Raw genomic sequence first — 57,671 nt, forward strand, 5'->3', positions numbered from 1 at the left:
CGTTTGATCCCGAAATCGCCCTTGCATAGGCAGGGGCGAGACGGTATCTACGGGTGCGGCTACACGATTGTGGTAGTCGTGGGGTGAAGGGGGTGTGTCACCAGCGGTACAGCGGTAATGCATGGCCGACTTCGCAGGCCAGCCCGGCGGGGACCTCGACGAAGCCGTCGGTGGCGGCGAGGGTGGTGACGTCGGCGTTGCTGCGCGGGGGCAATGGTTGGGCCAATACCTCGCCGCCGGGCTCGCGCCGCAGGCGCACGGCCACGAACTGGGTCAGCACGTGCGCGGGGACGGCAGCGGCCAGCCGCACCTGCTCGCAGGCCACCACCGATACGCCCATGCCCGACAGCAACGCCGGGCGGACATAACGCGCCATGCACACCAGCGCCGAGTACGGATTACCCGGCAGCGCGAAGACCCGCTGCGCGTTGGGCCCTACGCCAAACCACATGGCGCGCCCAGGCTGCTGCGCCACGCCCTGGAAGACGCAGCGTACGCCCACGCTTTCCAGGGTGGTGGGCAGATAGTCGCGCTGTCCCAGCGTGACCCCACCGGACAGCACCAGCACGTCGTGGCTCTGCAGCAGGCGGGACAGGGTGGCTCCCAGCACATCCGGATCGTCCGACAACGGCTGCAAGGTGGGAAGGCCCAGACCTGCCTCCTGCAGCGCGGCCATCATGGCCAGGTCGCTGCAGCGCCTGATCCGCGCGGGGTGCAGCGGTGCGGCCACATCCAGCAGCGCATCGCCGGTGGTGACGATGGCCACGATGGGCAGCCGCACCGTTTTCACCGTTGCCACGCCGTTGGCCGCCAACACGGCCATCTGGGGTGGCCCGATGCGGACGCCGGCCTCCAGCACGACCGCGTCGGCGGGGCAGTCCGCGCCTTGGCGGTGGATGAACTGCCCGCGACTGGGGCTGGCGGCGGGAGCCAGACTGTAGCCCTGTGCATTGCGCACCAGATGCTCGATTGGAATCACGCAGTCGCAGCCTTCCGGCAGCAGCGCGCCGCTGGCGACTTCGATGCAGGTATCGGCTTCCCTGAGCGCCTGGCCATAGCCGCCGGCGGTCTGCGCACCGGCCACACGCAGCACGGCGGGCATCACCGGCAACCAGCGCGTGGCAATGCCGTCCATGGTGACGCGGTCGAACGGAGGGTGCGCGCGCTCGGCCATGACCTCGTCGGCCAGCACCCGGCCCACCGCTTCGGGCAGCGGCACCGATTCGTTGGTGCGAACACGGGGTTGTGCATGTACGGCGTGGGTGGCTTCATCCACGCTGATCAGTGACTGCATCGCCGATCACCCCCACCTTGGAGTGAGCCAGAGATACCTTGTGCGATGTGAGCGTGAGTTGATGAAACGGCCTTCACACGGCCGGAAAATACAACTCCACGCACGTTCCGTGACCGGGTTCACTGATGAGGCGGGTGAAGCCGTCCGACTGTGCGGTGAAGCCGAACACCTGGCTGAGGCCCAGTCCACTTCCTTTGCCGATGGGCTTGGTGGTGAAGAACGGTTCGAACACGCGTGCCTGCTGTTCTTTGGGAATGCCGGGGCCGTTATCGTGCACTGACAACCGCACGAAGGCCGTGGGGGGCTGCTCGGGCCGGGCCGGGTCCTGGGTGAACTGCAGGGCGGTGTGGATGCAGATGCGCCCGGCGTCGTTCATTGCATCGCGGCTGTTGCAGACCAGGTTCAACACGGCGGTTTCCAGCTGGGTGCGGTCCACGGCGCAGCAGGGCAGGTCGTCAGCCAGGTCCAGTTGCAGGGCGATGGCATCGCCGGCCGAACGCCGCAGCACGCCCTCGCATTCGCGCATCACCGCGCTCAGGTCCAGCCGCTCCGGGGCCAGGGCCTGGCCGCGGGCGAAGCTGAGCAGCTGCCGGGTGAGCAGGGCACCGCGCTCGGCCGCGCGCAGGGTGGTATCGACCAGCTTGGCCGACCCCTCGTCCTGCACCTTGGCCTCCAGCAGGTCCTGGCAGTTGATGATGACGGTGAGCAGGTTGTTGAAGTCATGGGCCATGCCCAGGGTGAACTTGCCGATGGCTTCCAGCTTCTGCGCCTGCAGCAGGTTGGCCTGCGCTTCCTGCAGGCGCTGCTGGGCCACATGCCGTTCGGTGACATCGCGGGTGACCTTGGCGTAGCCGATCAGCTCGCGGTCCACCCGGATCGGGTCGATCACCACGCTGGCGCGGAAGCACGAGCCGTCTTTGCGCATGCGCCAGCCTTCGCCGACGTAGCGGCCCTCGGTGGCGGCGGTGTGCAGGTTGCGCTCGGGAACCCCGGCCTCGATGTCTTCCGGCAGGTAGAAGCGGGCGAAGTTGGTGCCGATCACCTCGCGGTTGGTGTAGCCCTTGATGCGGCGGCCACCCGGATTCCAGGTGCGGATGACCCCTTCGGTATCCAGCATGTAGATGGCGTAATCCGTGACCGAGTTCAGCAGCAGTGAGAACTGCCGCGCTTCGTCGTTCAGCAGGTCGTTGGTGCGTTCTTCCAGCACGGTCTCGTCCTCCCCAGCCCCCTGATGCGGACAGTAGTGCACCGGGGTGGGGTAGGTCCACGAAAATTGCCGCCTGTTCAGGACATTTGCCGGATCCGCGTATCGATTGTGTGAGGGTTGCCTATTCAGGTTTCCGTAACTCCGGTAGCGCCGGCCGTTGGCCGGCCTTCTGTAGCGCTGAGCCGCACTACAACCTCCACGCGCCCATCAACGCTACCCGTTTCGAACCTAAATCCGTGCCGCTCGCAAACCCGCCGCACAATGGCCAACCCCAGTCCGTGACCGGCACTGTCTGCACCGCGCACAAACGGTTCCATCGTTGCGGCATCCACTCCATTTCCAACGTTGGCAAAGCGCAGCTTGTCATCGTCTACGACGATTGAAACCGTTCCAGCGGTTGCATGTGCGAACGCGTTGCCGACCAGATTGGAGACCACGATCTGCAGCGCAGTCGGGGCGACGTGGGCCTTTGCCGTTGCGGGCACCTGCAGGTCAACGTCGATATCGCGCCCCTCCAGCAGCATCGCGTGGTCGACAATAGCCCGCTCCAGCAGGGGAAGCAGGGCTACCTCTCGAGCGACTTCCCGCTCATGCTCCTCACGCGCCAGCATCAACAAAGTACTGACCGTGCGCTCCAGCTGCTGCGCCGACTGATGGATATACGCCAGCTGTTGGCCTACATCCGGAGCGATGTCCTTGCGTAGCGATATCCGTTCGCAGGCACTGCGGATCACCGCCAGCGGGGTGCGCAGCTCGTGGCTGGCGTCGCGGGTGAACTCCCGTTCCCGCGCCACAAAGTCCTCGATGCGATTCATGAGGCGCTGCAGCGTACGTGCCAGCGCTCCCACCTCATCATCGGGCAGGCGCTCTGCGAAGCCATGCGGCAGCTGGGCCGGTGTGGCGCGATCGACCAAGGTCGCCAGTTCGGTCAGGGGGGCGGTCATCCGTCGTGCCAGCCAGGCCCCGATCAGCAGCGCGAGCAGGACCACGGCCAGCCCGGACCAGCCGAGCCATTGCGCGATACCGCCACGCATCGGCCGCACGACCAGCTGCTGGCTGACCTCGGCGACCAGCCATGCCGGTGCAGGCGCGTCCAGGCGCAGCAGGTGATAGTGGCGCCCGTCGTCACCGGCGAACTCGCGCCGCCACGGCTCGGCGGCCAGGCGTGCGCCGAGGCCATCCGGCAGGGTGGTGGGACCCTGATGCACCTGCATGAAGGCGAGCGCCGGGGTGCGCCACTGCCCGGTCTGGGCATGATGGGTCTGCTGGGCATGGGCTTCCTGCTGCAGCAGGCCGCTGAACATCTGGTCTTCGACGAGATACACGAACACCACGGCGTAGAACCCGTACAGCGCCGCGACCAGCAGCGCGAACCCAGCGAAGGCCGCCATCAACCGGTGGCGCAGGCGGCGACGCGGTGAAAGGGAAGCGCTCATTGATCGGCTTCCAGCCGGAACCCGACCCCGTGCACCGTTTTCAGCAGGGGTACGGCAAACGGTTTGTCCATGACCTGGCGCAAGGTGTACAGGTGCGTTCGCAGCGGGTCGGACTCTGGAGGCTCCTCACCCCATAGACGCTCGACCAGCTCACTGCGGGTCAAGGTGCGTGGCCACGCCTCGGCCAGCACCAGCAGCAGCTGCAGGGCGGTTTGGGGCAATACCAGCGGCTTGCCCGCACGTTCGACGGCATGGGTGCGCCGGTCGATGCTGAGGCTGCCGACGCGCAGCACGTGCTGCGTGCCCAATCGATGGCGCTGGGACAGCGCCAGACAGCGGGCCACCAGCTCGGCCCCGGCAAAGGGCTTCACCAGATAGTCGTCGGCCCCGCTGCGGAACCCGGCTAGTGTGTCCTCCAGCGCATCCCGTGCGGTGAGCATCAGTACGGGAATGTGGCGGTCACTGCGGGCGCGCAACTGTTCGCACACCCGCAGACCGTCCAGCCCTGGCAGCCCGACGTCCAGCACCAGCACGTCAGGCGGACTGACCAGTGCCGCCTGCAGACCACTCAAACCGTCGGCGGCAAAGTCAGCCTGTATACCGTGCGTGGCCAGCAGCGGAGCCAGGTTGTCGCGCAGCACTTGGTTGTCTTCGATCACCAGTACACGCAGGGCAGGGCTTGCCATCGTTTTAGCCGTCAATCCGTTTCAGCAGGGTCACAGCCTGTTCCATGCCCGGCGAGGCGTCCAGTACCGTTTGGACCAGTGCGCGGGCCTTTTCACGGTTACCCAGACGCAGGTGGGCGTCGGCGATGCCGAGGGTCAACTGGGGCTCGGTCATGTACGGGGCGGCCAGTTCCATGGTCTGCAGCGCCGGGCGCAGCGCAGTCGCGTCGTCGCCGGCCGCTTTGGCCTGGTAGTAGCCCAGCATGCCGATCAGCTCCACATGGTGCGCGGCGGGATCGCGCTTGACGGCGGCCGCCGCACCCTTGAGATCGCCGCTGCGCAGCTGATGGACGACTGCCATGGCCCTTTCGTCACGTCCCGGCTGGCGCGCCACGGGGGTGCGGCCCAGAGCGCGCACGATGGCCTCGGCCACGCCTGGGGTCGAGTAGGGGTTCTGCCCTGTGACCAGACGACCGTCAGTGACCACATGCGGCATCATCAATGGGGCCTCGCTCCATTGGCCGCCACGTTCACGAAGCGCGTCTTCCAGCAGCCATGGAAACTCCTTCGCCCACTTCTTGCCGAACAGGGCTTCCTCTTCGTTGCTGAAGCCGGTCACCTTGCGCCCGGCCACCAGCGCGGTGCCGTCTGCCAGACGTACCGGAGCCAGCGCGGCCGGTCCGTGGCAGACCGCCGCGACCACCGCGCCGCGTTGCCATGCGTTGGCGATCAGTTCCTGCAGAGGGGCGTGGCGGGGAAGGTCGAACATGGCACCCTTGCCGCCTACGACGTACACCGCGGCGTAGTCGGCCGCCTGCAGGTCGGCGATCTTGCGGGTGTTGGCCAACTTGCCCATGGCGTCGTGGTCAGCCAGCAACTGGGCATTGAAGGGCTCTTTCGGGTTGTACTTGTCTGCCTCGACCGGTCCGCCCTGCGGGCTGGCGACCTCTACCGACAGTCCGTTGGCTTTGAAGATCAGCCAGGCTTGGGAGACCTCGTCGAATTCGTAGCCTGGGCGGGTCTTACCGGCGTCGCGGCCTTCGCCGCTGACGATCATCAGTACCGTATCGAGGGCAGGGGTGGACAGGGCGGAGAGCGGGACGACGGTCAGAACAACTGCCAGCAATATACGTAACATGGAAAGCGCCTCGGGTTGGAGTGCTCCGAGAATGCGCGTGAAACTTCAAGAAACCTTCAAGGCACCGGTAGCGCCGGCCGTTGGCCGGCGCTCGCACTGCCAGTCGCGGAGCAACGCCGCACCCGCAACATAATCTCGTCCCAGTACCTATGCACCACAATCATTGTTCGGGATACTCGCTGCTCTGGACGATCATGGGGTGCCACGGGGAGTAAGTGAAGATGAGGCGCTTTAAGCCACGAGACGTTGTTTCCATTCTAAAGTTGATTGACGTGAGCTACTTGGGAGATCGCGATTCGAATCGACCAGATGCGCTGGTTGACCAAGCGACCGCTGCAAACACGATTGCGCATGAGCTTAGTCACGCTAGAGACTATCTTCGGGGCGGAGCCCACAAGCCTCACGGGCGGGACGGGTCGCTGGATGATGGCTCTGTTTACGGATCGGGTAACAATCTGGAAGACTGGATTAGGGGGAATCGCTGAATCATGGACCACTCAGATTGGATTGGTGTGCCGGTGAATAGAATTGTGGAGTGGGAGCGCTCCTTTTCCGTGGAAGCGCCAGGTTTCTTGGTGCCTGTGCTATGTCCCGTCTGCGGTAAAGATGGGTTGCGGCACTACTATTCTCTCGGGCGTCGTGCGATGTCCGAAAGTAACGGAGTGAGGTATAAGGGCCGTGGCAGTGTATGGGAGTGGTGCTCTTGTTGCAGATCCTATTCTCACGCACAAGCGCTTGTGCCTGAGGCATGGTCTGAGGACCCCCTGCCGGTCGATCACACGCAGTTGACTCCTGTTCCTGATTCGCTCGACGTCGCTGTCTCGCGCGCCGTCTCCACAAAAGGTGTTCATGGGGCACCTTGAGCTGCGAAACCTGATTCCCATGCAACAATTCCAAGGGGTAGGAGACATGGTCGGTCCGGCGAGTTGGATCGTCGAGTTGGAGAACATCTTTGCTGGCGACATCGGTCAGGAGCCAATTGAAGAGGCGATGGACCAACTCGCGGGCGTTACTTCGGCAGACCTTGCTTATCATGAGAGGGTGATAGGTGCCCTGAATGCCGCGATTGACAGTGCTCGCTCCGGGAACGAGGAGGTGGTGTCTGTGATCAACAATGGAGGGGGGTACCTAGTTCAGGATGCTAAGACTGCGCACAGTCTTCTAACAGAGGTTCGTGATCTGTACATGGTTGAGTACAACAGGTGGACCAGCCAGGATGTCGGAGACAACTCAGACCCATAATCAATGGTAGCGAGAGAGGTGTCTGTGGCGAGCAAGCAGTACACGGATGAGTTCAAGGCCGGGCGGTCAAGCAGCTGACCGAAAGTGGCTTTGCGGTTGCGGAGGTTGCCAAGCGGCTCGGGGTCTCTTCCCATAGCCTGTACCAATGGCTCCGGAAGGCCAAAGTCGAGGCGCTGGCGGGAACGCCCGAGGGGGCGATGTTGCCATCGTCCAAGGATTCAGCCGAGGTCCGGCGTTTGAAGGCCGAGGTCAAGCGCCTATGCACAACAATCAGTATTGGGGATACTCGCTGCTCTGGAGGAGCATGGGGTGCCTCGGGTACTTGCAAGGGTGGTTTTCGAATCAGATTCGAGGGGTCGGTGGCGTGAAATTGGACCAGGCAAGTCCCATGAAGTTGATGTTCGTGGCTGTAGGCGTGGCCTTGACGGGATTCCTATCTTTTGCGTTGTTCTATGTTCGCCAGATTTTCTTCGTCCCACACGTCTGGACGACCGTGGGTAAGTTGGTGCTATGGCTGCTTGTGGTCGTCATGGTTCTGGTGCCTTTGGTTCTCCCTCGAGCAAAGGCAGCGTCCGCTCGTTCTTCGTTTGCAAAGAACGGGTTGCTGATTGTCATTGGAGCAGCTCTGATTGGATACTTTGTGAGTGTTGTTCTCTACTCCGCAGCTATCACGCTTAATTCGATTGGTTCTGAGCAAAGATTGCAGTGCTTCGTGTTGAACTCAGAGCATTCAAGCGCCGGTGTGGAGACTCACGCGATGAAGCGTGTCCGTCTTCTCGTTGAAGGCGACTCTGAAGCAATACCGAGATTGGTTTTCTACAAGCAAGCGGTTGTCGACCTCTCCACATTGCGGCGAGGCGACAAGTTCCTGCTTGATGTTGAAGATGGCTTGTTTGGATACACCGCCGTCGGAGGGGTTCGGCTTGGGGATGGATGCGGGCGATCAGCTGCCTCGGATGAAAATCTGCCGCACCATCACTGATACAAGTGAGATGCGCAGTTTGGTCATGAGTTCAGAGGTTGGTCGCGACGGGTGTATGTGCAGTGTCATCGGTGGAGGCGGGATCGTGAATTTTCGTCATGAGCGGTGGCCGAAGATTGTTGCGGTCTATGAGCTCGTTGCAAGCTGGATGACGGGCCGTACGCAGGAGGGCCGGGTGCTGAGTGCGTTTGGACTCCTCTTCTGGTGTTTGACGATGTTCTTTATGTGCGCGCTGTTTCTGGTTGACCACTGGGCGTTTCCGATTACGGATATGCTGCTGTCGATCTGGCCATATGACTCTGACAACGTCCGTAGTTTCAAGAGTCGCGGTGTTCCAATTGCGATAATCCCGATGATCCTTGCTTTGTGCATATGCACTCCAGTTCACTTCGGGAACTGGAGGAGTGTTGCTCGTCGGCGGGGCCGCCATCGTGATTTATGGAAGATAATGGTCGTGCTTTTTGGAGCTTTGCTCCTGGTTTCGGCTTCAGCCTACAGCGGGTTGGGTGCGTTGATCGCTTTGGTGGTGAACATCTTGTTGCTCAACTGGATGTCGATGAATGCAGCGCGCTGGATGCTCGAAGCGTCTTCCCGGCAGGAGGCCCAGCGGAGAGCCAAGCGTGGGAAGTAGAGGCTGGTTTCAACCGGGCATGGTCAGGAACATCAAGCCCGCTGACCCGTCGATCAGGGTCATGCGTTACCATGCCGATCATCGTTATCGGCAGTCGTCTGTCGACCGACTCTACCAATCGCCAGCATCCGTAGTCACGCGCCCTGCGCGTGATTCGTGAACCCCGGAAGTGACGCGCCATGCGCGTCAACCCCCAACCCATCAACGCGTTCGCGCCACCCGCTTCCGATACTCACCCACATTGTCACCGCGAATGCGCGTTTCCTGCGTCCCGTTATTGGTCGCCACTTTACGCTCGTCACCCGTCACCGGCTTTGCCTCCACCAAGGTCTCACGCTCAAACGCATGCGACTTGTCGGTGTTGCGGTAATACCGGTACAGCGCCCAGTACAACCCCGTAGCGGCCGCAGGACCCGCCGCCAACAACCAAAGACCACTATCGTCACTCATGCGCTGGCTACCAGTAGGGCAATGACAAGGGCTTCCACGATCGTGCCGGTGGTCAGCGCGGCCAGCAGCAGCTTCCACTGCTGCACCGGCACGCTGCCCATGGTTTCACCGGTACGGCCGTTGACCGCGATGTAATGCAGCATGCCGCCGTTGCGGCCGGGCTGGTGATACGAATACAGCCACACTGGCAGGTACATGGACACCCAGCGGGTGCCGTGCACTTCCAGTTGCTCCTGCTCCCAGCGCACGCCGCGGTTGAAGCGGCGCACCGAGCTGTGCACTTCCGAACGGGCGATGGACAGCAGCTGGTCTTCCAGCCGCGGCATCATCTTTTCCACGTCCAGGTCGCGCTTCTCCGATGAGAAGCCGAGCAGATAGGACGCGTTCCACTTCACCGCGTTCTTGGTGTCGAACGGCAGGATGGTGTTGATGATGTTGTTGGTGTTGACCTTGATGTCCATGTTGCCGCGCTGGGCGGAAGACTCCAGCGGCAGGTCGTCCACGGTGAAGTCGACCTGGCGGTCCACCTGGTACACGTCGGCGTCGTAGTAGGTCTTCTTCTTGTCGCCGCTGCCCACGGTGTATTCACGGGTCTGGATCTCGCCTTTGCCGCTGACCGCCGCGCTGACATTGCTGTCCACGATCATGTACGGCATGTACACGCCGACGACGTTTTCCGGGGTGAACTGGTCCTTGAACGCCTTCAAGGCGAACAACCGGCGCTTGTCGACAAACTGGCGGATGCGCGCAACCGCGTCGTCCTTGCTGATCCGGAAGGGCAGCACAGCATCGGGCACGGCGCCGTTGGACACCTGCTCGTTGACGCCGAATACGTGACGGCACCAGTGGCAGCGGGCGGTCATGCTGCTTTCGGTGTTGATGGTGACCTCGGCACCGCAGCCGGTGCACTTGAAGCTCATCAGGGCGGCGGTGCCCGCGTCGATGTTGCGCGCACCGCTGGCGATGTTCGTGCCGCGCAGCTGGTCCAGGCCGTCGCCCAGGCCAAACGCTTCTTCCACGCGGTCGCCATGCCACTGGTGACGGCAGTACTGGCAGACCAGCACATCGGTGCCGATCTTCAGTCGCACGTCGCTGGAACCGCACTTCGGGCAGCGGTTGACGCCGTCCTTCAGCTCGGCGGCCGAGGTGTCCAGCGCCTCGGGATCAGGCGCTTCGATCTCGGCCCGGATCGGGTCGGGCAGGGTGGCCGGGTCGAGCGGGAAGCTGCCGGGCAGGGGCGGGACATCGTGCGGCGAGCCGGGGCCGTCCAGCGTTGCCTTGGGCAACGGCGGCGGCACCGGCGGCAGCGGTGGCGGGGTGTTTCCTGGGTTGTTCATGACCGGGTCTGCGTCTTACAGGCCCAGCGCCTTGGCCTTGGCGGCGTCGTAATCGGCCTGGGTGATCAACCCGAGGTCGAGCATTTCCTTCGCCTTCTTCAGCTTGGCCACGGTGTCGTCGACTGGTGCGGCGGCCGGGGTGGCCGGCTGCTGCAGGTTGCCCACGCCCATCATGCCGCTGGCCATGCCGATGCCCATCAGGCCGGCCGCGCCGCCGTTCTCGCCGGCAGACTGGATGCCCTGGGCGACGCTCGCCTGCAGGTTGGAATTGCCACGGCTGCCGGCCAGCGCGTCGGCGCGCTGCACGGTCTTGAGCAGTTCGCGGGTGTTGGCGTCGTACTCGATGGAGACAATGGCGGTCTTGACGATGGCCAGGCCACGGTCGGACTTCCACTGATAACCGTGTTCCACCGCTGCCGACAGGCTCTGGGCAAAGCCCAGCGAGTCCTGCTGCAGCTTGGTGATGCGGTTGCCCTTGGCCGGGTCGTTGCTGTACAGGCTGAAGGCCGGGGCCAGCGAACTGACCACTTCATTGAACAGCTGGTTGGCGGCCGCATTGTCCATGTCGGTGAAGTCGAACACCTTGCCCGGCTGCAGGTAGGCCGCCGGCACGAAGTTCTTCACGAACAGGATGGGATCTTCAATCTTCAGCGTGTACGAGCCACGCGTGACCGCGCCGACCTGGGTGTTGAGGAAGGCGTCGTCCCAGTAGATCTCCGACTGGGTGCCGAAGCGGTTGTCGGGCAGTTCCTTCAGCGAAACGAAGAACGCCGCCTGCTGCGCGCCCGGCTGGCCGCCGAACTTGAAGCGCTCCCAGCTCTGCTTGATCAGCGGGGTGACGATGCCGTCGCCGGCGAATACCGACTGCGAATTGAGGTCATCCGAGCGCCATTCATAGCCGCCGGCTTCGGCGACGAAGGCGGTGATGGCACCGTCCTGCATCAGCAGCAGGCCGTAGCCTTCCGGCACGACGATCTTCGAGCCGTTGCTGATGATGTGGGAGGAGCCGCTGGTGTTGGAGCCGCGGCCGGCATTGGTGCCACGAGGCACGGCAGCGAACAGCGCGGCCGTGGACGGCAGCCCGTTGGGTACCGTGTAGAAGTCCTTCCACTGGTCGGCCAGAACACCGCCTACCGCACCCTTTACCGCCTGGATCAGACCCATGACCATTCCTTGTGATTGCTGGATGGCCGGACTATAGCAGGCAGGTGGGATGGGGGTGGGGCTCTGGGTTCCGGGACGCTTGGGGCAGTCGAGGGTAGAGTCGGTCGATAGACGACTGCCGTGGAGGGTGCAACGTTCTTTAACGCATGACCTTGAACGGAGGAAGATGCCGGCCTGCGGCCGGCATCCCGATTTCGCCCGATTGCAATGCGTTACCGGGCGTTGATGATTTCACGGCAGTCGTCTATCGACCGACTCTACCCGTCACACATCCCGGCGTATCAATATCAACCCGGCAAATTGCACTTCATCTTGCCGTCCACGTAATACGGCTTCGGCACGTCGGGGTTCTCGCTGGTCTTCTCGAACACCACCTCGAACGACTCGGCATCAGCAGTACCCTTGCGATCCGCGCAGGCATCCTGCAGTTTCTTCTTGACGGCGGTAATGCCCGCGTCACGATTGGCCCCTTCGGCGCTGTTGGTCAGGTTGACGGCCTCGGCGAAAGCCAGCGGGCTGGCACCCAGCAGGCAGGCGGCGAACAGGGCAACGTGCAGCTTCTTCATGCAATCTCCTTGTATGCCGGGCTCGACCCGGCCATTCCAAATGTAAAACCGGGCTCTTCCCCGATCATTCCCAACGTAGAGCCGGGCTTGCCCGGCTGCTCCTGACGGAACAATCAGCATAGGCAACCCGCGTTAAGACTTCGTGGCGTAATAACCGGACATGCTATCGTTCCTGAACGGATGCCACAGGAGAAGGGGCAATGCAGGACGAGCGCCAATCGGATGCCGCACCCATGGACAGCCCCTACAGCCCGCCCCAGGTGGAACTTCCCCAATCCCCCTCCATGCCACGCCTGCCGCCGTTGCTGCATCGGCTGATCTCCATTCTCATTGCGGCCTTCTGCTCGGTCCACTTCATGAGCATGTGGATCATGATCCTGCGTTCGCTTTCCGAGTGGGGGCTCGAGCTGATGCCGCCCAGCTACATCGCCAAGCTGATCGTGATGCCGCTGACGTTTGCATTGGCCGGCGTGTTTCTGGCATTCGGACGTCGCATTTCAGTATTGCTTTTTGCTGTCTACCTGGCGATGTACGCCATTCGCTTCGGTGCCGGAGGCGGTTACCACCTGCCGACGCTGGTACTGGCCATCGCATTCCTGGCGTACAGCGCCTGGCGCTGGAAGACCGGTGCTCTAACCGGCTGGCCGCAGCGTCGCCCAAGCTGAGTAGAAGTACCGGCACGCCCTGCGTAGTTCTGCGCAGGCAGGGTACGCAGAACAAGGCCAGTCTGTGGTGCATACCCACGCGCGGACTGGAGCGGCATCATGGCCTCGAAGAAGACCCCGGATTTCCCTGTTCATATTGATCGGAACCACCTCCCCGAGCCGGAGTGGAAGTTCCCGAACGCGGAGATCGGCCTGTATGCAAAGAACTCCAAGCCGGACTTTCCGCCGCTGAAGGAGGCCCCGTCCGGTGCCCCCAATATCCTGCTGGTACTTCTGGACGATGTCGGCTTCGGTTGGCCCAGTGCCTGCGGCGGGCTGGTGCGCATGCCCACCGCGGAAAGGGTGGCGGCAGAAGGGCTGTTCTACAACCAGTTCCACACCACCGCGCTGTGCTCACCCACGCGCGCCGCCATGCTGACCGGGCGCAACCATCATTCCGTAGCCAGCGGTGTGATCGCCGAGATGGCGACAGGTTATCCGGGCTACTGCGGCATCATTCCCAAAAGCTGCGCCACGTTCGCCGAACTGCTGAAGCAGGCCGGTTACACCTGCGGCTGGTTCGGCAAAAACCACAACGTGCCGGACAACCTGACCAGTGCAGCGGGGCCCTTCGACAACTGGCCCACCAACCAGGGCTTCGACCTGTTCTACGGCTTCATCAGCGGCGAAACCGATCAGTTCTTCCCGTCACTGCTGAAGAACACCGATCCCATTGAGCCGCCGGCACGACCGGAGGACGGCTACCAGCTCACCCGCGACCTGGCCGACCAGTGCATTGGCTGGATCCGCACCCAGAAGTCCATCGCGCCGGACCGCCCGTTCATGGCGTACTTCTCCACCGGTGCCGCGCACGCCCCGCACCAGCCGCCGCTGGATTGGCGTGGACGCAACGAAGGGCGTTTCGACATGGGCTGGGACGCGTACCGCGAGCAGGTGCACGCCGAACAGATCAAACGCGGCGTCATTCCCAAGGGCACCCAGCTGACCGAGCGCCCGGAACAGATTCCGTCCTGGGACAGCCAGCCGAAGGAACACCAGGCCCTGTTCGCGCGGCAGGCGGAGAATTATGCCGATTTCCTGGAACACGCGGACTTCGAAGCCGGCCGGGTGATCGATGCTATTGAAACACTGGGCGAGCTCGACAACACGCTCATCATCTACATCATCGGCGATAACGGCTCCAGCGGCGAAGGTTCGCTGGTGGGGACGCCGAACGAGATCATGAGCTTGAACGGGCGACAGCCCTCCATGGAGGAGTCCATTGCATTCAAGGATCGCTGGGGTCTGCCGGGCACCTCGCCGCACTATGCGGTGGGCTGGGCGTGGGCGGGTGACACCCCGTTCCAGTGGACCAAACAGGTGGCCTCGCACTTTGGCGGAACACGTAACGCCATGTTCGTATCCTGGCCAAAAGTGATCAAGGACAAGGGCAAGCAGCGCAGCCAGTTCCATCACTGCATCGACATCATGCCGACGTTGATGGAGGTGGTCGGCATCGCCGAGCCGCAGGTGGTGAACGGCTATGTGCAGAGGCCCATCGAGGGTGTCAGCTTCGCCTACACCTTCGAAAAGGGGGCGCAGAAAGCACCCAGTACGCGCACGAAACAGTACTTCGAGATGCTCGGCAACCGGGCCATGTATGCCAATGGGTGGATGGCCTGCTGCCGTCACGGCCGACTGCCGTGGGAGACATCGGGTTCCTTCAGCTTCGACGACGACAAGTGGGAGCTCTATCACATCGACAAGGACTTCAGCCAAGCGGTCGATCTGGCGGACAAGGAGCCGGTACGCCTGCGCCAGCTGCAGGACCTGTTCATGACCGAAGCATCGAAGTACAACGTGTTTCCGCTGGACGACAGCTTCTCCGAGCGCCTGGACGTCACCCTGCGCCCCAGTTACTTCTTCGGTCGCGAGGACGTCACCTTCTATCCCGGCATGACCCGCTTGCCGGAAGGCAGTGGACCCAAGCTGGTAGGTGTTCCATTTACCTTGACCGTGCCGGTCGAGGTGCCGAAGGGGGGCGGCGAAGGCGTGCTGTTCGCACTGGGTGGCGACGCGGCCGGTTTCTCGCTGTTCTTCTGGGAAGGCAAGCCGCGCTTCCATTACAACTTCTTTGCGATCAAACGCTACGACGCGGTCGCACCGAAAGCACTGGCGGCGGGCAAGCATACGATCGAGGTCACGTTCACGCCGACCACCACCACACCGGGTGGTCCGGCGGATGTGGTGCTGTCCATTGACGGCAAGAAAGTGGACAGCGTCCACATCGATGAGCAGATTCCCCAGCGCTGTGGCACCGAGTGCATGGACGTGGGCATGGATTGCGTGTCACCCGTGTGCGCCGATTACGATGAGAAGGGGCTGTTCCCGTACAACGGCACCATTGAGTCAGTCAACTTCAAATTCGGAAAGCATGCCCAACCCACCGGCATGGACCGATTGAAGGAAGCGACCCGGCTGGATTGACCGGTCACGCTATCATGCCTCCAGTTCTGTACTGGCTGGAGCCTGTTCGTGACCCAACCCATGCCCGTGGACCGCATCAGCCTGACCACGTTGCGGCTGTTTGTCGCCGTGGTCGAGGAAGGCTCGCTGTCCAAGGCCGCCGAGCGCGAATCCATCGCCACCTCGGCCGCCAGTCGGCGCTTGAATGATCTGGAAAGCGGCCTGGATGTGGTGCTGTTCACCCGCAACAGCCGCGGCATGCAGCTCACCCTGGCCGGCGAAAGCCTGCTGCAGCACGCGCGCCGGATGTTGCTGGCCGCCTCGGCGTTATCCAGTGAGCTGCTGGAGTACCGGCGCGGCATCCGTGGGCACATTCGCATGCTGGCCAATCTGTCGGCCATCGTGGCCTACCTGCCGGAAGCGCTGGAGGCTTTTTTCCTGGAACACCCGGACCTGCGCATTGAACTGGAAGAGCGACCCACGCCGGGTGTGGTGCGCGGTATCCAGGAAGGCTGGGCGGAAATCGGCGTGTGCTCCGGAGACAGCGAACTGGGTGACCTCGCTGTACTGCCGTTCCGTCGCGACCGGCTGGTGATGCTGATGCGCCCGGATCATCCGCTGGCGGGGCAGGGGCCGATCGCCTTCGCTGACACGCTGCCGTACGACCAGGTGGCGCTGCACGCCGAAAGCTCGATCTTCACCCGTTCGCAGATTGCCGCGCGTGACGCGGGGCGCTCGCTGCGGCGGCGTATCCACGTGCCGGGCTTCGATGCGATCTGCCGCACGGTGCAGGCGGGCCTGGGCATCGGGCTGGTACCGGAGCCGGTGTTCGAATTGTTCGGTCGCTCCATGAAACTGCACTTCGAGCCGCTGACCGATGCCTGGGCGGAAAGAGAGCTGAAACTGGTGTATCGCAACGGCCGCACCCTCTCCACGGCCGCACAGCAGCTGCTCGACCATCTTCGACCAAAGGATTAGGCGTTCGCCAAATGCGAACGCCATTTCGCGAATAAGGTCTGGCGCAACCGTGTGAAGGCTGGCTACCCTGCGCTGCATTGTCGCAGGAGGGAGTCAGGATGCCAGGTCCGTTGCAGGGCATTCGTGTTGTTGAATTCGGGACGCTGATTGCCGCGCCGTTCGCCGCGCGCCTGTTTGCCGAATTCGGAGCCGAAGTGATCAAGGTGGAGTCGCCGGAAGGGGGCGACCCACTGCGCAAATGGCGGAAGCTGCATGGCGACACCTCGCTGTGGTGGTCGCTGCAGGCGCGTAACAAGAAGTCCGTGGTGCTGGACCTGAAGTCCGCGGACGGGGCCGACGCGGCCCGCCAGCTGGCCGCCAGCGCCGACGTGGTGATCGAGAACTTCCGCCCCGGCGGCCTGGAAAAGCTGGGGCTGGGCTGGGACGCGCTGTCGGCGCTGAACCCGGACCTGATCATGGTGCGTATCTCGGGTTACGGCCAGACCGGCCCCTACCGCGACCGCCCCGGCTTCGGCGCGATTGGCGAAGCCATGGGCGGCATCCGTTACACCACCGGCGATCCGAGCACGCCACCGGCGCGCGTGGGCGTGAGCCTGGGCGATTCGCTGGCCTCGCTGCACGGGGTGATGGGTGCGCTGATGGCGCTGCTGCGGGTGAAAACCGGGCAGGGCGGTGGTCAGGTGGTGGACGTTTCTCTGGTCGAAAGCGTGTTCAACCTGATGGAAAGCCTGGTGCCCGAGTACGCGATGTTCGGCGAGGTGCGTGAGCGCACCGGCGGGGCGCTGCCGGGCATCAGCCCGTCCAATACCTACCCGACTGCCGACGGGGCGTTCGTGGTGATCGCCGGCAACAGCGACCCGATCTACCGGCGCCTGATGCGTGCGATCGGCCGCGATGACCTCGCCGACGATCCGACGCTGGCTACCAACCCGGGGCGCGTGGCGCGCAATGCCGAGCTGGATGCGGCCATCACCCACTGGACCAGTGGGCGCAACATCGATGCAGTGCTGGAAGCGCTGGATCTGGCCGATGTGCCGGCCGGGCGCATCTACTCCGCCGCCGACATCGTCGCCGATCCGCATTACCAGGCGCGCGGCATGTTGTTGAACACGACCTTGCCGGACGGGCAGCCGATCACGCTGCCGGGCATCGTGCCCACGCTTTCGGAGACGCCCGGCGAGATGCGCTGGACTGGACCGGCGCTGGGCGAACACACCGCACAGGTGCTTGCCGAACTGGGACTGGCCGCCGATGCCATTGCCCGGATCACGGCGAAGGAGAAGTAAACATGACCGCATCCCGTCCCTTGATCGTGCAGGAAGTCTGCCTGCGCGACGGCCTGCAGATCGAGCCGGTGTTCGTGCCAACTGCAGAGAAGATCCGCCTGGGCAATGCCTTTGGCGAGCTGGGCTTCGCACGTGTCGAGGTGAGCAGTTTCGTGTCGCCGAAGGCCGTACCGGCGCTGGCCGATGCCGCGGAGGTGTTCGCGGGCCTGCAGCGCGCCGCCGGCACGGTGTACGTGGCGCTGGTGCCGAACCTGAAAGGCGCGGAGCGTGCACTGGCAGCAGGTGCCGATGAGCTGAACTTGGTGATGTCGGCAGGTGAAACCCACAACCTGGCCAACATGCGCATGACGGCCGAACAGAGTTTCGCTGGCTTTGCGCAGATCGCCGCGCTCAACAACGGCACCAAGCTGCTCAACGGCACGGTGGCGACGGCTTTCGGCTGCCCGTTCGAAGGCACGCAGGCCCCGGCAAAGGTGCTGGACATCGTGCGCCGTTACCTGGACCTGGGCTGCACCGGCATCACCCTGGCCGACACCACCGGCATGGCCAACCCGCGCCAGGTGGCGCGGCTGGTCGAGAAGGCGCTGCAGCTGGTGGATGCCGGCGCTCTGACCCTGCATTTCCATGACACCCGTGGGCTGGGTCTGGCCAATGTGGTGGCGGCCTATGACGCCGGTGCTCAGCGTTTCGATGCCGCGCTGGGTGGGCTGGGTGGCTGCCCGTTCGCGCCAGGGGCGTCGGGCAACATCTGCACCGAAGACCTGGTGGCCATGTGCGAGGAAATGGGCATTCCCACCGGGTTGGATCTGCTCGGACTCATTGAGCTTTCGAAAACGCTGCCGGCACTGGTCGGCCACGAAACCTCCGGTCAGGTCGCCAAGGCCGGCCGGGTAGGCGACCTGCATCCGGCACCGCCGGGCCTGCGCGCCGCCTGATCATTCCGCACGCCGGCGCAGGCTGTGCCGGTGTGCGTTTCAACCAGCTTTGTATTCCTGGGAGGGAATCATGCACGAGTGGTTTGTGCTGGCGAACGCCATGTTCGCTATTTTGTTGATCGTTCTGCTGATCATCTATTTCAAGGTCAACCCGATGATCGCGCTGGTCGCCGGGCCGCTGTACCTGGGGCTCAGCTCCGGGCTGGGGTTTGCCGAAACCATCAAGGCGATCACCGAAGGCTTCGGCGAACTGATGGGCAAGATCGGCCTGCTGATCGGCTTCGGGGTGATGATCGGGGCGTTCCTGCACCGCATGGGGGCGTTCCAGCAGGTGGTGCGGCTGCTGGTGAAAACCTTCAAGCCCAGGCAGATGCCGTACGCGTTTGCGACCATCCTGACCTCGATCTTCCCGCCGATCTACACCGACGTGCTGCTGCTGATGTCGGCTCCGCTGGCCCGCGCCACGGCGCGTCGCATGGGCGGCGACGCGCTGCCGAAGATGGCCGCCGCCGTGGGCGTGGGCATCTACATGGCGCTGACCATGGTGGTGCCGGGTGTGGCCGCGCTGGCGTTGTCGGCGGTGCTGGACGTGGAGCTGGGCACCATGCTGCTGGTCGGCCTGGCAATTGCCATTCCCACCGTGTTCCTGACCCTGTGGGGCTTCCACTGGCTGCTGCATCGCGGGTTCTGGAAGCCGGAAACCGACGAGCTGCCGGAAGACGAACAGCCGGCGGTGATCGCCGCTGATGAAACCACGCAAGGCAACGCCGTACCGCTGAAGCTGTCGCTGCTGCCGATCATCGTGCCGATGCTGATGATCGCGCTGGGTGCGGTGGATCGCGTGATGGGCTGGGATGCGCCGGTGCTGGAAGCGATCGGCAACTCCACCTTTGCGTTGTTCTGTGGCCTGGCGTTGGCGTTCTTCATCGCCCGCTTCACCATTCCGGCGAAAGACCGCAGCGCTGCAGTGACCGATGCGTTCAAGGAAAGCGGCCAGATCCTGCTGCTGACCGGTGTAGCCGGCTCCTTGTCCGCCGTGGTGGCCACCACCGGCATGGGCGACATCCTGTCGGGCTACTTCACCGCCAACACCGCGGCACCGCTGCTGCTGGTGTGGCTGGTGGCAGCGATTCTGCACATCGCCATCGGCTCGGTGTCCGCCTCGGCGATCACCGCCGCCAGCCTGCTGGCACCGGCCCTGCATTCGCTGGACGTGCCGCCGGTGCTGGTGGCACTGGCCGCCGGCTCGGGTTCGCTGTTCCTGGTGCATGTGACCAGCAATACGTTCTGGCTGATGCAGACCACGATGGGCATGACCCTGCGTGGCACGTTGAAGACGCTGAGCCTGCCGCTGTCGATGGCCTCGGTGGTGTCGCTGGTTCTGATCCTCATCGCCAGCGCGATCTTCTAAGGAGTTGCAAGATGCGTAACCTTTCGATTTCCGTGCTGGCGGCCGCGTGCCTGGCCAGCGGCTCGGCGATGGCCGACGAAACGTCCGAAGGCTTCTTCAAGGGAGCCGAGGTCGATCTGACCGCCACCAATTTCTACTACAACCGTGATTTCCGCAGCGGCAGTGGCCAGGGCAAGCGCGAGGAATGGGCGCAGGGCCTGATGATCGATGCCCGCAGCGGCTATACCCCCGGCGTGGTCGGCTTCGGCCTGGATCTGCTTGGGCTGGGCGACCTGAAGCTGGACGGCAGCGATGCCGAAGTGGGCACCGGCATCCTGCCGTATGACGAAGACGGTGCGCGCACCACCTTCGGGCGCGTGGCGGTGACCGGTAAGGCCAAGGCCGGCCCGGCGGAGCTGCGCGTTGGCAGCCATATCACCTCTGACCTGACCTTGAAGTCCAACACGAGCCGCCTGCTGCCGCAGACCTTCGAAGGTGCGTCGCTGGGCGCGGCGTTCAAGAACGGCCTGGAGCTGGGTTACAAGCGTTTCGACCGCAGCTGGTATCGTGACGGTGTGGATCGCGTGCATCTGACCATCACCAACAAGGATCGTCGTTTCAGCGGCACCCCGGACTCGGATCACCTCGATCTGTTCACGGCTGGCTGGAAGGTCAACGACCAGTTGAAGCTTCGGATCGAGCACGCGGAACTGCAGGACATCTACCGCCAGCAAGTGGCATCGGTGGCGTATCGCCAGCCTCTGCCTGTCGGCCGGCTGGACACCGAGCTGCGCTATTACGTGTCCGATGACGTGGGCCAGGCGCTTGCGGGCGTGGTCGACAACCGTGCGGTCAACGCGCTGGTTGCTTGGAATGTCAACGGCCAGGAGTTCGCGGTGGCCTACCAGGACATGAGCGGCGACACCGCGATGCCGTTCGTGGGCGGCACCGACGGTAACGTGTTCAACTGGACCTTCATCAACGACTTCATGGAGCGCGACGAGCGCAGCTGGCAGGCGCGCTACCAGTTGGATGGCAAGCGCATCGGCATTCCGGGTCTGAAGTTCCTGGCGCGCTACGTGAAGGGTGACAATGCGCGCCCGAACACCTTTGCAGGTGAAGGACGCCAGTGGCAGCGCGATTTCGAGATCGGCTACACCTTCCAGAGTGAGGCGCTGAAGGACTTCTCGATTCGTTGGCGTAATGGGTTCTTCCGTTCGAATTATCAGCGTGATGCCGAGGAGAACCGCTTGATGCTGGTGTATTCCACGTCGCTTTGACGTGGGGGCCTGTGTTCGCGCTTGCGGCGCGCCTCCGGGCATTGGCTGCATTCCCGTAGAGCGGGGCTTGCCCCGCTGCCTTTCGCGATACCGCCCAAAGCAGCCGGGCAAGCCCGGCTCTACAACACCGTCGCGCCCCAGGCATGCGGGGGTGCGTCAACACGGTCGCGCCGCAGGCATGCGCGGGTGCGCGCATGTGTCAATGATTTGACACATGGAGTGGCAACAGCGGTTTATACTCGGGCTGTCTGTAGCAAATGGAAGTGACATGAACGACCCGACACGGAAGGAGGGCGCGTCCGTTGACGCGGCCGCGCGCAACGCCGCCGACGTAGCCTTCGATCCGACCTACACCTCCTCCAACTCCGAAATGCACGGCAAGGCCGGTCGCACTTCGGTCAGCGCCACGCCGGGCGACGGTGGCTTCAAGGTCACCCAGGAAGCGCGCCAACAGGGCGCTGGACCCGCCGGTGGTCCGTTCCGCGCCACCTCGCTGGGAGCGGGCGAAAGCAGTGCCGACGGCCGCGTGCATTACCAGCTCGAGCTGGAGACCGTGGCGGGCACCCGCCAGAAAGGCGGCATCGTTGAGACCACTCAAACCGAAGGACTGCGGGGCCGATATCGGGTCAGTCTGCCGGAAGGCGCTGGCACCGATCCGACGCGGATCAATCCGTTCGATCTGGAAACGCTCCCGAAAGGTGGCAGCGTCACACTCGATGCACAATCGTTCAGTGGCACCGCCATGGCCGGCACGTTCCGGAACATCGCCGCCGAACACAAACTGACCGAAGCCGAAGGCGCAAGCCTGCGCGTGGATCGACTGGACGATGGCCGCGTGCGCGTCACCACTGGCCCCAACCAGGCGGTGGAAGCGTTCAACGGAATAGGCTTTTCGGCCAAGGGCGTAACCGCGATCGCCGGTCGCCAGGACGCATTGGGCCAGTCCAGCGTGCGCACGGCAACGTTTGACCTCGCCGATGCGCAGGGTCAGGCCGCCTACCAGCAGTTCGTAGCCAACGGGTCGCTGGATGCGAAGACTCCTGGCATGGACGATGTCGCCACCGTCGAGCGTCTCGGCATGAGTTCGCAGACCCGCCTGAAGGTGGACGTGGGCACGGCCTTTGGCGTGGATCTGGCGGGCGCGCGCAACCGCGGCGACGTCACCCAGGTGCGGCGCGACGATGGCAGTTACACCGAACTGCGTAATGTGCGGTACGACGGCAACCTGCCGGTGACCCGGCTCAGCCAGTATGGTGCCGACGGTCAGGAGCTGCGCGACCAGCGCCGCTACGAGTTCACCTTCGACCTGCGCCAGCATGCGCAGGGTGATCAGGTCGCGGGCCTGCTCAACAGTGCGTTGACCGGCGACACCGGTGCACGTGGGCCGGTCAAGGCCGGTGAGCTCAACACGGTCAGCTTCAGCGAAGACCAGCTGCGCGCGATGATGGAGCGCACCCAGCAGATGGTGCAGGACAACCCGATGGCGGGTGAGCGTTGGCGCCTGCTGGCCGAGGACGGGCGCGGCGGGCTGCAGTCCGACGTGGATGCGTATGCTGCATCGCTGGCACGCAACCGGGGCAACTCGGAGTACGGCATGGCGGAACAGATGTTCCGGCTGGCCACGGCCGACAAGGACGCGGGTGTGCAGAAGATCGATGCCACGGTGGACGGCGCGCATCTGCGTAACCTGCCGCCGCCGTCACCGCTGCTCCCCGTGAATGATCCGCGGCAAAGCAACAGTGCCGATCATCCGCTTTGGCTGCAGAGTCATGGTGCGGTGTCCCGCCTGGATACCGCCATGGGTCGGCAACCGGATCAGAGCACCGAGCGGCTGGGCATGGCGCTGCTGGTGGCCGCGAAGGACAAGGGCATGTGCCGGATCGACGAGGCCGTGCTGAGCGAAGATGCGCGCTATGCGTTCGCAGTGCAGGGGCAGCCGCATGCGGCGGATCGGCAGATTGCGCGGACTGACACGGCACAGGCGGTAGCGACGCCGGTGGAGAAGCAGCTGGAGGCGCTGGAAGGCGTGAATCAGCGACGTGCAGACAGTGCGCAGACCCAGCAGCAGGACGCGCAGGTGCAGGAACAGGCTGTGTCGCGGTCAATGGGCCGCTGACGCTTTCCGTGCTGACGCGCATGGCGCGTCACTACCGGTGGTGACGCAGAAGGGGTCGCGCGAGCGACCCCTTCTGCTGTCAGGTCAGCGCACGCGGTCCAGGAACTGGCGGTGGCGTTCGTACTGGTCCAGCACGTCGTGGATCAGCTGCACCTGGGTCCAGCCCATCACGTCGTAGTCCTGTCCACCCTCACGCAGGTACACCTCGGCGCGGTAGTACTGGGTGCCTTCCTTCACCGGTCGGCGCGGGTCCTGCAGGGCAAAGGTCGGCGCTGCGTAGGGCTGCGGGCGCACGGAGTAGAAGAAATCCATCTCCTCGCCGTGGCCGACCTGCAGCCAGGCGCGTCCGTCCTCGCCGTGGGTGACCTGCACCGGCAGGTCCTGCTTGCGGAGTTCACTTGCCACGTCTTCCAGCGCCGGCATCACCTTCTGCTGGATGAACCCGGTGACCTCGATTCTGAGCGGATTGTGCGCCAGCAGCTTCAGGCGTGCCTTCCAGTCTTCGCTGGTACCCGGCAGGATGCGGGCGTCGCGCAGAATCGAGCGCTTGGTCGCGTCAAGATGCATGGCCTTCAGCAGGCCCCAGCACATCAGGATCATCACCACGGTGAAGGGCAGGGCACTTGCAATGGTGGCCGCCTGCAATGACTCCAGTCCGCCAGCGATCAGCAGGGCAATGGCCAGTGCGCCGACCAGCAGGGCCCAGAAAATGCGCTGCCAGAGCGGAGATTCCTCTTCGCCCTTCGAGGTGAGCATGTCGATCACCAGTGCGCCCGAGTCGGCCGAGGTGATGAAGAACAATGCAACCAATACCACCGCCAACGACGATGTCAGCATGGTAAGCGGCAGATGTTCCAGGAACTCGAACAAGGCAATCGAGCTGTCAGTGGACACCGCCTGCACCAGTTCCTGGAGTCCGTCTGCCCTGACCATGTGCAATGCGGTATTGCCATAGATGGTCATCCACAGGAAGGTGAAGCCCAGTGGCACCAGCAGCACGCCCACTACAAACTCACGCACGGTACGCCCGCGCGAAATGCGCGCGATGAACATGCCCACAAACGGCGACCAGGCAATCCACCAGCCCCAGTAGAACAGGGTCCAGCCACCCAGCCAACCGTTGGGTTCATAGGCATACAGATTGAAGGTCATCGAGAACAGCTGTGACACATACATGCCGGTGTTCTGCACCAGCGCCTGCATCAGATGCGCGGTGGGGCCACAGACCAGCACGAATGCCAGCAGCGCGGCTGCCAGAATCATGTTCAGTTCCGACAGCCTGCGCACGCCGCTGTCGAGCCCCGCTACCACCGAGCCGGTGGCGACCAGGGTGATCGCGATGATGAGGCCGACCTGCACCAGCGTGCTGACCTCCCAGCCGAACAGGTAGTTCAGGCCGGCATTGATCTGCATGACGCCCAGGCCGAGCGAGGTGGCCAGGCCGAAGATGGTGCCCAGCGCAGCAAAGGTATCCACGGTATGGCCGATCGGCCCGTGGATGCGCTCGCCGATCAGCGGGTACAGTGCCGAACGTACCCGCAGCGGCAGGTTGTGGCGGTACGCAAAATAGGCAAGCGACAGCGCCACCACGGCGTAGATTGCCCACGCGTGGATGCCCCAGTGGAAGAAGGTGATGCGCATGGCCTGTTTGGCGGCCGCGGCAGATTCGGGTGCCCCCACCGGTGGCGTGGCGAAGTGCATGATCGGTTCGGCCACGCCGAAGAACATCAGTCCGATGCCCATTCCGGCGGCGAACAGCATGGCAAACCAGCTGCCGTAGCTGTAGTCCGGTGTGCTGTGGTCGGGGCCGAGCTTGATCAGGCCGAAGCGGCTGAGTGCAACGCCGACCACGAAGATCAGGAAGCCCGCCACCGAAAGAATGGTGAACCAGCCTGCATCATTGGCCGCCCAGGTCTTCGCGGCGGTGAACCAGGATGTCGCCAGTGCTGGAGCGAACGCCGCCAGTGCAAGCAGGGCAATGACGATGGCGGCGGTGGGAATGAACACCTGCGGCAGAATGCGCTGGCGAACGGGGGGATGGTGCGGAGCGGTGCTCTGCATGGGTTCCTCCGTGGAAACGAGTCGGGTGGTGAGCGTCCTTCAGACAGTCAGAAGTAGAAGCCGATGTTGACGTTGAGACGTGAGTGCCAACGCGAGGGACCGCCATTGTCGATGCCGATGCCTTCGCCGCCGGCAAACCACATGTCCTTGCCGGCGATCCAGTCAACGTAGGTGAGCATGATGCCCTTGCCGAAGCTGCAGCCGGTGACGTTCTGCCACGAGTCGCGAACGCCGTCGCTGTGGCCGACCGGGCGGGTCATGCTGAGGTTGTTGTAGCAGGTGACGTCATCCAGCAGCCTGTTGCTGCCGAAGGAATACGCGACGTTGGCACTGGGCACGTCGGCCTGCGCAGCAATCTCGAACGGGGCATCGAATGCGGAAAGCGCGATCCGTTGTTCGGGAATGTCGTAGCGGTAGCGCGCCCATTGCAGCTGGGTCGTCCAGCCATTGCGCTTCCATTGCGCATGCACGGCGGCACCTTGGTGACCGTGGTGGTGGCGGGTGCGGGTGTTCTGCACCTTCCCCGCGAATGCTGATGCGCCGATCAGCAGGTCGCCGCCGTTCCAGTCCAACGCTCGCTCGATACGGCCATTCACGCGGCCACGCTCGCGGTAGGGCAGCGCGTTGGTCTGCGCGACGTCAAACGAGTAGCGGTCGTAGCGTGCGCCACTGCCGTATTCGTCGCCGGTGAAATAGCCGGCATGCCAGGTGGTATCGCCCTGCTGATGGGTGAAGACCACGCCCGGGTCGTAGTCGTCCTCGATGCCGAGGTAGTAGCCGGAACCGAACCAGAAGCTCTGCGAGACCGTCGGCAACAGGCCGAATGGCACCTGCTGGATGCCGAGCTTCACGTTGCTGTTGTCGTTGAACTTCGCGCCGACATAGGCGTGGTGGACGGCATCGAATCCGTCGTACCAGCGATACTGCGCCGAGAAGAACATCGGACCGCTTCCGCCTTTCACATCAGCGCGCAGCAGTTCCAGTTGCAGGCGGCTGGTGGGACCGTAGTCGAGCCAGCCATAGTTGAAGCGGACGGCGCCGCCAGCGTGGAAGTAGGGCTCTGAGCCCTGATCTGTGGGGTTTTCAGCGGATTTTGCGGCAAGCGGAACGCCTGCCATGGCCGCCACGATAAGAAAGGGAAATGCTCGCACGATTGCGTCCCTTGCCTCCATTTTGCGAATGAAAGCGATCAAGTCTAGCTTCATTCAGGTGATGAGTCCAAATTCAGCACAGTGTTTCGCCTGATTTTGTGCCCAAATCCGCCAGATTTTCACCTCATCATGGCGTGTTCAGCTGTCAGACTTTTACGCATGATTGATCTGGATCGCATGCGTCAGCGCCTGGCGTCTCTTGTCTTCAGCGAAGCGTGGCGGCGCCGCGCGGCGTTGTGGGGTGGCGCGGTGGTGGTCGCGCTGGTGGCGATCGTGTTTGCCAAGGCCAGCGATGCGGCATTTCATGTGTTCCAGCGCATCATTGCGCACTCGCCGTACTGGGCACTGCTGCTGACGCCGGGGATCTTCGCGCTGCTCGCGTGGCTCACCGCAGGCGCGCTGCGTCCTACGCGTGGCAGTGGCATTCCCCAGGTGATTGCCGCGCTCGACAAGCCGGATGAGGAGTTTCGCAGGGTCAATCTTTCGCCCGGGGTCTCCGCAGGAAAGCTGCTGCTGACCTCGCTGTCGCTGCTGGGCGGTGCATCGGTGGGTCGTGAAGGCCCGACCGTGCATGTGGGGGCCAGCCTGATGTACCTGTTCGGGCGCTGGTTCGGGTTTCGTGACCCGCGCGAGCTTTCGCACTTTCTGTTGGCGGGCGGTGCAGCGGGTATCGCCGCTGCGTTCAACACACCGCTGGCCGGTATTGTGTTTGCGATTGAAGAACTGAGTGGTCGCTTTGAACACCGCTTCTCCGGCACGTTGCTGACGGCGGTGATCGTGGGTGGCGTGGTGTCGCTCGGGTTGTTGGGCAACTACACCTATTTCGGTCATGTCACCGCGCGCCTGCCGCTGGGGCAGGGCTGGGTGGCCATTCTGTTATGTGGCGTGGTGGCTGGGCTGCTGGGCGGACTGTTTGCCAAGGCGGTGCTGCTGACCGTAGCCGGCCGTCCGCGTTGGCTGGGTGTGCTGCGTCAGCGCCATCCGGTATTGCTGGCGGCCGGCTGCGGGCTGGTGGTGGTGCTGCTGGCGCTGGGCTTTGGCGAAGGTGCTTTTGGCACCGGCTATGAGCAGGCACGCAGCCTGGTGCAGGGGCAGGCGATGGTCGGCCATGAGTTTGGCCTGATGAAGCTGCTGGCCAATCTCGCCTCGTATGTAGCAGGTATTCCCGGTGGTCTGTTCTCTCCGGCACTCGCGGTGGGTGCCGGCATCGGCCACAACCTGGCCGCGTTGATGCCAGCGGTCGATCCGCGTGCGTTCGTTCTGCTCGGCATGTGCGCCTACCTCACCGGCGTCACCCAGGCACCGCTGACCTCGGCAGTCATTTCCCTGGAACTGACCGACAGCGGCGACCTGCTGCTGCCGATCCTCGCGACGGTACTGATTGCCCGCGGCGTCTCCGGCCTGGTCTGCCGGGTGCCCATCTACCGCGGCCTCGCCGACCAACTCACCACCCCCCGCCAAACCTGAACCCCTGACTGCGGGTTCCTTCCGTCTGCGCTGATCCCCGCACCTGGGCTCCTTTCCGATTGCGGTGAACCCCGTAGAGCCGGGCTTGCCCGGCTGCTCTTGGTTCATCAAACTATACAGGACATCCGGTATAGTAATCCCATGACCGACCTCAACCAAACCCGCCGCTGGCTTCTCCTCCTTACCGTCGCCGGCGGCCTCCTCCTGGTCACCCTCGACAACTCCGTGCTCTACACAGCACTCCCCACGTTGACCGAAGCCCTGAGTGCCAGCCCAAGCCAGTCACTCTGGATCATCAACGCCTACCCACTGGTCATGGCCGGCCTGCTGTTAGGCGCAGGCACCCTGGGTGACCGCATCGGCCACCGCCGCATGTTCCTGATCGGCCAGGTGCTGTTCGGCGTCGCCTCGCTGGCCGCGGCTTTCTCAACAACACCCGAGCAGCTGATCGCCGCGCGCGCCTTCCTGGCAGTAGGCGCGGCCGCAATGATGCCGGCCACCCTGGCCCTGATCGGCCTCAGCTTCCAGGACCCACGCGAGCGCAACTTCGCCATCGCGATCTGGGGCTCCGTGGCGCTGATCGGTGCCGCGCTCGGACCGATCATCGGTGGCCTGCTGCTGCAGCACTTCTGGTGGGGGGCGGTGTTCCTGATCAACGTGCCGGTGGTGCTGCTGACACTGCCGGCCACGCTGTGGCTGGCACCACAAGGCCAGCGCGATACCACGCGCCCATGGGACCTTGTTTCCTCATTGCTGGCGCTGATGACGTTGTCCGGCCTGGTGCTGGCGATCAAGTCGCTGATCGCCACGCCGGCCTCGCTGGCGACTGGCGGCATTGCCTTCGCGGTTGCCGCGCTGGGTGCATGGGCGTTTGTGCGCCGTCAGGGCCAGTTGCCGTACCCGCTGCTGGACTTCGGCATTTTCCGTAATCCGGCCTTCATGGCCGGCACGTTGTCAGCCATTGTCACGCTGTTTGCGTTGGCTGGGCTGCAGTTGCTGACCACCCAGCGCTTCCAGCTGGTGGCCGGGTTCACCCCGCTTAACGCCGGCCTGCTGGTGTCGGTGGCGGCGCTGGGCGCACTGCCGAGCGCGCTGCTCGGTGGCGGGTTCCTGCACAGGGTGGGTTACCGGCCGCTGATCAGCGGTGGCCTGGCCTGCGCGGCGGCCGGCGTCGCCATGGTGGCGCTCGGCTTCCAGCATGGCCTGCCGTGGGTGATTGCGGGCATGGCCCTGACCGGCGTCGGCACCGGTGCGGCGATCTCCGTGGCATCCACGGCGATCATCAGCAATGTGCCGCCGCACCGCGTGGGCATGGCCTCTTCGGTGGAAGAGGTGGCATACGAGTTCGGCGGCCTGTTCGCGGTAGCGGTGCTCGGCAGCCTGAGCGCGGCGCTGTACAGCCTTGGTCTGCCGGTGGATGGTTCGATTCCGGCCGCAGCGCGCGAGGGGCTGGGAGCGGCGTTGCATCTGGCGCAATCAGCGGGCGAGGGTGCGTGGCTGGATGCAGCGCGCAACGCGTATGACACCAGTTACACGTGGGGGCTGTGGGTGATCGTGGTGGTGCTGGCCTTGGGCGCTGCGTTCACCACCCGGCTGCTGCGGGGCCCGGCCGGGCGTCCCGTCGCTGGTCCTAATCCCGTACATTGAGCAGATGAGAGCCAGTAACCGCACCCGCATTCTTGAAGCCGCCGTCCGTGTGATCAACCGCGATGGCGTGCGTGGCGTGACCTTTGAATCTGTCTCCGCCGAGTCGGGGTTGACGCGGGGCGGGCTGCTTTATCACTTTCCCTCGCGTGAGGCGCTGTTGCTTGGCATCGATGCGCACCTGGTGGAGACCTGGGAAGCGCAGATGGAGGCGCTGGCTGGCAAGCCGGCGGCGCAGACCACGCAGCATGAGCGGCACCAGGCCTTCATTCGTGTTTCCGCGATGAGTGCGACCCGGGCCGAACTGATGTTCATGCTGGAATCGGTGCCACCCGATGCCGAGCGCGCGCCGTGGTCGGATGCCATGGCGCGGTGGGCACCGGGGGTGCCGGAGGCGGGGGATAAGAGCGCCGAAGCGCTGGATGCGTTTGTGGCGCGGCTGGCGGCGGATGGGTTGTGGATCTATGAGGCGATGTACGGCGGGAAGCTGGATGCTGAGATGCGTGATCGCGTTGTTGCGCGCATCCAGGCGATGTTGGGAGAGGCGTGAGCCCTACACACCGCATGGGTGTGTGTGGCAATCGCGCGCCCACCGGCCAACCTGGATTGCGGGGTTGGCCGGCGGACGCGCATGGCGCGTCCCTACGGGGCGTCGGCGGATTCGGCGGCGGTGGGGTCGTGCGCGTCCTTCCGGGCCTTGGCTTCTTCCTCAAGGTGACGGCGCACCACGGCCGACTGCGTCGCGGTCACCGGACCGGCCTTGTTGCCGAACTCCTGGCGGATGTAGGTCGCCAGCTGGGCAATTTCTTCATCGCTCAGGCGATCGGCAAACCCGGGCATGCCAAGGTTCGACGGCCGCTTGGCGGTGGAGGGCAGCTCGCTACCGTGCAGCAGCAGACGGATCACCGAAGTGGGATCTTCCGCCAGCACGGTCGGATTGCCGGCCACGGTCGGGAACACATCCTTGTAGCCGGTGGCATCGGTACGGTGGCAGGCGGCGCAGTTGTCCACGAACAACTCGGCACCACGGCTGTCATTGATGCCGGCCTGCAGCTTCTTGGCGGTGGCATCGTTGACGGCGTACGACGACGGATCATGCGTCGCCGCCGGCAGCTGCTTCAGATACGCCGCCATCGCCCGCAGGTCTTCCTCGGTCAGGTGCTGGGTGCTGTGGCGGACCACGTCGGCCATCGGCGTGCCGACCACGGCAGTGTGCGCGTTGCGGCCGGTCTGCAGGGTGTCGACGATGTCCTGCGCACTCCAGCGGCCGAGACCATCGGCTTCATTGCCACGCAGGTTCACCGCGTTCCAGCCGTCGATGATCTGGCCACCGCTCAGGTACGCCTCACTGGACTCATCCAATGCCTTTTCCTGCAGCGCGAAGCCGCGCGGGGTATGGCAGCTGCCGCAGTGACCCAGGCCCTGCACCAGATAGGCACCGCGCGCAAGCAGCGGGTCGTCGTACTTGCTGGCATCAAATGCCACCGCATCCGCTTCCGGTGCGAAGGTCTTGCGCCAGATCGCCAGCGGCCAGCGCATCGACAGCGGCCACGGAATCTCCGCTGCGCGATTGGCTTCGTTCACCGGCGCGATGTCGCCGTGCAGGAAGTAGGCGTGCAAAGCGCGCACGTCGTCGTCGGTGATGCGGGCATACGACGGGTAGGGCATGGCCGGGTACAGCGTGCGCCCGTCCGGGGTAATGCCATGACGTACCGCGCGGTCGAAATCATCCAACGAGTACGCACCGATGCCGGTGGTTTTGTCCGGGGTGATGTTGGTGCTGTAGATGTTGCCCAGCGGCGACGCCACCGGCAGCCCGCCGGCGAACGGCTTGCCGCCGGGTCGCGTGTGGCACGCCGTGCAGTCGCCTGCGGCAGCCAGGTAGCGACCACGCTCGATCAATGCGGCATCGGGCGCAGGGCCATCGGCCAGCACGCGGGTGTTGGTGGGAATGTAGGCGTAGGCCAGTGCCGCCAGCAGCACCAGCACGGCGAGCACCACGATCCAGAGGAGCAGCTTTTTCATCGGCGTCTCCTCAGGCCTGGACCAACGGGCCCGGATCGGGCAGGTACTTCTCACGGATGGCGGTGGCCGCCCAGTACGCCAGCCCGCCGACCAGACCAGTCGGGTTGTAGCCGTTGTTCTGCGGGAACGCATTGGCCCCGATCACGAACACGTTGGAGACATCCCAGCTCTGCAGGTAGCGATTCAGGGCGGAGGTCTTCGGATCCGCTCCCATAATCGCGCCGCCGCAGGTGTGCGTGCTCTGGTACTTGGTGATGTTGTAGCGCTCACCGTCCTTCTTGGCATCGCCGCTCATCGACAGCGGGTTCAACACCTGGCTCATCTCCATCGCCTTGCCGACGAAGAACTGCGAGGCCTTGATCTCGTTCGGGTGCCAGTCGAAGGTCATGCGCAGCAGCGGGCGCCCGAAGCTGTCCTTGTAGGTCGGGTCCAGGCTCAGGTAGTGCTGGCGGTAGGCCATGCATGCCCCCTGGACCTCGTAGTAGAAGTTGTGGCGGAAGTTGTCTGCCGCCGCTTTCTTCCACTCCGAGCCCCAGTTCGGTGTGCCCTTCGGCACGTTGATGCCACGCACCGGGCCGGCACCGGGCTGGCGCGCCCAGACCAGGCCGCCGCCGACGAAACCGGCCTTGGCGTTGTCCAGTTGGTTGCCGTTGAGGTCATCCATGGTGGTGCCGGCACCGCCAATACCTATGAAACCGTTGGCCTGCACGTCCTTGTCGAAGAACAGCACCACGCGGTTGAGGTTCTGATACGAGTAGTTGCGGCCCACGGTGCCGGTGTTGGATTCCGGGTCGTAGGGCTGGCCGATGCCGGACAGCAGCATCAGGTGCACGTTGTACAGCTGGAACGCGCACAGCAGCACCAGGTCGGCTGGCTGCTCGACCTCGCGGCCCTGCGCGTCCAGATAGGTCACGCCGGTGGCCTTCTTGCCACTGCTGTCCAGATTGACCTTGAGCACCTGCGAATGGGTGCGCAGCTCGAACTTCGGGCGCTGGCGCAGCACTGGCAGGATGCAGGCGTTCGGGCTGGCCTTGGAGTAGTTCAGGCAGCCGTAGTCACTGCAGAAGCCGCAGGCGTTGCACGGCCCGAGCTGGCAGCCGTACGGGTTCACGTAGGGGCCGGAGGCATTCGAAGCCGGAATCGGGTAGGGGTGCCAGCCCATTTCCTTGGCCGCCTTGTAGAACAGCTCCCCGCCCAGGTAGTTCGGATTCGGGCCCAGCGGGTACTCGGCCGAGCGCGACCCTTCAAACGGATTGCCGCCTTCCTGGACCACGCCGTTGATCACGCCGGCCTTGCCGGAGGTGCCGCACACCAGCTCGAACATGTGCAGGTGCGGTTCCAGCTCGGCGTAGGTGACCGGGAAGTCCTGGATGGTCATGTCGGCCGGAATGAAGTTCTTGCCGTAGCGCTGCTCCACATTGCTGCGCAGGATCATGTCCTCCGGCAACGGGCGGAAATGCGCGCCGGACCAGTGGCTGCCGGCACCGCCCACGCCCGTGCCCGGCTTGAACGAGCCCATCTGCCGGTACGGCACCGCCGTGTCGGACGGCTTGTGACGGATGGTGACGGTTTCCTGCGACAGGCTCTGCAGGTAGCGGCGGTGCACCGAACCTTCCAGCTCGTCCACGACCTTGGGATAGGCGAAGTCGGGCTGGGTATCGCGGTCGCCGCCGCGTTCCAGCGCGACCACGTTCAAGCCGGCGTCGGTGAGTTCCTTGGCCAGGATCGCCCCGGTCCAGCCCATGCCGACGATGACCGCGTCGACTTTCGGTTTCGTGATTGCCATTCGTTTCAGCCCCTGCGCCCTGCCAGATCCACCGGTCCCAACGGGTACGCCTTGTCGCGCACTCCGATCCAGTCCAGATAGTCCGCGCGCATGCCCGGGTAGCCGATCATCTTCCAGGCCCCCATGTTGCGGTTGGCCCCGTACTTGGGATCGGCGAAGTAGCCATTCTTCACCTCACCCAGCAGGTTGGAGAAGAACAGCTTGCTGGAAATGCCTTCCAGCTCCAGCTTGCCGCCCTCCGCGGCCTTGAGCAGGGTTTCCTGCTGGGCGTGGTCCAGCTCCGCGAAGGTCTTGCCATCGAAGGCCTTGCGGCAGTGGGCGTCAAACGCGCCCAGGCCGATCTTGATGATCTCGCGCAGGGCCAGCTTGCCCTGGTAACCGAACTCGCTGGGTGCTTCCAGGAACGGCCCCTGCATGTACCAGATCGCGCCGGCGGCGTAGGGCGTCTGCATGTGGCGGTCGAGGAACTCGGGCACACCGGATTCCACGGCACCGGGGCCGGTTTCATCGGAAGGAATCAGCCGGTCACAGATCGCGGTGACGCAGGTCCACTCGGCGGCGCTGAAGTACTGCGGGGTGTAGTCCGGAGCCGGGCCCGTCTGTGCGGATTCCGCGGTGGTCGGGGTGGGGCCGCAGCCGGGCAGGGCCGCGGCGACGGGGATCAGGGTCAATCCCTGGAAAAAACGGCGGCGGCTGAGCGTGGGTCCGCCCTTGCCGGATGCATCGGTCATGGTCTGGCTACCTGTGGGGGGTGGCTAGGGCACAGCATGGCGCGAATCCTGTCGCGTCCGCGTGCGCATTCACGTCGGTACGGCCAACCGCTCCCCGGCAGGCATGAATGGACACATTGTGTGGATGCGCGGCTGTTTCCGGAATGGCAATATCGGAAAGGTACTCTTGCCTGAAAGGAAACATCGCGCGTGATCGAAGACCTGGGGGAGCTGCGCACCTTCGACCGCATCGTGCGCGGAGGTAGTCTCTCAGCCGCTGCCCGCGAGCTGCGGGTGTCGCTGGCGGTGGTGAGCAAGCGGCTGACCGCGCTGGAGCGGCGGCTGCAGGTGCGCCTGCTCAACCGCAGCACGCGGCGCGCCTCGTTGACCGACGAAGGCGTGTTGTTCCACGAACATTGTTGCCGTGTGCTGGAAGCGGTGGACGCTGCTGAGGCGGCGCTGGAGCAGCGCCAGGACGTGGTGGCCGGTGTGCTCAAGCTCACCGCACCGAACGGGTTCGGCCGCCGTCATGTGGTGCCGGCGGTCCGCAGCTTCCAGAGGGCGCACCCGGGGGTTCGTGTGCACCTGTCGTTACGGGATGAGCTGGTGGACCTGATCGGCGATGGCGTGGAGCTGGCGCTGCGCTACGGAGCCCTGGACGACTCGCGGCTGGTGGCCCGCGAGCTGGCCCCGAACCGCCGCATTCTGTGTGCGGCCCCGGAGTACCTGCGTCGTCGTGGCGTGCCGCGCTGCATCGAGGACCTGCGTGATCACGACCTGATCGCCTCCGGCAGCCCACCGGTGACCCAGTGGCTGTTCGCCGGGCCCGACGGCACCGTGGCGTTTCCGCTGGAGGCCACCACCCTGTGCGACGACGGCGATGCCGCCCAGGTGCTGGCGGTGCAGGGCGCGGGGATCGCCCGCAAGTCGATCTGGGACGTGGCCGAGGACCTGCACACCGGTCGGCTGGTGGAGGTGCTGCCGCACTTCGCGCTGGCCACGTCACCGCTCAGCGCCGTGCATGGGTCGGGGAAGCAGTTGGCCCCTCGCGTGCGGGTGTTTCTGGAACACATGGTGCAGCAGCTGCGCGAATCGGTGGCATGGGGCTACGCAAACATCCCCACCCGGTAGCGCCGGCCGTTGGCCGGCCCTTCCAAATCTGAAACGGATGTAATCAAATCGGCCGCACACCCGTTTTTCTCCATGGATGGAAATGTCAAACAACCGGAATGCTTCCGCGCCCCGCTTCAAGCGCATCCTCATCTGGCTGGCCTGCAGCGTCGCAATCATTGCGGCTGCGCTGTTCGGCTGGCTCGTCTATCACATCGACAAGCCATGGCGGGAAGGCGTCCAGGATATCGGCAGCAACTGCACCCGCTCATTCGCAGCGTCGCCGCTTACAGCGCACGGTGCAACGATCAGCGTGGACGCCCGCCCGAAGGCGTGCGGGTATCGCTTTGCCGTGCAGCGCGAGACCGGTACCGTCGGCCACTACACGCTTGAAATGGAAAAGGGCACGCTGGACGCTGGTGACATGCAGGTGTCGATGATCGCCTACGACGGGCAACGCAAGCTCGACCGAATTCAGCGAAATTTCCAGGCACCAACAGACCTCTCAGGTCTGAGCCTGCCGCTGGATGTGCCGGCATCCGCGCGATTGATCGAATTGAGTTTCGGCGGGCATCAGGGGGCCCGGTTCTCCGTTGAAGGCGTGCGTCTCATACCCCATGCCCGTTCGGCATCTACGGGCGTCAGCGGCATTGCGCTCTACGACGAAGCCATGCAGGTCATCGCCGACAATGCCTACTACGCGCGGCAACTGCCGGCGGACTTCCGTGAGCGCTGGCGACCGGCGGCGACTGCCACACCGGGCGAAGCGCGCAGCGCGATCAAACAGGTGCTCCGGGCGCTTGGCGATGGGCACAGCTTTCTGATGGATCCTGCACGTCTCGCGAATGAGCCGCGCGTTGCGCGGGCCAGCTTCGTGGCCCCACAGTGGGAGATGCTGGAGCCCGGCATTGGATACCTCGCGATACCAGGTATCCGCGCAGGAGATGATGCACTACGGGTCCGTTACCGTGACGCGGTTCTGGACGCATTGCGGGCCGGCAGCGCGCAGGGCGTGCACGGCTGGGTGGTGGACCTGCGCGACAACGGCGGCGGCACCATGTGGCCCATGCTGGCCGGGCTGGAGCCGCTGCTGCGCGGGCAGACACCGGGCTACTTTCAGCGTCCTGACGGTAGCCGCGACGCATGGCCAAACAATACGACGAAGGCGTCGGCGACCGCGCCCGATCTCGGTCAGGTACCCGTGGCGGTGCTGACCTCGGGACGTACCGGCAGCTCGGGGGAGGCCATGGTGGTTGCGTTCCGGGGCCGGGCCCACACCCGCAGCTTTGGTGCGCCGACTTTCGGCGTGCCAACTGCGAACACCGGTCACCGGCTCGCCGATGGCACGGTGCTGCAGCTGACTGGCTCCCTGTTCGTGGACCGGAACGGGAAGGGTGATGGAAAGTCGCTGGTGCCGGATGAACCGGTGCGCGAGCTGGGCGTGGCTGACCGTACCCGGCAGGCTGCGTTGGAGTGGTTGCGCCAGCAAGGCTAGTGGATTGATCGCCATCGGCCGTCGGCGCATCATCAGGGTTCGCACTTGAGGCAGGCATTCCATGTACGGATTGATTGGCAAGATGAAGATTGCGCCCGGCCAGCGTGACGCGGTGATTGCGATTCTGCTGGAGGGGACCGATGGCATGCCGGGGTGCCGCAGCTATGTCGTGGCGCGTGACCCGACTGATTCCGATGCGATCTGGATTACCGAGGTGTGGGACAGCGCGGAGCTGCACCGGGCGTCGTTGGCGCTGCCGGGTGTGCAGGACGCCATTGCGCGGGCGAGGCCGCACATCACCGGGTTTGGTGAGCGGTTTGAGACGGAGCCTGTTGGGGGTTTTGGGGTGTAGCGCCAGGAGCAGCCGGGCAAGCCCGGCTCTACGCTACTTTGTCGAGGATCATGGCGATGGAGCAGCAGCCGGCCATGAAGAGTACGAGCGCTGCGCCCCAGCCTGCGGGTAGGCCGCCGCGGCGGCGCAGACAGAGCTTGAGCAGGCCTACCACGCCGACAGGCACGGCCAGGATGAAGCCCAAGGCGAGCCAGATCTGTGCGTCCAATCCCAGTAGCATGGCCGTTTCCCCTTTCATTGCGACGCCTTGATGATGGCGGGGCAACGGGGAGCGCACCTTGATCCGGATCAACCCGCCCGCGGTTGTTGGGTGGCCTGTGCCAGAGCACTCGCCAGCTGCTTCAGCGAATAGGGCTTTCTCAGCAGGGTGAAGCCGTGATTCGGGTCGCTGGCCAGCAGTTCGCTGTAGCCACTGGTCAGGATGACCGGCAGCCCGGGATAGGTGTCGCGGATGCGACGGGCCAACTGCAACCCGTTTACGCCAGGCATGACCACATCTGAAAACACGACCTGGAAGCGCCCGGCACCGCGTTGCAGCTCGGCCCAGGCCTCGGCGGCATTGCGCGCGAGCACGACGTTGAAGCCCAGCTCGGCCAATGCACCGGTCGCAAACGCCGCGACATCCACATTGTCTTCCACCACCAGCACGCTCAAGCCGGTGCCGTTGGCGATCCGGTGCGACGGAGCCACGGGTGCTGTTGCCGAACCGGCCTGGGTGAGCGGCAGATACAGCGTGAACGTGGTGCCGGTGCCCACCGAACTCTGCACGTCCACCTCGCCCTCGGACTGTTTGACGAAGCCGAATACCTGGCTCAAGCCGAGCCCGGTACCTGCGCCGATCCCCTTGGTGGTGAAGAACGGCTCGAAGATCCGGCTGAGCACCTCCGGCGCGATGCCCTGGCCGGTGTCACGCACCGTGACCGCCACATAGTTGCCCAGCATCGGGGCGGCCTGGCGCACGGAAGGGATGGTGTCCACGCGTTCTATCGAGATGCTGACCTGACCCTCGCCCACGATGGCATCGCGGGCATTGACCGCGATGTTGATCAACGAGGTATCCAGCTGGTTGCGGTCGAGCAGCACGTAAAGCGGGGTTTCAGGCAGCGACACCTCGAAGCCAATGCGGGCACCCAGCACCGTGCCGACGATATCTGACAGGGCGCGAATGCTTTCGCGGATGTCGAACACCTCGGGGGTGAGGCTCTGCCGGCGCGAGAACGCCAGCAGATGCGAGGTGAGCTTGCCGGCGCGATCTGCGGCCGAACCGATGGCGGTTACATAGCGCAACTGCGGCGCCTCGGGTGGCAGTGTGTGCTGCAGCATGTCCACCGAACCGCCAATCACCTGCAGCAGGTTATTGAAGTCATGCGCGACGCCGCCGGTGAGCTGGCCCATGGTTTCCAGCTTCTGCGCCTGGCGCAGCTGCTCGCGGGCGCGCACCAGTTCCAGGTGGGCATCACGTGCCTGTTCGGTGATGGCCTCCACCTGCCGGGTATGCAGGTTCTTCTGCTGCACCTGTTCGGTCTGCTCGCTCACAACGCAGAAGATACCCGCGACCTCGCCAGTCAGCAGCCGCAGCGGCGAATAGGAAAACGTCCAGTAGGTTTCCTTTAACGAGCCATCGCGATCCATTTGCAGCGGCAGGTTGCGGAAACTGCGGTGACGACCCGCGAATGCGTCGTCGATGGCTTCACTCACGTCGGACCATACGTCGCTCCACACCTCCTGGAGGCCGCGCCCCATGGCCCCGTGCAGCTTGCCGCCGAGCAGGGGAAGGTAGGCGTCATTGAAGAAGAAGTGCTTGTCCTGTGCCCCCCACGCCAGCCACATCGGCTCCGGCGAGTCGAACAGGGTGGTCAACAGCACCCGAAGCTCGGCCGGTGCCTGCGCCAGTCCTCCGGCTTCGGCCCAGTCGCTGTCCAGCAGCAGACGGTAGGCCAGTTGATCGGGATTGGAGACGGGCAGGAGGGCGCGGGGCATGGGCGGGGCAGGTGCGTGAATGGCAGAAGGGTATCGCGGCGGGTGACCAACGGCATATGGGAACCGCCCGATGCGCGGCGCATAGTTGTTAGAAAATAACACCCTGCAACGAGGTTCTGCATGACGTTGTCGCTGAGTTCGCCGTGCGCCGGTCGGTCGCGCGCCCCATTGGCCGCCGGTCTTGCGCTGGCCCTGCTGACCCCGCTGGCCTGGGCACAGACCGCACCGGTCACGCCGATGACCCCGGACATGAACCCCGGCTACCAGACGGTCCGCCCGCAGGCCGACTACGTGCGCCGGGTGGAAATGGTGCCGATGCGCGACGGGGTGAAGCTGTACACCGTGATCGTGTTCAAGAAGGGCACCCGGAATGGGCCGATCCTGCTGAGCCGCACACCGTACAACGCGGCGAAGACCACCTCGCGCTTGCCCAGCCAGCACATCGACGACATCCTGCCGCTGATGGATGCCGAGTTCGTCAACGACGGCTATATCCGCGTCTATCAGGACGTGCGTGGCCGCAATGGCAGTGAAGGCGTCTACATTGCCAACCGTCCGATCAGTGGCCCGCTCAACGACACCGGCATCGACCATGCCACCGATGCCTACGACACCATCGACTGGCTGGTGAAGAACGTGCCGGAAAGCAACGGCAAGGTGGGCATCACCGGTTCCAGCTATGTGGGCTTCACCGCCCTGGTGGCCACCATCGACCCGCATCCGGCGCTGAAGGCGTCGGTGCCGCAGAGCCCGATGGTGGATGGCTGGCGCGGCGACGACTGGTTCCACAATGGCGCGTTCCGGCAGATCGGCCTGGGCTACTTCACCGGGCAGATGACCAATGCCAATGACAACGGCCCGGTGCCGTCGGGCCCCGGCGATGATTACCTGAAGTACCTGCGCGCCGGCTCTACCGGCGATTACGCGCGGGCCTATGGCGTGGACGGCTTCCCGTTCTACCAGAAGCTGTCGCAGAACCCGGCCTACACCGCGTTCTGGTCCGAGCAGGCGGTGGACAAATGGATGGCCGCACGGCCGCTGAAGGTGCCCACCATGCTGGTGGTGGGGCAGTGGGACCAGGAGGACAGCTACGGTGCACCGGCGGTGTACGAGGCGCTGAAGGACAAGCCGGGTGCCAAGGACAAACTGCATCTGGTGATCGGCCCTTGGCACCACTCGCAGGTGAACTACCAGGGCGACAGCCTGGGTGCGTTGAAGTATCCGGGCGACACCGCACTGGAATTCCGCACCCGTTACATGAAGCCGTTCCTGGACCACTACCTGAAGGGCGCGCCCGACCCGCATATACCGCAGGCGCTCACCTACCGCACCGGAACCAACCAGTGGGATGCCTCGCCGCGCTGGCCGATGGGCGCACCGACGCCGCTCTATCTGGGGCAGAAGTTCTCACTGGGCTTCACCGCGCCGTCCGCAGAGGGCAATGACAGCTACATCTCCGATCCGGCCAAGCCGGTGCCGTTCGTGCCGCGCCCCATCCACGCCAACGATGCGGACGTGTGGAAGCCGTGGCTGGTGCACGACCAGCGTTTCGTGAGCGACCGCACCGACGTGCTGGTCTACCAGACCCCGCCGCTGGACAAGGACGTGCACATCATGGGCGCGCCGCAGGTGGATCTGTTTGCGGCGACCAGCGGCACCGACAGCGACTGGGTGGTGAAACTGGTGGATGTCTACCCGGATGGCGATACCTATACGCCGGACATGGCCGGCTATGAGCTGCCGGTGGGCATCGAGATCTTCCGTGGCCGGTATGTGCACAGCCTGGCCCAGCCGCAGCCGCTGCAGCCGGACAAAGTTGAGCGTTACCGCTTCGGGCTGCCGAACGTGAACCACACCTTCAAGGCCGGCCACCGGATCATGGTGCAGGTGCAGTCAACGCTGTTCCCGCTGTACGACCGCAACCCGCAGCACTATGTGCCGAACATCTTCGATGCCAAGGCCGGCGACTATGTGAAGGCGACCCAGCGGGTCTACTTCGGCGCGGATACGCCCAGTGCGATCGTGCTGCCGGTGGTCAAGGACTGACCCCGGCGATCACCGCCACGCGATGTGTCGAAGCGTGACTTCGTGCCTATTGTTGGCCGGAGTCATGGCGGTCACACTCGATAAAGCGCGTGCTTCGCTGCTGTGCATGTCGGGCCGCGCCCGTATCGGTTGAATCCCCAGCGTCGCATCCAAAGGAGCAGGTCATGCGCACTACGTTGTTGGTTTCTGCTGTTGTTCTTGCCCTTGCCGGCTGCAAGCCGGCTTCTGAATCCACCTCCAGCGACGGAACTGCCGCCGCCCCTTCCGCCACGGCAGCACCCGCCGAGCCGGAACTGATTCCGCGTGACGCGCTGTTCGGCAACCCGGAGCGCGTTTCGGTGCAGCTCAGTCCGGACGGGCAGTTCATCAGCTGGATCGCACCGGTTAACGGTGTGCTGAATGTCTGGGTCGCCCCGGCCAACGACATCAATGCGGCCAAAGCGGTGACCAAGGACGCCTCGCGTGGCATCCGCAATCACTTCTGGAGCTACCGTCCCGGCACCCTGGTGTACCTGCGTGACACAGGCGGCGATGAAGACTTCCACGCCTTTGCCGTGGATGTGAACAGCGGTGCGGAGAAGGACCTTTCGCCGTTCCCGAAGACCCGCGCCGAAGTGGTGGGCTTGAGCCATCTCAAGCCGGATGCGGTGCTGGTGTCGATGAACGACCGCGACCCGAAGTGGCACGACCTCTACAGCGTCGATCTGGCCACCGGCAAGCGCACGGAAGTGGTGAAGAACACTGATGACCTGTCCAGCTACGTGGCGGATGCCAATTACCAGGTGCGCTATGCCACGCGCTCGCGCGATGACGGCGGCAGCGACATTCTGAAACCGGATGGCAAGGGCGGTTGGAGCAAGATCGACGAGATCCCGTTTGAAGACGGTCTCACCACCGGGCCGGCGGGCATGACCACCGACGGCAGCACGCTGTATCTGTTCGACTCACGCAATCGTGATACGTCGGCGCTGTTTGCCATGGATACCACCAGTGGCGAGCGCACGCTGGTGGCCGAAGACGCCCGCGCCGACATCAGCGACAGTCTGTCCGACCCGAGGACCGGCAAGGTGCAGGCGGTGGCGGTCGATTACCTGCGTGAAGAGTGGAAGCCGCTGGATGACACCATCGGCGCCGACCTCAAGAAGCTGAAAGAGATCGGTCCCGGCGACATTTCGATCAACTCGCGCACTCTGGACGACAAGACCTGGATCGTGGCGTACTCGGCCGCCGAGCAGCCGGTGCTGTACTACCGCTATGACCGTGCCGATGGCGGCAAGCTGACCAAGCTGTTCGGGGCGCGTCCCGCGCTGGAGGGCAAGCCGCTGGTGAAGCAGTGGCCGCAGGAGATCAAGGCGCGCGACGGCCTGAACCTGGTGAGCTACCTGACCCTGCCCAAGGTTGCAGACGCTGATGCGGACGGCAAGGCCGACAAGCCGGTGCCGCTGGTGCTGGTCGTGCACGGTGGTCCCTGGGCGCGCGACAGCTATGGCTACAGCGGCTACGGCCAATGGTTGGCCAACCGTGGCTATGCGGTGCTGCAGGTGAACTATCGCGGCTCCACCGGCTTCGGTAAGACGTTCACCAACGCCGGTAACGGCGAGTGGGCCGGCAAGATGCACGATGACCTGCTGGATGCAGTGCAGTGGGCGGTTGACAACAAGGTCACCACGAAAGACCAGGTGGCGATCTTCGGCGGCAGCTATGGCGGCTACGCCACGCTGGTGGGCCTCACCTTCACCCCTGACACCTTCAAGTGCGGTGTGGACCTGGTCGGGCCGTCGAACCTCAACACCCTGCTGTCCACCATTCCGCCGTACTGGGCGTCGTTCTTCGAGCAGTTCGCCAAGCGCGTGGGCGACCCGCGCACGCCGGAAGGCAAGAAGCTGCTGGAAGAGCGGTCACCGCTCAGCCACGTCGACAAGATCAGCAAGCCGCTGCTGATCGGGCAGGGTGCCAATGACCCGCGCGTGAAGCAACCGGAAAGCGACCAGATCGTCAAGGCGATGCAGGCCAAGGGGATTCCGGTGACTTACGCGCTGTTCCCTGACGAAGGCCATGGCTTTGCACGGCCAGAGAACAGCAAGGCCTTCAACGCCGTCACCGAGGGCTTCCTGGCGCAGTGCCTGGGTGGACGCGTCGAACCGATAGGGAAGGACTTCACCGGTTCCAGCATTACCGTGCCCACTGGCGCGGAAGGTGTGCCGGGGTTGGCGGAAGCGCTGAAGGGCCATACCGCGAACGTGAAGAAGTAAGAAACACGGCCTGAGGGGGGCGCGATCGTGAGGTCGCGCCCCCTTTTGATTTCACTATTGGAGTGCACCCACGTGGACGCCGCGATCTTCGCCGCCACCTTCACACTCATCTGCGCAGCGCTGTTCCTTCTGGTTCGCCTGTTTGATCGGCGCATCCGCATCAGCATGGCGCTGCTCGGCGCGCTGCTGCTGGGCCTGGATGACGTAGTTACCGGGCTCGCGTCCACTGTTCCTGCGCTGGCGGTGTTCGGTGGTGGCTGGAACTGGTCGGGCAAGGTCTACAGTCTTGTTCTTTCAGTGCTGGTCATTCTGGTGCTGAAGCTGGACCGCCACGCCGTCGGGCTCACCTTCAAGCAGCGCACGCCGTGGCTGTCGGTGGCTGCAGTGTTGGGGTTTGTCGTGTGGGGTTCCGCGCTGGGGTGGGTGTTCCAGCCGGGCTCGGCGGATGCGGAAACCCTCGCGTTCCAGCTCACGATGCCCGGGCTGGCGGAAGAGCTGGTGTATCGCGGTGTCGTGCCGGCTGTGTTGTTGGGCGCGCTCTGGGGCAGGGCACTGCCTGAGCGCGGCTATTGGCCGGTGATCATCGGAACGGCCATCGCCTTTGGACTGTGGCACAGCCTCGGATACAGCAAGGCAACCTGGAACATCGATCCCATGAGCGGGCTGTTTCCCTTCATCGGCAGTCTGGCCGGTGGCTGGCTGCGCTTCCGCACCGGAAGCCTGCTGGTGCCGGTGCTGGGCCATGGGTTGGCCAATCTGGCCTTCCACGTGGTCGGTGGACTGGCCGCCTGATCAGCGGACGAACACGGTGGTGTGGGCCACGCCCGCATTGCCGCCGGCGGCATCCCATGCGCGCACTTCAATCTCATGGATGCCGGCATCACGCGGCACCATCGTTGCGTTGTAGCGTCCACTGGCCGCGTCGAAGCGCATCCGCTGCAGGGGCTGTGCCTTTCCGTTGACGGTGACCTGATAGTCCACCTCGACGGCCCCGGCTTTCCACGGGCCATCTTCCGAGAGCGCACAACCGCACATCATGGTCACTGCGGCCTGCAGCGGCAGCGCGGTGCCCGCCTTGGTGGGCTGGAACGCCGCGGGCTCAACCAGGTCCACTACCAGCCCGGGAAGTTCGAGTATCCAGCCATCGCCTTGGGTTACGTGACGCCCCGGCAGCAGCCACTGGGTACTGGTAACCGTAGTAGCCGCCTGCGGTTGGCTGAGCGGACCGGTGACGGTGGCGGTGACACGTCGCGGTTTGGCCAGATCCAGCGTGGCGCGGTACACCGCTGAGTCCGGCGTCGACAGGCGCTTGTCTCCATCAACGCCTCCCGCCAGGATGCGCTGGGTGTCCCCCGTGGTGCCCTGGGTGAGGCCGCGTGCCAGCACTTCTCCGGTATCCGCGTCGGTCAGCACGACGCGGGCCGAATCGCTGTAGCCGCCGATGAACTTGGCCCCGCGCGCGAGCACGCGGACATCCACCTGGGTTGATTCCGCCAAGGCGGGGAACGCGCCGGAGAGCAGGGCGGCAGCCAGAAACGTGCGGGTGAGGTGGGTTCGCATCCGTGCTGCCTTCTTGGAGGGGTTGTCCGCACTATAGACTAGGCCGGCTGCCGCCAGGGTCAGGCGGCGAACAGGGGGTGACATGGAGGTAAGAGCGGTTGTGCTGCTGGCGTTGTGCTGGGCGTGCCCGGCTGCAGCGCAGCAGGTGTACAAGTGTGTGGACGGCGCAAACACGGTGTATCAGTCCGATCCGTGTACGTCGGGACAGGCGGTTAAACGTTGGGACGCAGTGCCGGAAGCGCCAAATGCCTATGGGCAGGCGCGGCTGGATGCGATTCAGCGTGAACTCGATTCTCGCAGACGCTCCGATGTACGGGGTCGACCACCGCAACGTGGCGTATCGGGCGCTGCCATCAGCCAGTATCGTGACCCCGAGGCCTGCGAGACCGCCAAGGCCCAGCGTGCCGCCGCTTTTGAATCCGCCGGATCGCGAAGAACGTTTGAGCTCACCCGGCGAATGGACGATCGGGTGTTCGATGCCTGCAAATAGCGAAGCGAGAGAGCAGGGCGTTATCGCCGCGCCTGCCGCCCTATGATGAGCCCCAGGATTCCGGTGAAAGCTGACCAGCTGAACTTCTGGCTCTCCGGCGTGTGATTGGTGACAATGAAGTAGAGCGAAACAGCCAGGCCAAGAATGGCAGCTGTCATATACGCGATGAATGTGCACTTGTCTTTGAAACGCCGAAGCGCAGCGTCTTCAGGCGATTCCATTCTTTCGATTGAAACAGACATGCGACCTGGTATGCCGTTCATGTCCAGATTGTTGTCATCCTTCAACGTACAACTCCTGGGGTTACAGGCCAATCACCTCTCCGTCCAGTTGGCCCGTCTGTGCATCAAAGAAGCCCAACTTGCGCCGTCCGCCTTTCGTTGTTTCCCTTGCAGCTATATAGAGGCACAGTGCCTTCCGCAGCGTTTCGCTTGCAGATTGATCGGCTTCTTCTGTGACCCGATCCAATGCCTCTTTCAGGTCATCGGACATTAGGATGTTCAGACGGACTGACATGATGTCTCCTGGTTACTGTTCGCGGAGACCGTAGCACAGCAACTGACGGGGCTGCGTTGCGTCCTCCGTATCCATCGTCGTAATCCCCCGGATGAGTCGCGGTTGTGCTGTTGAACGTTGACATGTACTACCCTGACGCAATCGGCTGAAACGGCGCTTGCCGCGCGACCCGGCATAGCAACGTCAGCGCTGCTGCCCAGGTTGCGCCCAGCACCAGCAATCCATGCCACGCAGGAGCCGAGAACTGCACTGCCGCGAACCCGCGTGATGCAGAAACATAAGCGAGGGGTGCCAACAACAGCCCGAACACTACGGGGAGCAGCCAGTGCCGCTGCAGAAACGCCATCGATACCGTCAGGGTCATCGCAAATGAGGCCCAGAGTGTCAGTATCCACGGCGGCGGGATCCACCCCCATGGCGCAGCTGCGTAAAGAACGGATCCGCCTGCGGCCGCAACCCCATCAACACCGAATGCACATGCCATCGCGAACACGATCAAGCAAAGATCTTTACGTGGGTGAGGCGACATCAGTAGCTGGCTGGCAACGTAAATGCCGGCGGAGATCAACGCGGGCCACTGCAGCCCTTGGCCGGCGCCGGCCACCGCGCACAACCACACCACCTGGTTGCCAAGGAGATTGGCCCAGAAGCGCCAACGTGGAGCAGAATCGCCTTCGGTCACGGCGCGTTCGCCGAACAGTCGGCCACCAGCGGTTGCCTCAACGCGGTCTCCCAGCGCTCCATCGGCTGTGCGCGCGCCGGCTCATTGAAGCGCACGACTACCGGCGAATATCTGCCAGATGCATCTCGCAGGTTGCTGGTGCCACGAAACTCCAATAAGCGGCGGTCACCGCCGGCGTATACCAGCGACAGGCGCGGTGCCAGTGCGCCGTACCAGGTGTCCAGCCGCACTTCGAAGGCCTGTGCCGCCTGACCCTGCCAGCGCACCGGGCCCTGATGTACCACCGTGACCGGATAGAACCGCGCGCGCCCGGGGACCAGAAACGGCAGGCGTAGCGGCGTGCCCTGTAACAGGCCCTGCCAATGCACACGCACGGCAGCATCGAAACCGGTATCCACGACCGCACCGGCCGGAAGAGCAATGCGGTGCACTTTAGCGCGGGCCTGTGCATCTTCCTTCCAGTCAATGCCGACAGTGTCGCCGCTGACTCGTACCTGCGCCAATTGCCCGCTGCGACGGTCCTGCAGGGTGTAGCCCCGCGCCAAAGGCAGCGTGGTGGCGGGCATCTCCTTGCGGGCAAACGGCTGCCCACCAGGACACAGATACTGCACCAGGCGCTGTGCCCCTTCGCCGGAGCCCTGCTGCCAATGCACCTCACGGTAGGCCACCGCCCCGTCCGCCGTGGTGGCGACGCCCTCGTAGCGAAGCAGGGGAGCTCCAACTGCCGTCAGCGGCAGGCAGCACAGAAGCAGACAGCGCACGTTGCACTCCTCGACCAGGCGACTGTCCTTCCTACGCTCGCCCCGCCGAAATGGATGCATCAATACGCGGAATTTACGCCATGACGCCTCGGGGAAATGGATTGGATGCGCGCACGGCGCCTACGATGGTTCCGTCTTATCGAGGTGACATCTGAATGCACAAGGAGTACCGCCGCAAGATGGGAGCCTGCCGTTACCTGGCCTTGTTCTGTATCTCCTGCATCATCCTGGTTCCGGCACTTTGGCCGTCGCTGTCGCGAGCCTGGTTGATGCTGCCCCTGATGGGCGTTGTGGTGGCATGGCTGCTGGCGCTTGCGCCAGCGCGCCATCACCGGGTGATGCGTCGGGGTGGGCGAGCCTGATCTGCCCAGCATTCAGCGGTGGGGAAAATACCTCCTGCGGACAGTAGAACTACGCAGGTACGTCCGGGGCCAGGCTTCCATACTTCCGGCGAGGGTATTCCGGCCCCGGCCCTGAGAAACCGCCATGTCTCTGCTGATGACCTTGAAGTGGGTAATCGTGCTCAGCATTGTGCTCAGCGCGTTGTCGCTGGCCATGCGAGCGCGAGCTGAGGACATGCTCTATCTGGTGCGGCGGCCCGCGCTGGCGCTGCGCTCGTTCCTATCGATGTACGTGATCGTGCCACTGGTCGCGCTGCTGGCGGTGACACTGATCGACCCACGCCCCGGCGTGGCACTGGCCGTGCTGGTGCTGTCGCTTTCGCCCGTGCCGCCGTTGCTTCCGAAGAAGCAGCTCAAGTCGGGAGGCGAGGGAGCCTACATTCTCGGGTTGCTGGTGACCGCCGCGCTGGTTTCCGTTCTGGTGATGCCGGTTGGCCTGACGCTGCTGGCGCACCTGTTCGGCCGCGAACTTCACGTGTCCACCGCCAGCATCGTCAAAACGCTCGCGATCACTGTCGTTGTGCCCACGGCATTGGGGCTGCTGGCGCAAAAACTGCTCGGCGCACGCAGCGAGCGCGCTTCACAGCTGATCGGGCGGTTGGGCATGTTGTTGCTGCTGGTGGGGGGGATTTGCGTACTGATCATCCTGGCCCCGGCAGTGTGGCGCGCGGTGGGCGAGGGCACCCTGGTGGTGATGCTGGTGGTGATTGCGGCGGGTCTGGTGGCCGGCTACCTGCTGGGCGGGTCGGAGCCCGGCATTCGAAGGGCACTGGCGCTCGCATCCGCCACACGGCACCCGGGCGTGGCGCTGGCGGTCATTGGAGCAAGCGTGCCGGACGCCAAGCTGGCGCTGGTGTCCGTACTGGTGTTCGTGCTGCTCAATGTGGTGGTGGGAATCCCGTTTGTGATGGCGGCGAAGCGCCGTGGAAAAGCCTGAGGCCCGGGCGCTGGGAAGCACATGGCGGTGCGGCGTCACCCGGGGTACGCTTCGGCTCACCCAGGGGCCATGCCAGGCACCCTGGCACCGGCCATATCAGGAGCCCTCATGACGCGTAGTGCCATCACCGCCGTTGTTTTGACCGCCATGTTCGCCGTTACCGCCCATGCCCAGGAGGTCAGCCCAAAGCGCCCCTCGGTTGAGCAGTTGCAGAAGCTCATCGTCAGCGACTCGCCGCAGACCCGGGTGGAAAAGCCCGATCAGGAACGCATTACGGCTCGACGCATCGACATCGTGGACGAAAAAGGCGTGATCCGCATGACACTTTCAGGCCAGACCCCGGCCCCCATCATCGATGGCCTGCAGTACAAGCGCGCCTTCAACGTGGCCGGGATGGTGCTTTACGACGACAAGGGCAGCGAGCGCGGCGGCTTTGGTACGGCCGACGTCAACGGTGGCATGGCGGTGCTGGCGCTGGACCACCCGGCCATGGATGCCATCGGCTGGCGCGTTTCGCCCGACGGCGAGACCCGCTTCTCGATCAACCAGGCACCGCCGCTGGTGCGCGAGCCCAAGCTGGGCGACCGGTTGATTCCAGGGGTGCAGACTCCCACCCGCATCCAGATAGTGGTGGGGGCGGATGGGACGCCGGCGATTGCCTTGAGCGACAAGGCGGATCGGCCACGGCTCAGGCTGACGGTCACCGAAGAAGGCTATGGTGCGATTGAGTTTCTGGATGCGCAAGGGAAGGTCATCCATACCCTCTCGCCCGAAGCGGCAACGCCGTGACGCTATGTCAAGATGGCCGTGCTGGGGCATAGGGACCGGGCGGAGGCACCCGCTGTGTTTCGGGTTAGACTGAGCAAGGTTCGAATCAGAGTTTCCCGTGCGCGCAGGAGGGCGGGCAATGACTGCCAGAGAAATCGAGTCTGCAATGCTCGTCCGCTGTTCCGCTGTCGCCATGGGATTGGCCTCATCGGCGGAGGATCAGCGTGAAGCCAACGTGTTCCGATTGGCCGCAATGGTACTTCGTTCGCGCTTTCCCGGGGAGTCAGTTTCTTTGATGCGGGCTAGCGAGCGCTATTTTGCACTGCATCCTGACCAGAAGCTCGATCCAGCCGACGTTGTAAGAAACGGGTGGATCTTCAGCATGCCTCGTTTCCGTGACATGCTTTCTCATAGCCTCGGTCGCAACTGAATTCATGGGAAAGCCCCAGACATTTCATGCAGTCCAGTTGGCGCGTGACGTCGAGAGTCAGCCAGGTAGTTGACGAACGGTCCGCCATGTCCGGACTGTGAGCGACTGTGAAGTTCGGCCCGGGACGATGTAGTACGATGCGGCACTGATCAGGCAGCCACGGCTGCCTTGAGGGGATACCCTCCGGCTGGGGAGCCGAAGATCAGCTTGTTTCAACTGCTCTTGGGGAAAACATGGCGTACACGAAGCGCATTGCCTGGAACAAGGCAACGGGCCGATTTGATGTTGTGCTCGATTACACGGCTGCAGCGGAACACGACGTAGCCCGACGGCTGCCGAAGGCCTGGCTGATGGGCGCGGCCACGTTGACCGGCCTGACCGGCACAGCCGCGGCAGCACCCAGCACGTCCACCTACCAGAAGGCCTCAGACGACCAGCTCAACGGGCTGGACGGAGATGGAATCCGCCTGTTCCACTACGACACCGGCATCAATCCACTTTCGCTGACGGACGCGGCCGCCGCGACCGCACTGGGCGAGCCGGACATGACCGGCTTTGCCGACAACGTGCTCAAAGTCGACGGGCAGTACGTGGGGCTGTTCTCGAAAACCGAGAACGGGCTGACGATCGAGAACCAGATGTCCTACCAGGCCGTGCATGGCGGCGGCCACGGCGCGTGGATGAGCTATTCGCTGCTGCACATCGTGCCCGAGGCCACGCTGCTCACCGGCAGTGGCAGCACGGTCGATGACTGGTGGAATGCCTTCGCGACCGCCAGCGACCCGGACGGCTTCGGTGCGCGTACCATGAGCGCTTCGTATTTCGTGTGGTTCCCATCGCAGATCACCGATGATCGGCTGAACTCCGTGCCCACGTCGTGGCGCAATGCCTGGCGGGAGATCAAGGACAACGACGCCCTGATCTTCCTGGCAGCAGGCAACAGCGGCAGTGGCAATACCCAGGTGGTGCAGCCGTTCGTGTACGGCACCGTGCCGCTGGAAGATGCGCAGTACTACGGCAACTACGTGGTTGTGGTGGCCACGCCGGGCGGCAACACCACGGGCCAGTACAACTGGAGCCGGCAGAACTGCGGCCATGCCATGTACTGGTGTCTGGCGGCGGTGGAAGGCACCCTGCAGCGCGATGCCAGTGGCAATATCCTGCGTGCGGCGAACGGCCACTGGTCGTACAGCCTGGCCGGCGGTACGTCGTGGTCGGCACCCAATGCCAACGCCATCACCGCACGCGTTGCGGAGCGTTACCCGTGGATGTCCGCGCGCAACCTGATGGAAGTGGTGCTGGGTACCGCCACCGACATGAGCACCACCGACCGCAGCGCGAATGCGAACCTGCTGGCTGGCATCAATGCCTACTCTGGCTGGGGCGAGATCAATCCGGATGCCGCCCTGGGTGGCTACGGCCAGTTCGCCTGGGGCCAGAGCAAGCTGGACATCCCGGCGGGCGTCACCGCGTACTTCGACAACAACATTGGGGACAACCGCGCAGACACCGTCACCACCGGCATCTACAACAATGATGCCGCCAGCCTGGGCGGCGTCAGCCGCACGCTGGCCGGCGGCTTCGACAAGACCGGTGCGGGCACGCTGGTGCTCAACGGCAACAACACCTATCGCGGCAGCGGAAACGTGCGCGCGGGCAGGGTAGTGGTCAACGGCACCAACAACCAGGCAGCATTCAACGTGGCACCCGGTGCGGTGCTACAGGCGGGTGACAACACCCAGGGCATGTCCGTGGGTTCGCTGGACAATGCAGGCACGCTGGCCTTGCCGCACCGTGGCACTGAATTTGACGTGCTGGGTGACTACGCCGGCCAGGACCTCAGCCGGCTGTGGGTGGACGCCTACCTCGCTGACGCTGCGGCCACGGAATCGGCACTGCTGCACATTGGTGGAAACAGCACCGGCAGTACCCAGGTGAGCATCGACAATGCCGGTGGCCCGGGTGGGCTGATTGCCCGTACGGAGGCACAGTCCTGGGGGCATAAGGTCATCCAGGTGGATGGAACGTCCGGTGCGGAGTTCGTGCAGGCCGGGCGAGTGGTGGCCGGTGCGTACGACTACCAGCTGCGTCGTGGCGGCAACAGCAGCGCCGATGCCGCCAACAGGAACTGGTATCTGAGCAGCAGCATTGAAGTTGTGCCGGAACCGGAACCCGCACCGACACCTGCGCCGACGCCGGAACCCTCTCCGGAACCCTCTCCGACTCCCGAGCCCACTCCGACTCCGACTCCGGAACCCGCTCCTGCACCGGTCGAGCCCGTGCCTTCGCCGATACCGGCAGAGCCCGCACCAGCACCGGCACCGGCACCAGACGACGCAGGACAGATGCTTCGCCCGGAGGCCGCCGCCTATCTGGCTACTTCCATCGCTTCCCGCTCGATGTTCAACGATGACCGCCCCGGCCGTGTCACCGGTGACCGTTACAGTCCCACACGCTGGCGCGACAAAGGCCACCGCGACCTCTGGGCCAGCGTCCGCGGCAACGAGCACCGCTTCAATGCATCGGGCGGTGCGGCCGTGGACGGGCGCTGGCAGACGCTGCAGGTGGGCACCAGCCAGATGCTCAGCGACCAGTGGTCGGTGGGCGTGAAGGGTGGACAGGGGCAGTACGACGTGGATTCCACTTCGCGCAGCACCGGCTACCGCGCCAAGGGCCGCTCGACTGGTGTCATGCTGGGTGCCTACGCGGACTACCGTCAGTCGCTCGATGATGCCACCGGGCTGAGCCTGTCATTTGATTCGTCCGGCACACGGATGCGTCACCGCATCCAAGGCGACGGCCTGGCCCAGGAGCGCTTCCGCAGCACCGACTGGAGCACCTCGGCAGAGGCCGGCTATGGCTTCGCTCTCAACGCTTCACTGGACGGCAAGGTGGTGCTGCGACCGCACGTTGGACTGGAGTGGTCCCGGTCGGGGCCCTCGGCCTTGACCGAGGCCAATGGCACCGAACTCACGTTTGAGCGAAGCGCGCCGCTGCGGAGCAGGGTGGGCCTGGACGTCATGGGTGACTTCCACGCGGGCAGAACCATTCGATTCCAGCCCTATCTCGGGGCACAGCTGGTCCGGCAGAGCTCGAAGACATCGCTGCAGATGGACGGCAGCGAAGTGGAGATCGATGGCTCGGACCAGATCACGCAGTTCCGCGCCGGAGTGCAGGCCCGCCTGTCGACCAACATGCGTGCAGAGATCGGCCTGCGCCGCGACACAGGCAATGGCGGCTACCGCCAGACAACAGCCAAAGCAGAGCTCTCCATGAGCTTCTAGGCACCCGTAGAGCCACGCCCTGCGTGGCTGCAGCGGCAAGAGTCCGACATCAGCTACCCTATACGCCGCCAACGCCATCACCAAGGACGCCAGTGGCCCCACGTACCCTCCCGCCGCGTACGCGCCCACTGCAGCTGATGCTGATCATCAGCTGCCTCCTGGCCGGTACAGCGTACGCAGTCCAGACGCCTCCACCGCTGATCGATGGCTGCCAGTCCTTGCGAAGCCAACTGTCCGACACCAAACGCAAGTGCGGCGCGGGTGACGCCGCCGAGTGCGAGCGGGAGGGCGCACTGATCAACACGGTTGCCTGGTGCGAATCAACGCCAACCGCCTGTAGCGCTCGCGCCCATGACCACCTGCTGGGCGAGGTGGCGTGCCGACGCGAGGGAAAGGAAGATTGCCAGCGGTCTCTGGTTAAAGACCTTGAATCGGCGTGCGACTTCTCGAATGAAGTGGCATTGCGCGAGGAAGTTGGATTGTCTCCAGGAAAGCCGTTGCCCACCCTTCCGGTAATGACGCCCGAGGCTTCACGCCACCCCGTCGCGCGCTATCCCATTGCCGCATTTCGGAGTGGCATTGAAGGAAAGACCTTGCTTGAAGTCGATGTCAGCCCGGTCGGTGAAATAGTCAACGTGCATGTGCTGGAATCAAGCGGCACCCGGGACCTGGACCGATCCGCAATGGAGTGGATGCGGACGATGCGGTTCGAGCCGGCGCGTCAGGGTGAGACGCCCGTGATCGGGCGATTGGTGGTGCCGGTCGATTTCATTCTGGGTGGACGCACGGCTACGCCAGGGATGCGACTGGAAATCCCGGCTGTTCCCCCTGTTGCAGGAGACTAGTTTTTGGCGATGGGGTGGTTACAAATGGGGTGCTGAGGATCGTTGCCTTTGACTGATTTGATGGCTGCGAATCCCGAACGCAATATACAGCGGCGAAAGCTACACCCCATGAACAACTCGGTGAAGGTCAAGAATTCTACAAGTCTGCAGTGACGAAGGCCCGTGCATTTCAAGGAGTGCCGAGATGAGCAAGCGCAGCTGGTCGATTCCATCCAACAGTGGCTGGGAGGTTTTCACATGCGAGATGCATCACGAAGTCGAATCCAGTGCGCTCTGTGAGATCAAAGTTCAGCGTCAGTACTTTGACCGATCAATGGCCAGTGTCGATAGGGCGGAGATCGTCCCTGACTTCGATGTCCACCTTCCGCAGGTGCGCCTGAGCAAGCAGGCTTTGCGCGAACTCCATGCGGACTTGGTGAGCTGGCGAGACCATGGCAGGCACTTCTCGCGTCAACTTGAGGCCCGTGACGCGGGAGGTCAAAGTCTTCGGATCTCCATTGGTCCGAATGAACGGTTTGTCAGAAGTGTCGGTAAAGACGTACTAGAAATCGAGTACAGCTCAGGATTGGCGATGCGCGCAACCTGGCAGTTCTTGATTGATCAGTCGTGTGCTGGTTTGGCGGCCGAGGAGTTGGAAGCCTGCCTGGAGTGCAGCCCATGCAAAGAAAAGTGATCAAGATTGTCGCCGTGTTCGGCACCCTGTACTGGTGCCTCTGGGTTTGCGTTCTGTTTTGGGTGTTCTATCCGACCAGCCTGGGGTCGGAGCTGAAGACGTTCACCCCACTCGCACCCGAGGCGTACGCCGAGCTTAGAAGTAGTGCCATTGAGTATTCCAGGACGATCGATGCGAATGGCGTCGCTATCAGCGCGGGCTCGGATGAAGCTGCGCCATTTCAGTTTTACTGCAAAGGGGTTCCGCTGCTGCTTGTGAGCAACTCGTCGCTCGTGCTTACAGTAAACGCTTTTGCGAATGCTGATGAACGGACTCCAGACCTGAAGAAGTTTCGAGAGGAGATGCTTTCGCAGTTGGTGCCAGCAGGTCGCCCGCTGGAGACGGGCAGGGCAGTTGAACAGCCTGCCGGCCTGGAGGCATTCGTTCTGAAGTACAGGGATGGAATTGACGTGTCCCAAAGCTGCCGGTAAAGCAAACTGTCGCAGGGGAACCAGCCGCTTCAGGTCACATACTGAGCCACGCCGTTACCGAACGACCAGTTCTCTTTCCTGACCTCCACGAGGTAGATGAAGACATCCTCCTTGCGGAGTCCGATCTTCTCGTGGATACCGTCGGCAATCGCCTGGAACAGCGCCTTCTTCAACTCGACACTTCGACCTTCACTGATGGTGAGATGGATGAATACCATCGCATCGGTGCGCTCAATGCCCAGGTAGCTGTTGTCGAATACGAAATGTGCCGCGTCGTGCTCGGTGATCAACTGAAAGTTGTCACGGTCGGGCACGTTGATGGTTTCGCGCATGGCCGCGTAAACCACTTCGCCAATCCGGCGGCCCACGGTCGGGTCGGCGCGCTTGATCAGGTCAATCCGCACTACAGGCATGGTCCACCTCATCCGGCTGGCTGCAGGGGTGCAGCAGCCGGAGTATAGGGCGGTCAGGGGTTGCGATAGGTGCCGAAACGGATCTTCACAGTTCCATCGACCACGTTGATGACTCCGATCTGCTGCGGACCCAGTTCCACCACGGCAGGCCAGGAGTGCTTGAATCCCAGTGGCCATGCCGGCGGAGCAATGGTGTGCCAAGTCGCTCCCTTGTCCAGGCTCGCGCTCACCTGGTTATAGCAGGAGGTCACGAACATCGTGCCACTTGAAGTCGCCATAACATGCGGACCGCAGCGCTGGTCGGCAATGGGCGTGCCCAAGCCTTCAGGCCAGGTTCGCCCGTCGGGCGACGTCTTGTAGCTTACTGGGCACTGCGGATCCTCACCGCAGGTTTCCAGCACAATCAGGTAGCCGCCACCGGGGAGATGCGTCATCACCGGCATACCGGGGCGGAGCAGTCCGCCGCCTGGTTGGTGCGCGATGGTAGCGGGCTTGCCCCAGGTGCGTCCGCCATCAGTAGATAGCTGCTGCGACACCACCTGGTTGTACGACGGGGTCTCGTCTGCCCGGGTTTCATCGGCATACACCACCGACAGGCTGCCATCGTCCAGCTGCGTGAACACCGGTTCCCACACCCCTCGGTCCTTGCGGCCGGCAGGCTTTTCGTTACGCGTGATGGTGCTCAGGAATTTCCAGGTGCCACCTTGGTCATCGCTGGCGTACACGTTCAAACGGTAGGAAACACCGTCGATCAGCGAGCGCATGCCCAGCAGTACCCGCCCGTCAGGCAGCACGAAAAGCTCGCCGTTATCAAGTTTGCGCTTGGGCTCGCTCACCTTCGCAAGGGGTTTCCACGTGCGGGCATTGTCCGCGCTGACCGACACCTGCAGGGTAGTGGTATCCCCGCCCGGGTAATGCGTGGTCACGGCCAGCCAGCGGCCATCAGGCAGTCGCGCCATGCGACCCCAGCCCGCATTTTCTGCATCCACGGTGACCGTATCGGTCCAGGTCACGTCCACCGCCAGCGCGGGCAGGGTCGTGATCAGCAGCGATGCCGTGATCAACACGCGTGCGGCAAGGATCTTGAGTCGATTCTGGTCCGTCATCAGCATGGCCATCACCAGTAAGTTGCGTACAGGGCCACCAGGATCGCCAGCACCGCCAACGAGGCGGCATTGAACGACGGGGCAGTGGCATAGCCGACGTCATCGGTACGGATGCGGTCACGCGCCCCGGTGGCAGGCGTTGCCAGCGCGACTCCCACACCCAGCACCAAGGTGGCCAGGAACACCACGCCCATGCGGTCCAGGAACGGCAGCGATGGCCAAGCGAGCTTGAACACCAGCGAGAGCACGAACGAGCCGACCGCGGCCGCAAGCGCACCGGCTTCATTGGCACGCTTCCAGAACAGCCCCAGCAGGAAGATCACCACGATCCCCGGGGTGAAGAAGCCGGTGAACTCCTGGATGTACTGGAAGCCTTGGTCGAACCCGCCCAGTAGCGGACGCGCGGTCAGCACGGCGACCACAATCGACAGCGACGCGGCGATGCGACCCACCCGCACCAGCTTGGCCTGCGACGCCTCCGGCGCACGCTTGGCATAGAAGTCCAGGGTGAAAATGGTTGCCACCGAATTGATCTTCGACGCCAGCGAGGCCACGATGGCCGCCACCAGCGCGGCGAACACCAGTCCCAGAATGCCGCTGGGCAGCAGGCCGAGCATGGTCGGGTAGGCGGCGTCGGGACGTTCCAGATCCGGGGCCAGCATCACCGCGGCGATGCCCGGCACCACCACAATGGCCGGAATCAGCAGCTTCAGAAACGCGGCAAACACCACGCCCTTCTGGGCTTCCTGCAGGCTCTTGGCCGCCAGGGCGCGCTGGATGATGTATTGGTTGAAGCCCCAGTAGCTGAGGTTGGCGATCCACATGCCGCCCAGCAGCACCGACAGGCCCGGCAGATCCTTGTAGAAGGGATTGTCCTTGCTGAGGATCATCTCGAAGCGCTCGGGGTGCTGCTGCCAGAGCTGCATGAAGCCATCGGCAACACTGCCGTTGCCGATCTTCCCGAGAGTGATGAAGGTCACCAGCAGGCCGCCCAGCACCAGCAGGCAGACCTGCACGATGTCGGTCAGTGCCACCGCTTTCAGCCCGCC

General features: G+C 64.0%; 52 protein-coding genes and 1 pseudogene (1 of these 53 running past the window's edge). 29 read left to right on the forward strand and 24 right to left on the reverse strand.

All coding sequences use genetic code 11. From position 1 onward, the window contains the following. Positions 1–97: 97 nt before the first annotated feature. From RT551_RS05750 to RT551_RS05770, 5 genes are all read right to left on the reverse strand, one after another. Positions 98–1,294 carry a molybdopterin molybdotransferase MoeA gene (locus RT551_RS05750; protein WP_313456351.1) on the reverse strand — a complete coding sequence of 399 codons (1,197 nt, stop codon included), beginning with the start codon at positions 1,292–1,294 and terminating at the stop codon, positions 98–100. Between the two features lie 73 nt (positions 1,295–1,367). Further along, positions 1,368–2,501, reverse strand: coding sequence for an ATP-binding protein (locus RT551_RS05755; protein ID WP_313456353.1), 1,134 nt, complete (start codon positions 2,499–2,501; stop codon positions 1,368–1,370). A 125-nt stretch (positions 2,502–2,626) separates the two neighbouring features. Then, complete coding sequence (locus RT551_RS05760; protein ID WP_313456356.1) at positions 2,627–3,937, reverse strand: HAMP domain-containing sensor histidine kinase; 1,311 nt, start codon at positions 3,935–3,937, stop codon at positions 2,627–2,629. Beyond that, positions 3,934–4,608 (reverse strand): response regulator transcription factor, encoded by a 675-nt coding sequence (locus RT551_RS05765; protein ID WP_313456511.1) that lies wholly within the window; start codon positions 4,606–4,608, stop codon positions 3,934–3,936. Before RT551_RS05765 ends, RT551_RS05760 begins: the two co-directional genes overlap by 4 nt. Before the next feature lie 19 nt (positions 4,609–4,627). Further along, on the reverse strand, positions 4,628–5,728 hold the full coding sequence (locus tag RT551_RS05770) for a DJ-1/PfpI family protein (RefSeq protein ID WP_313456358.1): 1,101 nt from the start codon (positions 5,726–5,728) through the stop codon (positions 4,628–4,630). A 921-nt stretch (positions 5,729–6,649) separates the two neighbouring features. Here RT551_RS05770 and RT551_RS05775 point away from each other — a divergent pair. From RT551_RS05775 to RT551_RS05790, 4 genes and pseudogenes are all read left to right on the forward strand, one after another. Next, positions 6,650–6,982, forward strand: a complete 333-nt coding sequence (locus RT551_RS05775) for a hypothetical protein (RefSeq protein WP_313456361.1) — start codon at positions 6,650–6,652, stop codon at positions 6,980–6,982. A 24-nt stretch (positions 6,983–7,006) separates the two neighbouring features. Then, positions 7,007–7,242, forward strand: a pseudogene (locus tag RT551_RS05780) (transposase); the annotation flags it as partial. Positions 7,243–7,370: 128 nt separating this feature from the next. Further along, entirely contained in the window at positions 7,371–7,964 is a 594-nt protein-coding gene (locus RT551_RS05785; RefSeq protein ID WP_313456364.1) for a hypothetical protein, read from the forward strand. A gap of 85 nt (positions 7,965–8,049) precedes the next feature. Next, positions 8,050–8,595: a hypothetical protein gene (locus RT551_RS05790; RefSeq protein ID WP_313456367.1), complete on the forward strand. Its 546-nt coding sequence runs from the start codon at positions 8,050–8,052 to the stop codon at positions 8,593–8,595. A gap of 201 nt (positions 8,596–8,796) precedes the next feature. Here RT551_RS05790 and RT551_RS05795 read toward each other — a convergent pair whose 3' ends face one another. The 4 genes from RT551_RS05795 to RT551_RS05810 form a co-directional block, all read right to left on the reverse strand. Next, complete coding sequence (locus RT551_RS05795; protein ID WP_313456369.1) at positions 8,797–9,045, reverse strand: hypothetical protein; 249 nt, start codon at positions 9,043–9,045, stop codon at positions 8,797–8,799. Beyond that, complete coding sequence (locus RT551_RS05800; protein ID WP_313456372.1) at positions 9,042–10,382, reverse strand: TFIIB-type zinc ribbon-containing protein; 1,341 nt, start codon at positions 10,380–10,382, stop codon at positions 9,042–9,044. Before RT551_RS05800 ends, RT551_RS05795 begins: the two co-directional genes overlap by 4 nt. Positions 10,383–10,397: 15 nt before the next feature. Continuing rightward, positions 10,398–11,546 (reverse strand): SPFH domain-containing protein, encoded by a 1,149-nt coding sequence (locus RT551_RS05805; protein WP_313456374.1) that lies wholly within the window; start codon positions 11,544–11,546, stop codon positions 10,398–10,400. 287 nt (positions 11,547–11,833) lie between these two features. After that, on the reverse strand, positions 11,834–12,112 hold the full coding sequence (locus tag RT551_RS05810) for a hypothetical protein (RefSeq protein ID WP_311191433.1): 279 nt from the start codon (positions 12,110–12,112) through the stop codon (positions 11,834–11,836). A gap of 200 nt (positions 12,113–12,312) precedes the next feature. Between RT551_RS05810 and RT551_RS05815 the strand changes: the two genes are divergently transcribed. The 8 genes from RT551_RS05815 to RT551_RS05850 all read left to right on the forward strand — a co-directional run bounded on the left by RT551_RS05815 (position 12,313) and on the right by RT551_RS05850 (position 23,207). Further along, positions 12,313–12,777, forward strand: coding sequence for a hypothetical protein (locus RT551_RS05815; RefSeq protein WP_313456378.1), 465 nt, complete (start codon positions 12,313–12,315; stop codon positions 12,775–12,777). Positions 12,778–12,876: 99 nt separating this feature from the next. Beyond that, positions 12,877–15,243: an arylsulfatase gene (locus RT551_RS05820; protein WP_313456379.1), complete on the forward strand. Its 2,367-nt coding sequence runs from the start codon at positions 12,877–12,879 to the stop codon at positions 15,241–15,243. Positions 15,244–15,291: 48 nt separating this feature from the next. Then, positions 15,292–16,200 carry a LysR substrate-binding domain-containing protein gene (locus RT551_RS05825; protein ID WP_313456380.1) on the forward strand — a complete coding sequence of 303 codons (909 nt, stop codon included), beginning with the start codon at positions 15,292–15,294 and terminating at the stop codon, positions 16,198–16,200. Between the two features lie 98 nt (positions 16,201–16,298). Continuing rightward, positions 16,299–17,486, forward strand: coding sequence for a CaiB/BaiF CoA-transferase family protein (locus tag RT551_RS05830; RefSeq protein WP_313456382.1), 1,188 nt, complete (start codon positions 16,299–16,301; stop codon positions 17,484–17,486). A gap of 2 nt (positions 17,487–17,488) precedes the next feature. Continuing rightward, positions 17,489–18,421 carry a hydroxymethylglutaryl-CoA lyase gene (locus tag RT551_RS05835; protein WP_313456384.1) on the forward strand — a complete coding sequence of 311 codons (933 nt, stop codon included), beginning with the start codon at positions 17,489–17,491 and terminating at the stop codon, positions 18,419–18,421. A gap of 70 nt (positions 18,422–18,491) precedes the next feature. After that, on the forward strand, positions 18,492–19,832 hold the full coding sequence (locus RT551_RS05840; RefSeq protein ID WP_313456385.1) for an SLC13 family permease: 1,341 nt from the start codon (positions 18,492–18,494) through the stop codon (positions 19,830–19,832). An 11-nt stretch (positions 19,833–19,843) separates the two neighbouring features. Continuing rightward, positions 19,844–21,091 carry an OprD family outer membrane porin gene (locus tag RT551_RS05845; RefSeq protein ID WP_313456388.1) on the forward strand — a complete coding sequence of 416 codons (1,248 nt, stop codon included), beginning with the start codon at positions 19,844–19,846 and terminating at the stop codon, positions 21,089–21,091. A gap of 268 nt (positions 21,092–21,359) precedes the next feature. Beyond that, a complete protein-coding gene (locus RT551_RS05850; protein ID WP_313456390.1) occupies positions 21,360–23,207 on the forward strand; it encodes an XVIPCD domain-containing protein in 1,848 nt (615 codons plus the stop codon). An 84-nt stretch (positions 23,208–23,291) separates the two neighbouring features. Here the strand turns inward: RT551_RS05850 and betT are convergent, their stop codons facing one another. Next, a complete protein-coding gene (gene betT, locus RT551_RS05855) occupies positions 23,292–25,268 on the reverse strand; it encodes a choline BCCT transporter BetT (RefSeq protein ID WP_313456391.1) in 1,977 nt (658 codons plus the stop codon). A 47-nt stretch (positions 25,269–25,315) separates the two neighbouring features. Continuing rightward, positions 25,316–26,386: a hypothetical protein gene (locus RT551_RS05860; protein ID WP_313456393.1), complete on the reverse strand. Its 1,071-nt coding sequence runs from the start codon at positions 26,384–26,386 to the stop codon at positions 25,316–25,318. Between the two features lie 192 nt (positions 26,387–26,578). Between RT551_RS05860 and RT551_RS05865 the strand changes: the two genes are divergently transcribed. From RT551_RS05865 to RT551_RS05875, 3 genes are all read left to right on the forward strand, one after another. Then, positions 26,579–27,886: a chloride channel protein gene (locus RT551_RS05865; protein WP_313456395.1), complete on the forward strand. Its 1,308-nt coding sequence runs from the start codon at positions 26,579–26,581 to the stop codon at positions 27,884–27,886. 141 nt (positions 27,887–28,027) lie between these two features. Continuing rightward, complete coding sequence (locus tag RT551_RS05870; protein ID WP_313456397.1) at positions 28,028–29,533, forward strand: MFS transporter; 1,506 nt, start codon at positions 28,028–28,030, stop codon at positions 29,531–29,533. A gap of 4 nt (positions 29,534–29,537) precedes the next feature. Further along, positions 29,538–30,080, forward strand: a complete 543-nt coding sequence (locus tag RT551_RS05875) for a TetR family transcriptional regulator (RefSeq protein WP_313456399.1) — start codon at positions 29,538–29,540, stop codon at positions 30,078–30,080. A 92-nt stretch (positions 30,081–30,172) separates the two neighbouring features. Here RT551_RS05875 and RT551_RS05880 read toward each other — a convergent pair whose 3' ends face one another. Genes RT551_RS05880 through RT551_RS05890 form a run of 3 tightly spaced genes read right to left on the reverse strand, consistent with a single transcriptional unit; the run spans position 30,173 to position 34,072 of the window. Next, on the reverse strand, positions 30,173–31,555 hold the full coding sequence (locus RT551_RS05880) for a c-type cytochrome (RefSeq protein ID WP_313456401.1): 1,383 nt from the start codon (positions 31,553–31,555) through the stop codon (positions 30,173–30,175). Positions 31,556–31,565: 10 nt separating this feature from the next. Further along, a complete protein-coding gene (locus RT551_RS05885) occupies positions 31,566–33,341 on the reverse strand; it encodes a GMC family oxidoreductase (protein ID WP_313456403.1) in 1,776 nt (591 codons plus the stop codon). A 5-nt stretch (positions 33,342–33,346) separates the two neighbouring features. Continuing rightward, positions 33,347–34,072 (reverse strand): gluconate 2-dehydrogenase subunit 3 family protein, encoded by a 726-nt coding sequence (locus tag RT551_RS05890; RefSeq protein ID WP_313456406.1) that lies wholly within the window; start codon positions 34,070–34,072, stop codon positions 33,347–33,349. 189 nt (positions 34,073–34,261) lie between these two features. Here RT551_RS05890 and RT551_RS05895 point away from each other — a divergent pair, with 189 nt between their 5' ends. From RT551_RS05895 to RT551_RS05905, 3 genes are all read left to right on the forward strand, one after another. Further along, positions 34,262–35,182: a LysR family transcriptional regulator gene (locus RT551_RS05895; protein WP_313456409.1), complete on the forward strand. Its 921-nt coding sequence runs from the start codon at positions 34,262–34,264 to the stop codon at positions 35,180–35,182. Positions 35,183–35,264: 82 nt separating this feature from the next. Further along, on the forward strand, positions 35,265–36,656 hold the full coding sequence (locus tag RT551_RS05900) for a S41 family peptidase (RefSeq protein WP_313456412.1): 1,392 nt from the start codon (positions 35,265–35,267) through the stop codon (positions 36,654–36,656). Positions 36,657–36,717: 61 nt separating this feature from the next. Next, positions 36,718–37,008 carry a putative quinol monooxygenase gene (locus RT551_RS05905; protein WP_313456415.1) on the forward strand — a complete coding sequence of 97 codons (291 nt, stop codon included), beginning with the start codon at positions 36,718–36,720 and terminating at the stop codon, positions 37,006–37,008. Between the two features lie 28 nt (positions 37,009–37,036). Here RT551_RS05905 and RT551_RS05910 read toward each other — a convergent pair whose 3' ends face one another. Together RT551_RS05910 and RT551_RS05915 are read right to left on the reverse strand one after the other, a co-directional pair. Further along, positions 37,037–37,246 carry a hypothetical protein gene (locus RT551_RS05910; protein WP_313456418.1) on the reverse strand — a complete coding sequence of 70 codons (210 nt, stop codon included), beginning with the start codon at positions 37,244–37,246 and terminating at the stop codon, positions 37,037–37,039. A 50-nt stretch (positions 37,247–37,296) separates the two neighbouring features. After that, positions 37,297–38,988, reverse strand: a complete 1,692-nt coding sequence (locus RT551_RS05915) for an ATP-binding protein (RefSeq protein ID WP_313456421.1) — start codon at positions 38,986–38,988, stop codon at positions 37,297–37,299. Between the two features lie 237 nt (positions 38,989–39,225). Here RT551_RS05915 and RT551_RS05920 point away from each other — a divergent pair, with 237 nt between their 5' ends. The 3 genes from RT551_RS05920 to RT551_RS05930 all read left to right on the forward strand — a co-directional run bounded on the left by RT551_RS05920 (position 39,226) and on the right by RT551_RS05930 (position 44,078). Beyond that, positions 39,226–41,034 carry a CocE/NonD family hydrolase gene (locus RT551_RS05920; RefSeq protein ID WP_313456513.1) on the forward strand — a complete coding sequence of 603 codons (1,809 nt, stop codon included), beginning with the start codon at positions 39,226–39,228 and terminating at the stop codon, positions 41,032–41,034. A gap of 164 nt (positions 41,035–41,198) precedes the next feature. Then, the gene (locus tag RT551_RS05925) at positions 41,199–43,286 is read left to right on the forward strand and encodes a S9 family peptidase (RefSeq protein WP_313456423.1); all 2,088 of its coding nucleotides are present in this window, start codon (positions 41,199–41,201) and stop codon (positions 43,284–43,286) included. A 72-nt stretch (positions 43,287–43,358) separates the two neighbouring features. Next, entirely contained in the window at positions 43,359–44,078 is a 720-nt protein-coding gene (locus RT551_RS05930) for a CPBP family intramembrane glutamic endopeptidase (protein WP_313456425.1), read from the forward strand. Here RT551_RS05930 and RT551_RS05935 read toward each other — a convergent pair whose 3' ends face one another. After that, positions 44,079–44,846 carry a hypothetical protein gene (locus tag RT551_RS05935; RefSeq protein ID WP_313456428.1) on the reverse strand — a complete coding sequence of 256 codons (768 nt, stop codon included), beginning with the start codon at positions 44,844–44,846 and terminating at the stop codon, positions 44,079–44,081. Positions 44,847–44,946: 100 nt separating this feature from the next. Between RT551_RS05935 and RT551_RS05940 the strand changes: the two genes are divergently transcribed. Next, positions 44,947–45,336: a DUF4124 domain-containing protein gene (locus tag RT551_RS05940; RefSeq protein WP_313456431.1), complete on the forward strand. Its 390-nt coding sequence runs from the start codon at positions 44,947–44,949 to the stop codon at positions 45,334–45,336. Between the two features lie 20 nt (positions 45,337–45,356). On the opposite strand, the gene RT551_RS05945 is transcribed toward RT551_RS05940, so the two are convergent. The 4 genes from RT551_RS05945 to RT551_RS05960 form a co-directional block, all read right to left on the reverse strand. Then, positions 45,357–45,623, reverse strand: coding sequence for a hypothetical protein (locus tag RT551_RS05945; protein WP_313456433.1), 267 nt, complete (start codon positions 45,621–45,623; stop codon positions 45,357–45,359). Positions 45,624–45,639: 16 nt separating this feature from the next. Next, positions 45,640–45,852 (reverse strand): transcriptional regulator, encoded by a 213-nt coding sequence (locus tag RT551_RS05950; protein ID WP_313456435.1) that lies wholly within the window; start codon positions 45,850–45,852, stop codon positions 45,640–45,642. 127 nt (positions 45,853–45,979) lie between these two features. Then, positions 45,980–46,534, reverse strand: coding sequence for a DUF2878 domain-containing protein (locus RT551_RS05955; RefSeq protein ID WP_313456436.1), 555 nt, complete (start codon positions 46,532–46,534; stop codon positions 45,980–45,982). Further along, positions 46,531–47,295 (reverse strand): hypothetical protein, encoded by a 765-nt coding sequence (locus tag RT551_RS05960; RefSeq protein WP_313456439.1) that lies wholly within the window; start codon positions 47,293–47,295, stop codon positions 46,531–46,533. Before RT551_RS05960 ends, RT551_RS05955 begins: the two co-directional genes overlap by 4 nt. A 486-nt stretch (positions 47,296–47,781) precedes the next feature. On the opposite strand from RT551_RS05960, the gene RT551_RS05965 reads away from it, so the two are divergent. The 7 genes from RT551_RS05965 (at position 47,782) to RT551_RS05995 (ending at position 55,103) form a co-directional block, all read left to right on the forward strand. Then, positions 47,782–48,633: a hypothetical protein gene (locus RT551_RS05965; RefSeq protein ID WP_313456442.1), complete on the forward strand. Its 852-nt coding sequence runs from the start codon at positions 47,782–47,784 to the stop codon at positions 48,631–48,633. A 108-nt stretch (positions 48,634–48,741) separates the two neighbouring features. Continuing rightward, positions 48,742–49,422 (forward strand): hypothetical protein, encoded by a 681-nt coding sequence (locus RT551_RS05970; RefSeq protein ID WP_313456445.1) that lies wholly within the window; start codon positions 48,742–48,744, stop codon positions 49,420–49,422. 118 nt (positions 49,423–49,540) lie between these two features. Beyond that, positions 49,541–49,831: a hypothetical protein gene (locus RT551_RS05975; protein ID WP_313456448.1), complete on the forward strand. Its 291-nt coding sequence runs from the start codon at positions 49,541–49,543 to the stop codon at positions 49,829–49,831. 233 nt (positions 49,832–50,064) lie between these two features. Further along, positions 50,065–53,115 (forward strand): autotransporter outer membrane beta-barrel domain-containing protein, encoded by a 3,051-nt coding sequence (locus RT551_RS05980; protein WP_313456451.1) that lies wholly within the window; start codon positions 50,065–50,067, stop codon positions 53,113–53,115. Positions 53,116–53,252: 137 nt separating this feature from the next. Next, on the forward strand, positions 53,253–53,960 hold the full coding sequence (locus tag RT551_RS05985) for an energy transducer TonB (protein WP_313456453.1): 708 nt from the start codon (positions 53,253–53,255) through the stop codon (positions 53,958–53,960). Positions 53,961–54,144: 184 nt separating this feature from the next. Next, the gene (locus tag RT551_RS05990; protein WP_313456455.1) at positions 54,145–54,633 is read left to right on the forward strand and encodes a hypothetical protein; all 489 of its coding nucleotides are present in this window, start codon (positions 54,145–54,147) and stop codon (positions 54,631–54,633) included. Continuing rightward, the gene (locus RT551_RS05995; protein WP_313456458.1) at positions 54,618–55,103 is read left to right on the forward strand and encodes a hypothetical protein; all 486 of its coding nucleotides are present in this window, start codon (positions 54,618–54,620) and stop codon (positions 55,101–55,103) included. Before RT551_RS05990 ends, RT551_RS05995 begins: the two co-directional genes overlap by 16 nt. A gap of 29 nt (positions 55,104–55,132) precedes the next feature. Here RT551_RS05995 and RT551_RS06000 read toward each other — a convergent pair whose 3' ends face one another. The 3 genes in view from RT551_RS06000 to RT551_RS06010 are tightly spaced (at most 53 nt apart) and all read right to left on the reverse strand, a layout consistent with a single transcriptional unit that may run on beyond the window. Further along, on the reverse strand, positions 55,133–55,516 hold the full coding sequence (locus tag RT551_RS06000) for a tautomerase family protein (RefSeq protein ID WP_313456459.1): 384 nt from the start codon (positions 55,514–55,516) through the stop codon (positions 55,133–55,135). Positions 55,517–55,569: 53 nt separating this feature from the next. Then, a complete protein-coding gene (locus RT551_RS06005; RefSeq protein WP_313456462.1) occupies positions 55,570–56,634 on the reverse strand; it encodes a sialidase family protein in 1,065 nt (354 codons plus the stop codon). Beyond that, on the reverse strand, positions 56,634–57,671 hold the 3' portion of the coding sequence (locus RT551_RS06010) for a sodium/sugar symporter (protein WP_313456464.1). 522 nt of this gene lie beyond the right edge of the window; the window shows 1,038 of its 1,560 coding nt (coding positions 523–1,560); the start codon falls outside the window, past its right edge; its stop codon occupies positions 56,634–56,636. Before RT551_RS06010 ends, RT551_RS06005 begins: the two co-directional genes overlap by 1 nt.

The sequence above is a fragment of the Stenotrophomonas sp. genome, assembly GCF_032103445.1.
Taxonomy (GTDB): Bacteria; Pseudomonadota; Gammaproteobacteria; order Xanthomonadales; family Xanthomonadaceae; genus Stenotrophomonas.

Bases quoted from the DNA above. Each gene is read 5' to 3' on its own strand.
- RT551_RS05750 (WP_313456351.1), bottom strand. From the start codon at position 1,294: ATGCAGTCACTGATCAGCGTGGATGAAGCCACCCACGCCGTACATGCA.
- RT551_RS05760 (WP_313456356.1), bottom strand. From the start codon at position 3,937: ATGAGCGCTTCCCTTTCACCGCGTCGCCGCCTGCGCCACCGGTTGATG.
- RT551_RS05775 (WP_313456361.1), top strand. From the start codon at position 6,650: ATGGTCGGTCCGGCGAGTTGGATCGTCGAGTTGGAGAACATCTTTGCT.
- RT551_RS05785 (WP_313456364.1), top strand. From the start codon at position 7,371: ATGAAGTTGATGTTCGTGGCTGTAGGCGTGGCCTTGACGGGATTCCTA.
- RT551_RS05795 (WP_313456369.1), bottom strand. From the start codon at position 9,045: ATGAGTGACGATAGTGGTCTTTGGTTGTTGGCGGCGGGTCCTGCGGCC.
- RT551_RS05800 (WP_313456372.1), bottom strand. From the start codon at position 10,382: ATGAACAACCCAGGAAACACCCCGCCACCGCTGCCGCCGGTGCCGCCG.
- RT551_RS05805 (WP_313456374.1), bottom strand. From the start codon at position 11,546: ATGGGTCTGATCCAGGCGGTAAAGGGTGCGGTAGGCGGTGTTCTGGCC.
- RT551_RS05810 (WP_311191433.1), bottom strand. From the start codon at position 12,112: ATGAAGAAGCTGCACGTTGCCCTGTTCGCCGCCTGCCTGCTGGGTGCC.
- RT551_RS05815 (WP_313456378.1), top strand. From the start codon at position 12,313: ATGCAGGACGAGCGCCAATCGGATGCCGCACCCATGGACAGCCCCTAC.
- RT551_RS05820 (WP_313456379.1), top strand. From the start codon at position 12,877: ATGGCCTCGAAGAAGACCCCGGATTTCCCTGTTCATATTGATCGGAAC.
- RT551_RS05830 (WP_313456382.1), top strand. From the start codon at position 16,299: ATGCCAGGTCCGTTGCAGGGCATTCGTGTTGTTGAATTCGGGACGCTG.
- RT551_RS05835 (WP_313456384.1), top strand. From the start codon at position 17,489: ATGACCGCATCCCGTCCCTTGATCGTGCAGGAAGTCTGCCTGCGCGAC.
- RT551_RS05840 (WP_313456385.1), top strand. From the start codon at position 18,492: ATGCACGAGTGGTTTGTGCTGGCGAACGCCATGTTCGCTATTTTGTTG.
- RT551_RS05845 (WP_313456388.1), top strand. From the start codon at position 19,844: ATGCGTAACCTTTCGATTTCCGTGCTGGCGGCCGCGTGCCTGGCCAGC.
- RT551_RS05850 (WP_313456390.1), top strand. From the start codon at position 21,360: ATGAACGACCCGACACGGAAGGAGGGCGCGTCCGTTGACGCGGCCGCG.
- betT (WP_313456391.1), bottom strand. From the start codon at position 25,268: ATGCAGAGCACCGCTCCGCACCATCCCCCCGTTCGCCAGCGCATTCTG.
- RT551_RS05860 (WP_313456393.1), bottom strand. From the start codon at position 26,386: ATGGCAGGCGTTCCGCTTGCCGCAAAATCCGCTGAAAACCCCACAGAT.
- RT551_RS05865 (WP_313456395.1), top strand. From the start codon at position 26,579: ATGATTGATCTGGATCGCATGCGTCAGCGCCTGGCGTCTCTTGTCTTC.
- RT551_RS05870 (WP_313456397.1), top strand. From the start codon at position 28,028: ATGACCGACCTCAACCAAACCCGCCGCTGGCTTCTCCTCCTTACCGTC.
- RT551_RS05875 (WP_313456399.1), top strand. From the start codon at position 29,538: ATGAGAGCCAGTAACCGCACCCGCATTCTTGAAGCCGCCGTCCGTGTG.
- RT551_RS05880 (WP_313456401.1), bottom strand. From the start codon at position 31,555: ATGAAAAAGCTGCTCCTCTGGATCGTGGTGCTCGCCGTGCTGGTGCTG.
- RT551_RS05885 (WP_313456403.1), bottom strand. From the start codon at position 33,341: ATGGCAATCACGAAACCGAAAGTCGACGCGGTCATCGTCGGCATGGGC.
- RT551_RS05890 (WP_313456406.1), bottom strand. From the start codon at position 34,072: ATGACCGATGCATCCGGCAAGGGCGGACCCACGCTCAGCCGCCGCCGT.
- RT551_RS05900 (WP_313456412.1), top strand. From the start codon at position 35,265: ATGTCAAACAACCGGAATGCTTCCGCGCCCCGCTTCAAGCGCATCCTC.
- RT551_RS05905 (WP_313456415.1), top strand. From the start codon at position 36,718: ATGTACGGATTGATTGGCAAGATGAAGATTGCGCCCGGCCAGCGTGAC.
- RT551_RS05910 (WP_313456418.1), bottom strand. From the start codon at position 37,246: ATGAAAGGGGAAACGGCCATGCTACTGGGATTGGACGCACAGATCTGG.
- RT551_RS05915 (WP_313456421.1), bottom strand. From the start codon at position 38,988: ATGCCCCGCGCCCTCCTGCCCGTCTCCAATCCCGATCAACTGGCCTAC.
- RT551_RS05920 (WP_313456513.1), top strand. From the start codon at position 39,226: ATGACCCCGGACATGAACCCCGGCTACCAGACGGTCCGCCCGCAGGCC.
- RT551_RS05925 (WP_313456423.1), top strand. From the start codon at position 41,199: ATGCGCACTACGTTGTTGGTTTCTGCTGTTGTTCTTGCCCTTGCCGGC.
- RT551_RS05935 (WP_313456428.1), bottom strand. From the start codon at position 44,846: ATGCGAACCCACCTCACCCGCACGTTTCTGGCTGCCGCCCTGCTCTCC.
- RT551_RS05950 (WP_313456435.1), bottom strand. From the start codon at position 45,852: ATGTCAGTCCGTCTGAACATCCTAATGTCCGATGACCTGAAAGAGGCA.
- RT551_RS05965 (WP_313456442.1), top strand. From the start codon at position 47,782: ATGTCTCTGCTGATGACCTTGAAGTGGGTAATCGTGCTCAGCATTGTG.
- RT551_RS05970 (WP_313456445.1), top strand. From the start codon at position 48,742: ATGACGCGTAGTGCCATCACCGCCGTTGTTTTGACCGCCATGTTCGCC.
- RT551_RS05975 (WP_313456448.1), top strand. From the start codon at position 49,541: ATGACTGCCAGAGAAATCGAGTCTGCAATGCTCGTCCGCTGTTCCGCT.
- RT551_RS05980 (WP_313456451.1), top strand. From the start codon at position 50,065: ATGGCGTACACGAAGCGCATTGCCTGGAACAAGGCAACGGGCCGATTT.
- RT551_RS05985 (WP_313456453.1), top strand. From the start codon at position 53,253: ATGCTGATCATCAGCTGCCTCCTGGCCGGTACAGCGTACGCAGTCCAG.
- RT551_RS05990 (WP_313456455.1), top strand. From the start codon at position 54,145: ATGAGCAAGCGCAGCTGGTCGATTCCATCCAACAGTGGCTGGGAGGTT.
- RT551_RS05995 (WP_313456458.1), top strand. From the start codon at position 54,618: ATGCAAAGAAAAGTGATCAAGATTGTCGCCGTGTTCGGCACCCTGTAC.
- RT551_RS06000 (WP_313456459.1), bottom strand. From the start codon at position 55,516: ATGCCTGTAGTGCGGATTGACCTGATCAAGCGCGCCGACCCGACCGTG.
- RT551_RS06005 (WP_313456462.1), bottom strand. From the start codon at position 56,634: ATGGCCATGCTGATGACGGACCAGAATCGACTCAAGATCCTTGCCGCA.